General features: G+C 40.8%; 50 protein-coding genes, 1 tRNA gene and 1 pseudogene. 40 read left to right on the forward strand and 12 right to left on the reverse strand.

Annotated features, from left to right (window positions below; genetic code table 11):
• From DW103_RS18475 to gldN, 12 genes are all read left to right on the forward strand, one after another.
• On the forward strand, positions 1–273 hold a 273-nt coding region (locus tag DW103_RS18475; protein ID WP_233545690.1), incomplete at its 5' end, for a hypothetical protein.
• A gap of 434 nt (positions 274–707) precedes the next feature.
• Positions 708–1946: a 6-bladed beta-propeller gene (locus DW103_RS13525; protein WP_122277025.1), complete on the forward strand. Its 1239-nt coding sequence runs from the start codon at positions 708–710 to the stop codon at positions 1944–1946.
• A gap of 878 nt (positions 1947–2824) precedes the next feature.
• A complete protein-coding gene (locus tag DW103_RS13530) occupies positions 2825–3388 on the forward strand; it encodes a cob(I)yrinic acid a,c-diamide adenosyltransferase (RefSeq protein ID WP_122277027.1) in 564 nt (187 codons plus the stop codon).
• Positions 3389–3462: 74 nt separating this feature from the next.
• Positions 3463–3684: a DUF2795 domain-containing protein gene (locus tag DW103_RS13535; RefSeq protein WP_005633363.1), complete on the forward strand. Its 222-nt coding sequence runs from the start codon at positions 3463–3465 to the stop codon at positions 3682–3684.
• Between the two features lie 670 nt (positions 3685–4354).
• Positions 4355–5266 carry a DNA adenine methylase gene (locus tag DW103_RS13540; RefSeq protein ID WP_122277029.1) on the forward strand — a complete coding sequence of 304 codons (912 nt, stop codon included), beginning with the start codon at positions 4355–4357 and terminating at the stop codon, positions 5264–5266.
• Between the two features lies 1 nt (position 5267).
• Positions 5268–6125, forward strand: a complete 858-nt coding sequence (locus tag DW103_RS13545) for a type II restriction endonuclease (protein WP_122277031.1) — start codon at positions 5268–5270, stop codon at positions 6123–6125.
• Positions 6126–7007, forward strand: coding sequence for a site-specific DNA-methyltransferase (locus tag DW103_RS13550; protein ID WP_122277033.1), 882 nt, complete (start codon positions 6126–6128; stop codon positions 7005–7007).
• Positions 7008–7542: 535 nt separating this feature from the next.
• Positions 7543–8499 carry a type IX secretion system membrane protein PorP/SprF gene (locus DW103_RS13555; protein ID WP_122277035.1) on the forward strand — a complete coding sequence of 319 codons (957 nt, stop codon included), beginning with the start codon at positions 7543–7545 and terminating at the stop codon, positions 8497–8499.
• Positions 8500–8502: 3 nt separating this feature from the next.
• On the forward strand, positions 8503–9930 hold the full coding sequence (locus DW103_RS13560) for an SUMF1/EgtB/PvdO family nonheme iron enzyme (protein WP_122277037.1): 1428 nt from the start codon (positions 8503–8505) through the stop codon (positions 9928–9930).
• A gap of 52 nt (positions 9931–9982) precedes the next feature.
• Entirely contained in the window at positions 9983–11050 is a 1068-nt protein-coding gene (gldL, locus tag DW103_RS13565) for a gliding motility protein GldL (RefSeq protein WP_233545691.1), read from the forward strand.
• Positions 11051–11056: 6 nt separating this feature from the next.
• Entirely contained in the window at positions 11057–12625 is a 1569-nt protein-coding gene (gldM, locus tag DW103_RS13570) for a gliding motility protein GldM (protein WP_122277039.1), read from the forward strand.
• A 42-nt stretch (positions 12626–12667) separates the two neighbouring features.
• A complete protein-coding gene (gene gldN, locus DW103_RS13575) occupies positions 12668–13759 on the forward strand; it encodes a gliding motility protein GldN (protein ID WP_122277041.1) in 1092 nt (363 codons plus the stop codon).
• 251 nt (positions 13760–14010) lie between these two features.
• Here gldN and DW103_RS13580 read toward each other — a convergent pair whose 3' ends face one another.
• The gene (locus tag DW103_RS13580; RefSeq protein WP_233545692.1) at positions 14011–16671 is read right to left on the reverse strand and encodes a transglutaminase domain-containing protein; all 2661 of its coding nucleotides are present in this window, start codon (positions 16669–16671) and stop codon (positions 14011–14013) included.
• 145 nt (positions 16672–16816) lie between these two features.
• Here DW103_RS13580 and DW103_RS13585 point away from each other — a divergent pair, with 145 nt between their 5' ends.
• Positions 16817–18334, forward strand: coding sequence for a potassium/proton antiporter (locus DW103_RS13585; protein ID WP_122277043.1), 1518 nt, complete (start codon positions 16817–16819; stop codon positions 18332–18334).
• Between the two features lie 364 nt (positions 18335–18698).
• On the opposite strand, the gene DW103_RS13590 is transcribed toward DW103_RS13585, so the two are convergent.
• Entirely contained in the window at positions 18699–21194 is a 2496-nt protein-coding gene (locus DW103_RS13590; protein ID WP_122277045.1) for a sugar-binding domain-containing protein, read from the reverse strand.
• Between the two features lie 240 nt (positions 21195–21434).
• Here DW103_RS13590 and DW103_RS13595 point away from each other — a divergent pair, with 240 nt between their 5' ends.
• From DW103_RS13595 to DW103_RS13605, 3 genes are all read left to right on the forward strand, one after another.
• Complete coding sequence (locus tag DW103_RS13595) at positions 21435–22985, forward strand: PglZ domain-containing protein (protein ID WP_122277047.1); 1551 nt, start codon at positions 21435–21437, stop codon at positions 22983–22985.
• A 76-nt stretch (positions 22986–23061) separates the two neighbouring features.
• The gene (gene tsaE / locus DW103_RS13600) at positions 23062–23481 is read left to right on the forward strand and encodes a tRNA (adenosine(37)-N6)-threonylcarbamoyltransferase complex ATPase subunit type 1 TsaE (RefSeq protein WP_122277049.1); all 420 of its coding nucleotides are present in this window, start codon (positions 23062–23064) and stop codon (positions 23479–23481) included.
• Between the two features lie 4 nt (positions 23482–23485).
• On the forward strand, positions 23486–23698 hold the full coding sequence (locus tag DW103_RS13605) for an immunity 17 family protein (RefSeq protein WP_122277051.1): 213 nt from the start codon (positions 23486–23488) through the stop codon (positions 23696–23698).
• Positions 23699–23790: 92 nt separating this feature from the next.
• On the opposite strand, the gene rnr is transcribed toward DW103_RS13605, so the two are convergent.
• Entirely contained in the window at positions 23791–25983 is a 2193-nt protein-coding gene (gene rnr, locus DW103_RS13610; protein WP_122277053.1) for a ribonuclease R, read from the reverse strand.
• A 130-nt stretch (positions 25984–26113) separates the two neighbouring features.
• Positions 26114–27019: an SMP-30/gluconolactonase/LRE family protein gene (locus DW103_RS13615; RefSeq protein ID WP_122277116.1), complete on the reverse strand. Its 906-nt coding sequence runs from the start codon at positions 27017–27019 to the stop codon at positions 26114–26116.
• A gap of 465 nt (positions 27020–27484) precedes the next feature.
• Between DW103_RS13615 and DW103_RS13625 the strand changes: the two genes are divergently transcribed.
• The 12 genes from DW103_RS13625 (at position 27485) to DW103_RS13680 (ending at position 40623) form a co-directional block, all read left to right on the forward strand.
• Entirely contained in the window at positions 27485–28612 is a 1128-nt protein-coding gene (locus DW103_RS13625) for a hypothetical protein (RefSeq protein WP_122277057.1), read from the forward strand.
• A 3-nt stretch (positions 28613–28615) separates the two neighbouring features.
• Complete coding sequence (locus DW103_RS13630; RefSeq protein WP_122277059.1) at positions 28616–30484, forward strand: DNA topoisomerase IV subunit B; 1869 nt, start codon at positions 28616–28618, stop codon at positions 30482–30484.
• Complete coding sequence (gene coaD, locus DW103_RS13635; protein ID WP_122277061.1) at positions 30477–30950, forward strand: pantetheine-phosphate adenylyltransferase; 474 nt, start codon at positions 30477–30479, stop codon at positions 30948–30950. Before DW103_RS13630 ends, coaD begins: the two co-directional genes overlap by 8 nt.
• A gap of 43 nt (positions 30951–30993) precedes the next feature.
• Complete coding sequence (locus tag DW103_RS13640) at positions 30994–32592, forward strand: S41 family peptidase (RefSeq protein WP_122277063.1); 1599 nt, start codon at positions 30994–30996, stop codon at positions 32590–32592.
• A 74-nt stretch (positions 32593–32666) separates the two neighbouring features.
• Positions 32667–33197 carry a chromate transporter gene (locus DW103_RS13645; protein WP_122277065.1) on the forward strand — a complete coding sequence of 177 codons (531 nt, stop codon included), beginning with the start codon at positions 32667–32669 and terminating at the stop codon, positions 33195–33197.
• Position 33198: 1 nt separating this feature from the next.
• Entirely contained in the window at positions 33199–33750 is a 552-nt protein-coding gene (locus tag DW103_RS13650; RefSeq protein ID WP_122277067.1) for a chromate transporter, read from the forward strand.
• Between the two features lie 148 nt (positions 33751–33898).
• Complete coding sequence (locus tag DW103_RS13655) at positions 33899–35254, forward strand: TolC family protein (RefSeq protein WP_122277118.1); 1356 nt, start codon at positions 33899–33901, stop codon at positions 35252–35254.
• Positions 35255–35386: 132 nt separating this feature from the next.
• Positions 35387–36619, forward strand: coding sequence for an efflux RND transporter periplasmic adaptor subunit (locus DW103_RS13660; protein ID WP_122277069.1), 1233 nt, complete (start codon positions 35387–35389; stop codon positions 36617–36619).
• Positions 36620–36690: 71 nt separating this feature from the next.
• Positions 36691–37431, forward strand: a complete 741-nt coding sequence (locus DW103_RS13665) for an ABC transporter ATP-binding protein (protein ID WP_122277071.1) — start codon at positions 36691–36693, stop codon at positions 37429–37431.
• 36 nt (positions 37432–37467) lie between these two features.
• Positions 37468–38688, forward strand: coding sequence for an ABC transporter permease (locus tag DW103_RS13670; RefSeq protein WP_122277073.1), 1221 nt, complete (start codon positions 37468–37470; stop codon positions 38686–38688).
• A 49-nt stretch (positions 38689–38737) separates the two neighbouring features.
• The gene (locus tag DW103_RS13675) at positions 38738–39805 is read left to right on the forward strand and encodes a sensor histidine kinase (RefSeq protein WP_122277075.1); all 1068 of its coding nucleotides are present in this window, start codon (positions 38738–38740) and stop codon (positions 39803–39805) included.
• A gap of 47 nt (positions 39806–39852) precedes the next feature.
• Entirely contained in the window at positions 39853–40623 is a 771-nt protein-coding gene (locus DW103_RS13680; RefSeq protein ID WP_122277077.1) for a LytTR family DNA-binding domain-containing protein, read from the forward strand.
• A 9-nt stretch (positions 40624–40632) separates the two neighbouring features.
• Here the strand turns inward: DW103_RS13680 and dacB are convergent, their stop codons facing one another.
• A complete protein-coding gene (gene dacB / locus DW103_RS13685) occupies positions 40633–42087 on the reverse strand; it encodes a D-alanyl-D-alanine carboxypeptidase/D-alanyl-D-alanine-endopeptidase (RefSeq protein WP_122277079.1) in 1455 nt (484 codons plus the stop codon).
• A 52-nt stretch (positions 42088–42139) separates the two neighbouring features.
• Between dacB and DW103_RS13690 the strand changes: the two genes are divergently transcribed.
• From DW103_RS13690 to DW103_RS13700, 3 genes are all read left to right on the forward strand, one after another.
• Positions 42140–43291 carry an AI-2E family transporter gene (locus DW103_RS13690; RefSeq protein WP_122277081.1) on the forward strand — a complete coding sequence of 384 codons (1152 nt, stop codon included), beginning with the start codon at positions 42140–42142 and terminating at the stop codon, positions 43289–43291.
• A gap of 69 nt (positions 43292–43360) precedes the next feature.
• A tRNA-Lys gene (locus DW103_RS13695) sits at positions 43361–43433 on the forward strand.
• A 242-nt stretch (positions 43434–43675) separates the two neighbouring features.
• Positions 43676–44896, forward strand: a complete 1221-nt coding sequence (locus DW103_RS13700; protein WP_122277083.1) for a site-specific integrase — start codon at positions 43676–43678, stop codon at positions 44894–44896.
• Positions 44897–45180: 284 nt separating this feature from the next.
• On the opposite strand, the gene DW103_RS13705 is transcribed toward DW103_RS13700, so the two are convergent.
• Genes DW103_RS13705 through DW103_RS13715 form a run of 3 tightly spaced genes read right to left on the reverse strand, consistent with a single transcriptional unit; the run spans position 45181 to position 46122 of the window.
• Positions 45181–45474, reverse strand: coding sequence for a helix-turn-helix domain-containing protein (locus DW103_RS13705; protein WP_122277085.1), 294 nt, complete (start codon positions 45472–45474; stop codon positions 45181–45183).
• A gap of 53 nt (positions 45475–45527) precedes the next feature.
• Entirely contained in the window at positions 45528–45821 is a 294-nt protein-coding gene (locus tag DW103_RS13710) for a DUF3876 domain-containing protein (RefSeq protein WP_122277087.1), read from the reverse strand.
• Positions 45808–46122, reverse strand: coding sequence for a helix-turn-helix domain-containing protein (locus DW103_RS13715; protein WP_122277089.1), 315 nt, complete (start codon positions 46120–46122; stop codon positions 45808–45810). The genes DW103_RS13710 and DW103_RS13715 overlap by 14 nt, the downstream gene beginning before the upstream one ends.
• Before the next feature lie 219 nt (positions 46123–46341).
• Between DW103_RS13715 and DW103_RS13720 the strand changes: the two genes are divergently transcribed.
• The gene (locus DW103_RS13720; RefSeq protein WP_122277091.1) at positions 46342–46911 is read left to right on the forward strand and encodes a Crp/Fnr family transcriptional regulator; all 570 of its coding nucleotides are present in this window, start codon (positions 46342–46344) and stop codon (positions 46909–46911) included.
• Between the two features lie 100 nt (positions 46912–47011).
• A complete protein-coding gene (locus DW103_RS13725; RefSeq protein WP_122277120.1) occupies positions 47012–47365 on the forward strand; it encodes a cupin domain-containing protein in 354 nt (117 codons plus the stop codon).
• A gap of 26 nt (positions 47366–47391) precedes the next feature.
• Here the strand turns inward: DW103_RS13725 and DW103_RS13730 are convergent, their stop codons facing one another.
• The gene (locus DW103_RS13730) at positions 47392–47727 is read right to left on the reverse strand and encodes a helix-turn-helix domain-containing protein (protein ID WP_122277094.1); all 336 of its coding nucleotides are present in this window, start codon (positions 47725–47727) and stop codon (positions 47392–47394) included.
• A gap of 127 nt (positions 47728–47854) precedes the next feature.
• On the opposite strand from DW103_RS13730, the gene DW103_RS13735 reads away from it, so the two are divergent.
• From DW103_RS13735 to DW103_RS13770, 7 genes are all read left to right on the forward strand, one after another.
• Positions 47855–48436, forward strand: a complete 582-nt coding sequence (locus tag DW103_RS13735) for a cysteine hydrolase family protein (protein WP_122277096.1) — start codon at positions 47855–47857, stop codon at positions 48434–48436.
• 78 nt (positions 48437–48514) lie between these two features.
• Positions 48515–48754: a hypothetical protein gene (locus DW103_RS18480; RefSeq protein WP_122277098.1), complete on the forward strand. Its 240-nt coding sequence runs from the start codon at positions 48515–48517 to the stop codon at positions 48752–48754.
• A complete protein-coding gene (locus DW103_RS13745) occupies positions 48708–49127 on the forward strand; it encodes an RteC domain-containing protein (RefSeq protein ID WP_233545693.1) in 420 nt (139 codons plus the stop codon). Before DW103_RS18480 ends, DW103_RS13745 begins: the two co-directional genes overlap by 47 nt.
• Before the next feature lie 129 nt (positions 49128–49256).
• A complete protein-coding gene (locus DW103_RS13750) occupies positions 49257–49589 on the forward strand; it encodes a helix-turn-helix domain-containing protein (RefSeq protein WP_122277100.1) in 333 nt (110 codons plus the stop codon).
• 283 nt (positions 49590–49872) lie between these two features.
• On the forward strand, positions 49873–50457 hold the full coding sequence (locus DW103_RS13760; protein WP_122277102.1) for a BfmA/BtgA family mobilization protein: 585 nt from the start codon (positions 49873–49875) through the stop codon (positions 50455–50457).
• A gap of 4 nt (positions 50458–50461) precedes the next feature.
• Entirely contained in the window at positions 50462–51427 is a 966-nt protein-coding gene (locus DW103_RS13765) for a DUF5712 family protein (RefSeq protein ID WP_122277104.1), read from the forward strand.
• 55 nt (positions 51428–51482) lie between these two features.
• A complete protein-coding gene (locus DW103_RS13770; protein WP_122277106.1) occupies positions 51483–52382 on the forward strand; it encodes a DUF5677 domain-containing protein in 900 nt (299 codons plus the stop codon).
• A gap of 27 nt (positions 52383–52409) precedes the next feature.
• Here the strand turns inward: DW103_RS13770 and DW103_RS13775 are convergent, their stop codons facing one another.
• The 3 genes and pseudogenes from DW103_RS13775 to DW103_RS13785 all read right to left on the reverse strand — a co-directional run.
• Positions 52410–54875, reverse strand: a complete 2466-nt coding sequence (locus DW103_RS13775; protein ID WP_122277108.1) for an ATP-binding protein — start codon at positions 54873–54875, stop codon at positions 52410–52412.
• A complete protein-coding gene (locus DW103_RS13780) occupies positions 54865–56139 on the reverse strand; it encodes a class I SAM-dependent methyltransferase (RefSeq protein WP_122277110.1) in 1275 nt (424 codons plus the stop codon). Before DW103_RS13780 ends, DW103_RS13775 begins: the two co-directional genes overlap by 11 nt.
• A gap of 483 nt (positions 56140–56622) precedes the next feature.
• Positions 56623–56866, reverse strand: a pseudogene (locus DW103_RS13785) (transposase); the annotation flags it as partial.

Raw genomic sequence — 56866 nt, forward strand, 5'->3', positions numbered from 1 at the left:
AAAAAGAAAGTAATAGTTTATCAAAACAAACATAGTGATAATAGTTGGAGTGACTTTAATCCTCCTAAAGGCGGAGCAATCAGTAGACTGAGCAAAACTCATCACCGTATATTGGTCGCGACAGGTGAACTTGAGAGAGTGGAAATGTTATACCTGTTGACGTATTTCTTGAATTCATATTCTGGAAGAAGAGATATGAGCTGTGCGAATCTTTGTTCCTTTCTTCATGGCGTAATAAATAGAGTTGTATTACAAGTAAATGTAAAGTTATAGAATTAAAAAAAACGAATACAAAATAACTTGCTGAAATACAGTTTGTTAATTGATAATCTAGAATGTTTCTCCGAAGACTGGTAATCAAAATAATATTTTCTAATAATAGTATATATGTTATATAATCTGCATAAACTTATATTTTCTTGTATATTTTCTTGTATATTTTCTTGTATATTTTCTTGTATATTTTCTTGTATTTTGATATATTATTACATTTTTTCTATATCTTTGTCGAGAATTTAAAATTTGCGTTGAAGATTATGAAGAATTTATTAGTGTATAACAATTGGAGGGCAAATTGGATGTGTTTGCTTTGTTTGGAAGTTCATCTCTTCCATTTTGCGAACGCATGGGAAAAAAGTATATTTTATAAATCACATTGATTACGACAATTCTTTTTTGTATATCCTCTTTATAAAAATTATCACAATATGAGAAAACAGTATTTGATTAAAACAATTATTCCTTTCTGGTTTATTTTGGTATGTTGCAGTTGCCAAGAATTAATAATGAAGAATAAGCCTTTTCCATCTGTCAATTTAGACAGTGTAACTGTAGTTCCAACAAAGGATGAGAAATTTGAAACTATTAAAGTTTCCAATGAGATAAAGGAGCCCATGCCATCATCAGAACTAATTGAGGACTTTTATTATACTCCATTAGAAACAACAGACAAATCTCTATTTGCTTATTGTAATCATATCGAATTTTATGATAATAAGATTTATGCATTTGACAGGCTTGGGACGGAAAAACTTTACCTTTTTGACAATAAAGGAAAATTCCTGAAATCTTTAGGTGAGAAAGGGGGAGCACCCTTTGAATTCTATTTGCCAAAATCCTTTGCCATTGACACTAAGCAGGAGCAATTAGTCATTTATGATAATCAAAAAAGAAAATGGATGCAATTCTCATTAAACGGAGATTATATAACATCTCACGATGTTCCTTTCCGTATCGGTTGTAATTTTAAGATACTTTCTAACGGAGAATATGTTACAGCTACAGACAAAGGTGCCAGAAACAATCATTTAGGCCAATATGATGATTACAAAATTTTGTATACAGACAGTTTAGGGCATTTGCAAAAAGCGGCTTGTTTTTATCAGGAAACAGTTCATTCATCTCTGGCATACGATCCTTTGAGTAGAAGAAAGAATGAAATTATATATGCCCCCATGTACTTGAATGAAGTATATACGGTGACAGATACAGCTTTATGCCTGAGATATAAATTCGATTATAGCGATTTCATTCCTTTTGAAAAGGATAAGATGGGGACGTTTGAAAATTATGAAGATTTTCATGACTATGAATTAGCCCATACTTATTTATATAGTTATGTGGAAAACGACACCCACATTATGTTCGTTACAAGCGATAAAGATGATAGACGCTTTATTTCGTTTTATGATAAAAGAAGCAAAAAACTAGTGAACACTGCCGGGATGTTGAATGACATGGATTTTGTGATGGATTTTGCAAGTGGCTTGTATAGTTACAACGATTATTTTGTCGCATTAGTTCCACCGGCAACTTTGAAGTCTTTGAAACAAGTTATAGACGAAACGACTCACTATCCGGCAAAAGAGGAAAATATGAGATTGTTCGAGACTATAAAAGAAGATGATAACTTGGTTGTGGTATTCTTTAAAATTAAGGATTTGTGAAAATTACTTTAATTAATATCATCGTTTCTGTGATAACATTGGCCGTTGTCGCTGGTTTGTTTTATTATAACCGCCGACCTTTAGATACTATCGATGATATGACGACATATGCTTTGTTAAGAAATGCAGAAGCGAATGCGTATAATCAATGGAAAGTCTTTTGCTAACAAAAAATATTTATGACAAGATAAAAAAGTCTATTCGTTATTTTTGTATTATTATGGGGGGTGTCAAAACTAAAATGACCTCTCCGAAAAGCTGCAGATTGTAACTACAGGACCTAAAAGAGTCGTATCAAGCTCTGTTTTGAGTAATGATACGACTCTTCTTTTTGTCTTTAAGGATGTTCAAGTTTCAAATCAAAAGCGCATCTAGGCTAAATTTGAGTTTTGACACAACCTCATGGGTTCACTTTAAAATATGAAATAATTATCATTAATATGGAGTTGGACTTCATGTGGAAATCTATATATAAACAGGTGGGTGTTGTTTTGATATATAATATTGAGTATGACTTGATTGTATAATCTATGATAAATATAAAAACTGTAATTTTTAATCTGATGAAAAGATAATTAAATGCCTATTTGAACATGATTACCGAGTATCTTTAAATTGTAAATTGTAAAAAGAATATAATGAATTTCTCTGTCAGATATAATAGGTTTTTATGGAATGAATGATTAAAGCAGTTGTTTGTGATTTTATGCTTACATATTGCGGATATAACGAATTTGTTTGTCCTGTACGTTCTTTTTACAAATACAAAATAAGATAAATACTTGCAGGAGTCATAGAATCTGACGAATATTGTATTCTTTTTCGCAACAACTAGGCGGGATATCGGATTATAATAGAAACAATTAATAATTAGGGGTATGAAAAAGAGTATTATATATACCGGCACGGGTGATAAAGGCACTACTTCGCTGGTTGGGGGAGAACGGGTTTCCAAAGCGCATGCGCGGATTGAAAGTTATGGGACAATCGATGAACTGAACTCTTTTATCGGTTTGTTGATGACGGCATTGGAGGATGAGAAGGATTTGGATTTTCTCCGGTTTGTTCAACATAAATTGTTCACCATCGGTTCTTATCTGGCAACCAACCAGGAACATACGGAGCTGAAAATGGAAAGCAAAGTGACGCCGGAAACAATTACGCGCATTGAAACGGAAATAGACCGTATCGACAATGAATTACCGAAGATGCGTAATTTTGTTCTGCCGGGTGGAAACCGGTCGGCTTCACTGGCTCATGTCTGCCGTACCGTTTGCCGGCGTGCCGAGCGCCAGATTTATCGTTTGGCAGAGACGACTCCGGTAGAAGAGCCTGTACTTATTTTTGTAAACAGACTGTCTGATTATCTGTTTGTTCTGGCCCGTAAAGAGTGCATAAAGAATAATGGTAAAGAAATAATATGGGATTATACTTGTATCTAAAGAATATTGTTTTATTTTTGCGGAAAATTTGAGAACCTGACCACCGTAAGATGGTTAATTAATACTTGACAGCTATGTATTGGACATTAGAGTTAGCTTCAAAATTGGAAGACGCACCCTGGCCTGCAACCAAGGATGAATTGATTGATTATGCACAACGTTCTGGTGCGCCATTGGAAGTTATTGAGAATCTGCAGGAAATGGAGGATGAAGGTGAGATTTACGAATGTATGGAAGATATCTGGCCCGACTATCCAAGTAAAGAAGACTTTTTCTTTAACGAGGAGGAATACTAAGAGAAATTTAAGATTAAATCCCTGTTAGTCAATTAGATTAGTGGGGATTTAATTTGTTTGGACAAAAGTCATTACCTTTACGAAGGTTTGTGAGTATTGCCGCAACTTGTATTTTCAACTCAAACATCCTCTAGTATGGGAGGAGCTAAACGACTATATCCTCAAACTCGACAAACTTCGTCAAAATGACTATAGGCTAAATTGTTACCTCTCGTTTATTAAAGAAATAATTCATAAAATAATGCGATATAATATATTCCTTTTCATCACTAGCTAAGACACTCCGCGCGCATTGTGATAGCGCAAAATATCGTATTTGGATCTGTACCCCATTTATTGGCGGCAGAAAAGACATGTTACGTATTATCGGAGGATCATGGAAGAGAAGTGACATAGACTTCAGGGTGGTTACTGATATAGAAACCGGATTTATACGACAGGACACTTTTAACGAGTTCACCAACTGAGTTTGAAGACGGGGATGCTGGTTATGACAGACTGATGATTTTGCCAACATACTCTTCCGAGACGGAGAAGATGGATAAGTATCTTGCACGGTGTTCCAGATACATTGTTGTTTTCTTGTCTCATTTTATTGGGGAAGTGAATCGTTATCGCTATTTTTGCATAATACTGCGAAAATTGTCTTAGCAGTGATATTTGGAATTAAATGAAAAGAATCGATACATATCCGGCAAGGCCATTTGTTAAGTGGGTTGGGGGAAAAACCCAACTTCTTGATGATATAAAGAAGACTTTGCCTCATGATTTGTCACAGTGTGATGGAGTGACGTATGTTGAACCGTTTATTGGGGGCGGAGCTGTCTTGTTTTGGATTTTACAGGAATATCCAAATATCACAAAAGCAATAATCAATGATGTCAATGCAGAGCTAATATGCACATATCGAGTAATAAAATCAGATGTTGAGAATTTAATCATCGAGCTGAATCGACTTCAAGCAGAATATCTTCCGCTTGATGAAGTTGCAAGGAAAGAATATTATCTTTCTCAACGTACTCGTTTTAATGATGAGGAAAATTCTGATGTTGAAACGGCTGCATTATTCATATTTCTTAACCGTACCTGTTTCAATGGATTATATCGTGTAAACTCAAAGGGTAAATTTAATGTTCCTCATGGTAGATATGCGAATCCGAAAATTTGTGATGAAGAAACATTAAGGGCTGATTCTGCTGTTCTTCAGCGCGTCGAAATTCTCTGTGGTGATTTCGCACAGACAGGAAAGTACGCAGGAAACAATGTACTATACTATTTTGATCCTCCGTATCGCCCATTGACAGAAACATCGGCATTTACGTCTTATTCAAAAGATGGCTTTGATGATGCTGAACAAAAAAGATTACGTGATTTTTGCGATCGGATTGCAAAGAAACATTCTTTTTTTGTGGCAAGTAACTCAGACCCTCAAAATGTGAATAATGATGACGATTTTTTTGATCACCTTTATAAAATGTTTTCCATTAAACGTGTATTTGCGTCAAGAATGATAAATTCAAAAGGGAATGGTCGTGGGGCTATTTCCGAAATAATGATTTCAAATATTGCTAATGCTTACTGATATGAGAAACTTTGATAGTTGGCTTGCCGGGTTTAGACCTTCCATTGCCGATTATAAATATTACGTTGACTTCAATAAGGTATTCAATAATGTGGATGCTATCAAAATTCCACTCAATATATTGAACTCATTGATTGGCTCTAAAAACATTGAAGAGGAGTTCAGAAATATTCTGGCACAATATCCTGAGACATTAAAATGTATTCCTATTCTTTTAGCCAAACGTGAACTTGATATTATGGCTATGGATGAAGAAGGACAGATTGACTTCCATTTCGACAAACCAAACTGCACAAATGAGAATTATGTGAAATTCATGCGAAAGACAGGTCTGTTTGATTTGATGGAGAACCATATTGTCAACAATCTTGTGGATTATGTGACAGGTATAGAAACCGGACTTGATTCTAACGGACGGAAGAATCGCGGAGGTCATCTAATGGAAAATCTGTTGGAGAGTTTTCTTTGTAAAGCCGGCCTCGTGAAAGGGGAGAATTATTTCAAGGAAATGTATATCCATGAAATCGAAGCTAAATGGGGTATAGACCTCTCATCCATTTCTAATAATGGTGGCGCAGAGAAGAGGTTTGATTTTGTTGTAAAGGGTGCGAATACCGTTTACGGAATAGAGACAAACTTTTATACCAGTAGTGGCTCAAAACTGAACGAAACTGCCCGTAGTTATAAAACCATTACAATGGAAACCAAAGATTTGGGCTATTTTAAGTTTGTTTGGTTTACAGACGGTTGTGGTTGGCGCAGTGCAAAAAACAATCTGAAAGAGACCTTTGATGTATTGGAACACCTTTATAATATTGCGGATCTTGAAAACGGAATAATTTCAAAAGTTCTTATCTAAATGCCTGCAGCCTACTATAAGTCAGAGAACAAGGATTTTACTCTTTTAAAAGGAGATTGTATCGAACTGCTGAATTCTTTTGATTTTAAGTTCGATATGATTTTCACAGACCCGCCCTACCACTTGTCAAATGGAGGAATTAGTGTTCAAAGCGGTAAGATGGTATCTGTCAATAAAGGCGATTGGGACAAGTCCAACGGGTATGAGGAAGATTATTTGTTTGATAAATCATGGATTTCAGCTTGTCGGAATAAACTGAAAAGCAATGGAACAATTTGGATAAGCGGTACATATCATAATATCTTCTCTGTGGCAAGATGTCTGACAGAACTGGGATTTAGAATCTTGAATTGTATTACTTGGGAGAAAACAAACCCTCCTCCAAACCTGTCCTGCAAATATTTCACACATTCGGCAGAATACATTCTTTGGGCTCGTAAGGAACAAAAAGTACCTCATTATTTTAACTATGAACTGATGAAGAAGATTAATGGAGGTACTCAAATGCGTGATGTGTGGAGATTACCTGCGATTGCTCCATGGGAGAAGTCTTGCGGAAAGCATCCCACTCAAAAGCCATTATGCGTTTTATCGCGGATAATTCAGGCTTCTACTTTACCCGGTGCATGGATTTTAGACCCATTCACAGGCAGTAGTACAACTGGCATTGCTGCAAACCTATTGGGGCGTCGTTTCCTTGGCATAGATCAAAATGAGGAGTTCTTGGAACTGAGTAAAACTCGTCGTGAAGAGCTGAATAGCATTAATAGGATAAATGAAATTCTGATAAAATTGGAAAAACAGGCCAATCTATTCCGTGATAGCGATGTCAATGTCTTTTGTGAGTCTGATGTATATTATGGCCCGGAGCTTCCGTTCTAATACTCACGATGGCGGATTACTATATTCAAGAGGTTTTTTTTAATCTCTTGTACCTTCAATACATTCTTTTGTCCATAAGATCGTAAGGCAAAATTGATGAGCATCAGGGTTTTGTTTTTCACACAAGCAGAATAATTCTAATATCAAAGCAATCCCCCGATGGACATCGTTCCATCTACCCTCACATTGCCGTATAGTTCTTCAATTTGCCCTATAGTGGTAGGCACATATGCAGATCTTTCTTCAGCTGAGTTAAAGGGATGACAAACTTCGTAAAAGCGGAGATAATAATTAAGAAGACCAATAATTTCTTCTTTATAGTGTTGCTATTAAACTTATGTTTGTTTTTAACTACGTTTATATTATGTGTAATAAAACGCATGTATGTATAAGGTAAAAGACGAGGTGGTAGGGCTTTTCGGCTCTCTGCCTCGTTTTTTTACCGGAAAGATACAATTTATCTTTGTTTCTTGCGTTTATTTCCGAAAGGGTGGCACTAAGCCAGCCTGCTTGGGTCGGTATTATTGAGCGTTGAATGAAGAAAAGTCTCCTGTTTATTCTGTTTTTGTTTACCTGTATTACTGCAATACGGGCACAATACGATGCACAGTTAAGCCAGTATTTTATGGCAATGGGCTATTATAATCCTGCTTATGCCGGCACATCGGGGGATCTTCATGCACTGGCGCTCCACCGGCAGCAGTGGCTGGGGATAGAAGGTGCGCCTAAATCGTTCTTTATCACGGGAGATATGCCCTTAAAGCTGGGAAAGACAAACCACGGGGTCGGTATCGTCGTTTTTACGGAAAGCATCGGACTTTTTCAGAATACACATGTGGCAGGGCAGTATGCTTATAAGCAAAAGCTGTTGGGTGGGGTATTGAGCATCGGCCTGCAAATCGGGATTGTCAACCAGGCGTTCGACGGAGAAGGCGTCTCTTTTCCCACCGGTTCTTCGAACGGCGAGGATTACCAGCAGGAAGACCCGGCCATTCCACGTACACAGGTGAGCGGAATGGGGATGGATATGAACGCAGGTATTTACTATACCCGTAAGAACCTCTATGCCGGAATAGGAGTCACGCATCTTACTCAACCGGAGATACAGTTGGACGAATATGCCTATACTTATATTGCAAGTGCATATAATTTGACCGGAGGATACAATATTCAATTCAGGAATCCGTTGTATGAATTACAGCCGTCTGTATTCCTGAAAACGGATATGCAGAGCTTCCAGGCGGACATTACTGCCCGTTTGGTATATAATAAAATGTTTAACGGAGGTCTTTCCTGGCGAGTGAATGAGTCGGTTGTCGTGTTGTTGGGAGCTAAATTCGGTAGTTTGCAGGTTGGATACGCGTATGATTTTCCAACCACGCCTATACTGAGGGGCAGTTCTGGAAGCCACGAACTAATGGTAAGCTATCAGTTTAAGCTGAAGAAATCGAAGTCGGGAAAAAATAGACACAAAAGTGTACGTATATTATAGTATATGAAAAAAGTATTATCAGTACTTGCGGCGGTAACCTTGTTTACCTCTTGTGGCAAATCCTTTACTGGTGGTGGGGGAGAAGTGACGGGGGCGCGTACGGTCGCGTTTAATGAACCTTCCCCTTACGGTATGGTTCTGATTAAGAGAGGCTCATTCGAAATGGGTCCTGCGGATAAGGACTCCCTTTGGGGGCTTAACCCTGAAACAAAAGGTGTCTCCTTCGATGCTTTCTGGATGGATGAGACGGAGATTACAAATGCCAAATACCGCCAGTTCGTGTATTGGGTACGTGACTCTATCATCCGTGAACGCTTGGCCGACCCGGCTTACGGTGGCAACGACCTGTTTAAGATTACGGAAGATAAATATGGGGAACCTGTTACTCCACATCTGGACTGGAACCGTCCTATTCCTTGGAAACGTGCGAACGAAGACGAAATGCGTGCCATTGAAAGTGTCTATACCGTTAATCCTGTTACAGGCGAGAAAAAACTGGACCCCAAACAGATGAATTTCAAATATGAATGGTACGACTATACTGCCGCCGCTTTGCGTAAGCATAACCTCGACCCGGCTGCCCGTGTACGTAATACCGATATTCAGGCAGACCCGAACGAGATAATCATGATTTCTAAGGATACGGCTTACTTCACCGATGAAGGCGAAGTTGTAAATGAAACCATCACCCGCCAGTTAAGCGGCCCGTGGGATTTTCTGCATACCCGCATCGTCAATATTTATCCGGACGAAACTTGTTGGGTAAACGACTTTAATAATGCTTATAACGAACCTTATATGCGTATGTATTTCTCGCATCCGGGTTATGACGACTATCCGGTAGTCGGCGTATCTTGGGAAATGGCTACCGCTTTCTGTGTATGGCGTACCAATCTTTTCAAGGAATCGCTGAACTTCCCCAACGGACAGGCTATCGAACCGTTCCGCTTGCCTACTGAAGGAGAATGGGAGTATGCAGCCCGAACCGGTAAAAACGAAAACAAATATCCGTGGGCCGGCGACGATTTGCAGAGTAGTAAAGGTTGCTTCCTGGGGAACTTCAAACCCGGTAAAGGTAATTATACGGAAGACGGACATATTATCACTTCCCGCGTCGGTTCTTTCGCTCCGAACGATTTTGGCCTGTATGATATGGCCGGTAATGTGGCGGAATGGACTTCGACTTCTTACTCCGAGTCCGGTCCGAGCCAGATGAGTGATATGAACCCCGACTTGCGTTACAATGCGGCCAAGGAAGACCCGTACGCGATGAAAAAGAAAGTGGTACGCGGCGGTTCTTGGAAAGATGTCGCTCAGTTTATCCGTTCCGATATGCGTACTTTCGAGTATCAAAACGAGACCCGTTCATACATCGGTTTCCGTTGCGCACGTACACAAATCGGTTTCTCACGTTCAAAAGGAAAAAAGTAATAACATAGGGGCAGGTTCTGAACTTGCCGTTTATAAAACGAATATACACATTATGGGAAAATATAGAAGATACAAAAACAGGATAGAAATGTTCCTTGCCAGTGAAAGGGGTAAGCGCGTACTGAATTTCTGTTATAGTTGGGGTGCCTCTATCGTTATTATCGGTGCCTTGTTCAAGTTGTTACATTTACCTTATGGCAACCAAATCCTTTTTATTGCCATGACGGTGGAAGCGTTGGTATTCTTTATATCTGCTTTCGAGCGTCCGGGTAACGAATATCATTGGGAAGAAGTGTTTCCTGTGTTGAAGTCGAAGAATCCGCTCGACCGTCCTGATTTTGCCAATGCCCCCTTGTCAAACCTGATGAATTCGGCGGAAAATACGGCGGATGATGGAACGGGCATCGGCTTGAATGTCAATTTGGGCGGTAAGCCGGTTTCCGGTCTGGGAAGTTTAGGCTTGGATGTGAGTGAAGAAGATACGAAAAATCTTTCCGACAGCATTCAGAAGCTGAGCGGTGCTGCCGAACAGATATCAAAAATGGCCGAGTTGACGGAGGCTACTCAGAAATATTTGGAACAACTCTCCGGTATGTCCGAAAATATGGAACGTTTCAGTCAGGTAACCAATTCGTTGACCAATGTTTCCGATACATTGCTTAACTCTTATAAGAGTATAACGGACAATTCTGATGGAATCAATCAAAATTCGCGTGGTTATGTACAGCAGATGGAAATGCTGAACCGTAATATCTCAGGTCTGAACACCATTTATGAAATACAGTTGAAGAGCATCAGTTCTCAAATCGAATCTATCGAACATATCAATGGCGGTCTGAACCGTATCCGCGAGATGTACGACGGTTCGGTAGTGGATAGTTCTGTCTTCCGCAACGAAACGGAAAAGATGACTCGCCAGTTGGCTGAACTGAACCAGGTGTACACCCGCCTGCTGCAGGCCATGACTGTCAATATGGGCTACCAACAACCGGCCCAGGCGCAGCAACAACCTGCATACCAGCAACAGCAACAACAACAGCAGCAGAATTACCAGCAGCCGTATCAACAACCGTACGGATATCAGCAACAGCCTCCGTATACAAACAACCCAATGAAGTAATCGAATATGTCAGGAATAGCAAATAATCCCAATTCGCCCCGTCAGAAGATGATAAACCTGATGTATCTGGTTTTCATCGCGATGATGGCATTGAACGTGTCATCGGAGGTACTCGACGGCTTCGAACTGGTGGAAAGCAGCTTGCGGACTTCTATCGATAATACATCTACGCGTAACGAGATTGTTACCGGTGAACTGGAAGCATATTATCAAACTAACCCTGAAAAGGTACGCGAATGGTACGAAAAGGGGAAAAAGGTGAAGGATGCTTCCGACAGCCTGTATAATTATGTGCAGGAGCTGAAGGTGCGTATCGCACAGATTGCCGACGGTAAGAATGCCGACGTAAATAGTATCAATCATAAAGATGACCTCGAAGCGGCTTCTCGCGTGATGTTGTCTCCTGTTTCAGGTGAAGGCAAGACACTGCGTCAAAGTATTGAATCATATCGGGCTTTGATGGGCGAAATGATAGAAGATGAGGCTAAAACTCGTATTATCGAAGCGAGCCTTTCAACAACTCCTCCTCATAAGGCCGGTATTAATACACGTACCTGGGAAGAGGCTCTTTTCGAAAATATGCCGGTAGCGGCAGCCGTTACTTTATTGACGAAATTGCAAAGTGATATTCGTTATGCGGAAGGAGAAGTGCTGTCGAACCTCTTGAGTAGTGTCGACGTACGCGACTATCGTGTGAACCAGATAACGGCGCAGGTGATTCCGGAAAGCCAGATTGTGATGCGTGGTAGTCAGTATAAGGCTAATATCGTATTGTCGGCGGTAGACTCCACCAAACGTCCGACCGTCTATGTTAACGGGAAGGAGCTTCCTTACGATGCAAACGGGATGTTTACCGCTATAGCCGGTGCTCCGGGGACCTATCCGGTGAAAGGATATATTGAAATGCCGGGTAGCGACGGTAGCGTAATGCACCGCGAGTTCGAAAGCGAATATTTCGTTACGGAGCCGAGTGCTACAGTAGCTCCGATGTTGATGAATGTATTGTATGCCGGAATAGCCAATCCGATACGGATAGCCGTGCCTGGCGTTCCGAGTGGAAATGTGACGGCTACGATGAGTAACGGTACGTTGGTACGTAAAGGTGACCAGTGGGAAGCGCGTCCGACTACCGTGGGAACCGATGCTGTCGTATCTGTTCATGCGAAGATGGCCGACGGGCGTAGTGTGGAAATGGCCAAGACCTCTTTTCGCGTTCGTGCATTGCCGGACCCGATGCCTTATTTTGAGTATAAGGATGAGAACGGAAATGTTCGTAAGTTCCGTGGCGGTAAAATATCGAAACGCAGCTTGATGGAAACCGAAGGTATCCAGGCGGCTATCGACGATGATTTGCTGAATATTTCGTTCACTGTTCTGAGCTTCGAACTGACCTTCTACGACTCGATGGGTAACGTAATCCCGGAAGTGGCACAAGGTCCGCAATTTTCGCAGCGTCAGAAAGACTATATCCGCCGTCTTGCCCGTGGGAAACGTTTTTACATCACCCATGTGTTAGTGAAAGGCCCGGATGGAAAGGAACGAACAATTTCCCCCATCGAAGTAATAGTGAATTAATGTAGGGGCGTTCCTCGCGGTCGCCCGATAATATAAAAAGATATGAAACGTTTATATTACATAGCAACTCTGATTGCCGCCCTGTCTGCTGCTGTTCCTATGCAGGCCCAGGAAGACGACAGTAATACGCAGCAACAGCAAACCCGTCGCCGTGGTCCCGAATCCAGCCGTGGCGGTCGTGCCGATGAGAAAAAAGAAAGTGGTTTGCCCGAACTGACCGTCCGTGCCCAGGATATGAACGAGCGGATGACACAGAATATCGGTAATGCCCGTTGGATGCGTGTCATCTACCGGCAGATAGATTTGACAAAGGAGCAAAACGCCCCCTTGTATTATCCGATACAGCCTATGAATGGGCAGATGAACCTGTTCTCTACCATTTTCCAATTGATTAGCGAAGGGAAACTGACGGTATATGAATATCTCGACGGTTATGAGGATTTCAGTGATACTTATAAGGTAAACCTGAAAGATTTACTCGACCGTTGTCATATTTATTATGAGGAAGTACCGGGCAAAGGAAATGCAGCTTCTTCATTTGTCGTGAACGAGAGTGATATTCCTTCGGCTGACGTGAAATCCTATTATGTCAAGGAAGCTTGGTATTTCGACCAGAACAATTCCGTTTTTGATGTGAAGATATTGGCTATCTGTCCTATCTTGACTGTCGTTGGAGATATCGGGGAGAATACAATGGCCATGTTTTGGGTACCTTACGAAAATATTCGTCCGTACATCAATACTTCTTATATCATGACGTCGAATATCAATAATGCCATGACTTTCACGATGGATGATTATTTCCGTCGTCGTATGTTTGAAGGAGATATTTTCAAGACGCAGAATCTGATGAACCAGCCTTTGCAAGCTTATTGTCCGACTCCCGACTCTCTAAAAAAGGAGCAAGACCGTATCGAAGGCCAGTTAGTCGCATTCGAGAAATCTCTTTACTTGCAGCCGGATACGGCTCAGTTGGCTACTGATTCGAAAGGAAAGAAGACCAAGAGTGCCACTGTTTCCGCTCGTGGCCAGAAGACAGAAGCCGTGAAAGAAAATAAAGAAAAAGCCGTAAAGACAAAAGCCCCGAAAGCCCAAAAGAGTGCTCCGGTACGTAGCGTACGCCGCAGACAGTAAAGACGCAGATAGTAAATAAAATATAGTAGAAACCGACCGATAATAAGTTATTTCTCCTTTTTTGATGGTGAATAACTTATTGTCGGTCGGTTTTTTTTCTGAAGACTTTGCACTGACCAAGAGCTGTTTTGTCCTACTTAAAAAAACGCAGAGATGAAAAGACTGATTTTAATTTCAACAATCATCTTGCTGTCTGTAATGTGTAGGAAAGCAAATGAACAGCCGGTAGATGTTCTTACAATTTTTACTTATTATAGTTTATGTATCACTTTCATCAACTGGTCGCCCAGTCCGATTGTATATCCTTGGGAGACGAATACGACCCGGTTGAAGGTGTCGGCAATGATGAAGATTGGTAGCGAATTGGCATTTTGCAATTTCATGGCAGCAGCCACTTCTTTCTGGATTGCATTATCAGTATCGATACCATAGGTGATAGTATTCGGCAATTCCCCGAACTCTTTCGGATCAAAGTTCTTGAAACCCTTTTCATCCGGAAAAAGGAGAACCATGCTGCGGCCCCATTCCTCAAAATCCTTTTTAAATGCAGCAATGTCGCGCATGGCATGATTGGTCGGTTCCTGCCGGGCACCGAGGATGGCTACGATGTAATATCCCCGGCCGGTAGTGGACAACAAACTTGTCTCTTCGCCGGTATCGGCCCGTTTGAAAGTATTCTCGGAGTTAAAGTTGCCGATAACCTGTATGTCATCCATACTTTCGCGCATTTCCAGTTTAATATCGTTTGTCTTGCCGGCTTCCACGTTGAAGAAAGATATTTCAGCCAAGACACTGCCGTTTGCCATACGGGTCCCCGTTACCAACATGTAATTCCCTTCATCTAATGAAAGTGGCTTTTTCAACAAAGCACTCCAAGTATCACCACCGCCCATATCTACATCACCGGATTCAAAATTCAATGTCTGTAATTTACCGGTCGGTAATATTTTTGCAATAGTGAAATGACTATAATACTTCGGGTCCTGCAGAGCTTTGATAGGTTGGTAGGAGGCTATGACTTTACCTTGTTTGGCTGTAGTCTGTTCGATAGCTTCGAAATCAACATCTTTCCATTCCAGTCCTTTCGCATATTGCACTTTCCCGGCAACCGGCTCGATACGGGCCGGGATACCCAGACTACGGGCAACTGCAACGAAGAAAATATTACGAGAACCTGTATCTGCCACCCGCGATTTCCAAACGCCCATCGGCATGATAGGTATGCGTTGCGGATTCAGGTAACTGCTAATCTTTATATTCTTTTTTACCCAGTCGACCAAAACTTGCGGGTTTGCTTTTGCCTCTTTAGCCAATTCCGGCTCGATATTGGATGCAAAGAACTGTCTGTAGGGAGTCAGAAACTCGTTTGCTACACGCGGATTAAGGATGTATCCGGTAAATAACGAGCTGCTAACCTTTTGGACATTATTTAAATGGTCAGCCAGGACAGAAGCGGGAGTATCACGCAAATCCTTAGCCGATATGGCATTTAACAAATCGATGGCCATCGGACGTTTATCAGCTGACGTTTCGCGAAGAAACTTCTCGATTTCACGCCAGTTGCCACGACTTCCAATCATAAAGCCGGCAATCTTCTGCGAATCGATACCCAGCTCTTTGGCAAGCGCTTCGGCCTTTTCTTCTGTATAGAAGGTTGCAACGTATTTGTTGCGGATAAGGTCTTCTTCATGCAGGCGTTTGGCATTTGCCTCTTTTTGCTTTTCCGTCACTTCCACGGTGATGGAACCTTCCACCGGCGGAACGATGTCCAAGGCTACGGTTTCCACTTCACCGGGCACTTTATTGAGCGTAATCGTCACGTTGTCGTCCTTGCCGAAAGATACTTTACTATAACCGAATTTACCGTTCTTGGTCGCCCAGACCAACATGTCGCCTTTCCCGGCGGTAAGGAACGTCTTGCCTTCATCATCGGTTTTTTTGTTGGCAACGGTGTAGAACTCGGCATAGTTGTAGATTTTAAACTCTACGTTTGCGCCGGCAACCGGGGTCCCACTCTCGTCCACAACTGTGATAGAGGCTTTAGCAGTAGGAGCATAGTTGTCAATTACATTGATTTCGGTATATCCGTCGGTTACCGCCATCACCTCTTCCGGTCCGTTATATTTACCGAATACTTTGGTGTGCATCAACATGCCGCGGTAGGCAGGTCCGTTAAACCATCCCAGATTGAGAACCGGTTCCGGTTCGCAGGCTCCCATAAAATACCATTTACCGTTTACCCAAGCTTCCACCCAAGCATGGTTATCATCGGTATGTGCCCAGCGCGGTGTATAAACCTGGCGTGCCGGAATACCCACCGAACGAAGGGCGGCAACGGTAAAAGTCGATTCTTCGCCGCAACGTCCGTAAGCCGTTTTGACAGAAGCCAGCGGAGAGCTTGTACGGGCATCGGAAGGAGTATAAATCACTTTTTCGTGACACCAGTGGTTCACTTCCAATACGGCATCATATAAAGATAAGCCTTTTACCCGATCTTTCAGCTCTTCATAAAAGACCATACGGCTTTCATCCAGGTTTTCATTATTCACCCGGACAGGTAAGACGAAATGACGGAAAATATCTTCCGGAATACTGTCACCCCAAGGCATTTCCACCCGTGAGCGGAACGAACTACGGATATTATCCAAGTAAAACTGTCCGTCATAATCCGTAATATCGCCGATTGGCATGTAGGCATATAGGAAAGTGAGCGCCTCTTTTTCGTAGGGCGTCATGGACTGGTTGAAAACAGAGAAAAGGTTACCATTAGGCAATGCCGCCTGTTTGGCAAGGAAATCTTTCTCTACTTCGGCTCTGAATGTCTCGTCCGAAATAAAGTGCTGTTTTGGATTACTACAGGAAGCTCCTATAAGGAGAACGAACAAAATTGCGAATAAATGTGTTTTAAGCATAGCGTTAATATTATCGATACAAATATAGGTAATATATTTAATAGTCAATGGATAAGCTTGTACTTTAAGTGTTAATGCTATTGCGTATATCGTTATTTTTTCTTTACTTTGAAGGTGAATATTGTAGAGTAAACCGTTATCGCCTATGTTTCATGAGTTTGAACTTTTTCACAGTGCAGAAGGTATTTTGCTGATTGCATCTGTTATCTTATTCTTCAGCATTTTTGCCGGTAAAGCCGGTTATCGTTTCGGTCTTCCTGCCTTGTTGTTGTTTTTAGGTGTCGGCATGTTGTTCGGTAGTGACGGGTTGGGAATACAATTCAGCAATCCGAATATCGCTCAGTTCATAGGAATGCTGGCTTTGAGTATCATCCTTTTCTCCGGCGGTATGGATACGAATATCACGGAGGTAAAACCGATTGCCGCGCAGGGAGTTGTGTTGGCTACGTTTGGGGTTTTGGCTACGACTTTTATTACCGGTGGATTTATCTATTATATTTCTTTACTGGCTGTTGGGCATGAGACGCTTACGCTGGCAGAATCGATGTTGCTGGCTGCCGTCATGTCGTCTACCGACTCGGCTTCCGTTTTCTCGATACTTCGCAGTAAAGGTGTTTATTTGAAACAACGCTTGCGTCCTACATTGGAGTTGGAAAGTGGTAGTAACGACCCGATGGCCTATATGCTTACTCTCCTGATTATCGCTTATATCCAGGTGGGAGGAATGAATCTGCAGGAGGCTGTTCTTCAGTTGGTTATCCAGTTGGTAGTGGGGGCAATTGCCGGTTATTTGTTGGGGAAACTGGCTGTGCATCTCATTAACCATATCGATATAGACAATGAATCATTATATCCTATTCTGCTGTTGACAACGGCATTCTTTACTTTCTCCGTTACAACTTTGTGCAAGGGAAACGGTTATCTGGCCGTGTATCTTGCAGGCCTGGTGGTTGGAAATGCGAAGATTGTCCATAAGAGGAGTATGAGAACCTTTTTTGACGGATTTACCTGGCTATGGCAAATCGTGATGTTCCTTACCTTGGGTCTGCTGGTTAATCCTCACGAATTGATTCCGGTGGCCCCGATTGGTTTGACGGTTGGAATCTTCATGATATTGGTAGCCCGTCCGGCCAGTGTTTTCCTTTGTCTGTTGCCCTTCAAGAACTTTACTGTCAAAGGAAAACTGTATATCGCATGGGTGGGGCTTCGCGGAGCTGTTCCGATTATCTTTGCCACCTATCCGATGATTGCCGGGATTGACCATGCAGGTATGATATTCAATGTAGTATTCTTCATCACAATCCTTTCTTTGCTGATACAGGGCACTACCGTAACTCTGGCCGCCAAGTGGCTTGACCAGATAGACGAGCCGGAACGGAGGGATGAGTTTGGTATCGAACTTCCGGATGATATCAAAAGTGCCATGAGCGAAATAGATATTACACCTGCTGTCCTTGCCCACGGGAATAAACTGATGGAACTGACATTGCCCGACCATACCCTTGCCGTAATGGTGAAACGCGATGGCCATTATTTTATTCCGAAAGGAAATACGGAGTTGAAAGAAAACGATAAGTTATTAATGATTTCGGATAATGACGAGGCACTGTTGCAGGCTTACGATGTCTTAGGCGTAACGGATTATACACTCAAAAAGAATTAATCAGCCTTCTCTCAGTGTTTCTCTCAATTTCATCCCCCTATCTCGTCAAATTGACAAGATGTTCTCCATTTCGGTTTTTCACTATCGGATTGATATGTTAAAAAGGGTTACATGTGCGGGTAATTTATTTTACCCGCCATATTAATCCCATTTAGTTGCCTTACTAATGACATTTTGATAATCGTGCGAATTGATTTCCGGAACTTTCCGTCTACGTCTTTACAGAAATTTAAATATGTTTTTCGGTTCCTCTCTGATGATTTTAGCACTTTATAAGGTACAATCCGTCAATACTGGATTAGATGGCGGACAGGAAGTTTACCGGCGAACCTTGGCTAAGTTTTCTCTTCGCTTCTATAGCCGGCTATTCTACTTGTAGGGTTGTGGTTGCTTCGGGGAACCCTTCGGCTGTTACCTTTAGCCGGATGCGGCCTTTTTTACCTCTGTTTTGTACAACAACGATTGCTTTACCGTAGAAAGCATGCCGCTCAGGCTTTTTTAGGCTGACGGGGTCGTTCTGGTCGCCGTTGTCGCTGCCGGCGATAAAACCGTCACCTTCCACGGAAAAACGGAGCAGGGGGTGGGCATCGGGCACTAAGTTGCCGGCCTTATCTCTGACCTCGACGGTGACGAAAGAAAGGTCGATACCGTCGGCATGGATAACGGGCCGGTCCGGGATAAGTGCCAGTTGCGCTGCTTCGCCGGCCGTATGGATTTCGCGTGTCAATACTTCCTGCCCGTTCTTACGGGAAATTGCTTTTAGAGTTCCGGGGGTGAAGGGTACACGCCAGCAGACATGGAAGATGCCGTCTGTTTTTCTTTTTGTTCCCAGGCTTTTGCCGTTCAGGAACAATTCCACTTCGTCCGCCTGATTGTAATAAGCCCAAATGTCTACCTCTTCCTCTTCCTTCCAGTTCCAGTGAGGAAAAACGTGCAGGACGGGCTTATTTGTCCATTCGCTTTGATACATGTAATAGACGTCTTTCGGAAAACCAGCCAGGTCGACGATGCCGAAGAAACTGCTTCGGCTCGGCCACCAGTACGGAGTCGGTTCGCCTAAATAATCGAAACCTGTCCAGATAAACATCCCGGCGACATGTGGCAAGCGTTTGACTTCACGCCAGGTTACTTCGTGGGTCGAGCCCCAAGGTACATGGCAGTTGTCGTAAGCCGAGCAAAGATGTTCGGGACGGTCGAAGCGGCCGTTCCAGTTGTTGGGCCAGACAAACATGGAATCGGAGGGCATCTGGTAGTATCCGCGGGTCATCAAAGCGGAAGTGGACTCGCTGACTATCAGTTTTTGTCCGGGGAAGTTCTGTGGAAACGGTTCATAATTCATTTCATGGTAGTTGAAGCCGATTACGTCGAGTGCTCCGGAACGGAACACGAGATTTCCCGGCGACGTTTCGTTGCCAGCGGTGGTGACGGGACGGTCGTCCAGCCTTTTTACAATGGCGGTCAGCGAATGGGCTATCAATCCCTGCAAACTCATGGTGGTATCTTTCAGGACGGCAGGGTCGATAGGATGGCCGGCATTCAGTATCAGGTTGGCTTCTTCCAGGCTGAGGGTGTCGGCGGCAGCTTCCGGCCATTGTTCCAGTACTTCGTTGCCGATGCTCCACATAAAGACGGAAGGGTGGTTGCGGTCGCGCAATAATTGGTCGGTCAGATCGCGTTCGTGCCATTCATCGAAATATTGGGCATAGTCATACGGTGATTTGCGTCGTCTCCACATGTCGAAAGCCTCATCCTGTACGAGCAGTCCGATGCGGTCGCAGATGTCGAGCAATTCCGGTGCCGGCGGGTTATGGCTGGTCCGGATGGCATTGGCGCCCATGTCTTTCATCATCTGGAGTTGCCGTTCGAGGGCACGCGGATTGATGGCTGCGCCTAAGCAACCCAAGTCGTGGTGCAGGCAGACGCCGAGCACTTTTACCGCTTTCCCGTTCAGGTAAAAGCCGGAATCTTTTTTCCAGTCGAACGAACGGATACCGAAAGGTGTTTCGTAGCGGTCGGTCAGTTTGCCGCCTACTTTCACTTCGGTCACGGCAGTGTATAGATAAGGATTGTCGATGCTCCACAGTTCCGGATGCAGCACCTCAATTGTTTGAATGATATTTTTATTGTTTCCGGCTGCAATCTCAGTGATAGAGGAAGTCCGGACAACGGTTTGACCGTTTTTGTCCTGTATCCGTGTCGTTACTTCGGCTGAAACATCGGTGGCATCATTCTTCAGGGTGGTTGCTATCTCCACCATGGCTTTGTCTGCATTGATGACGGGAATAGTGATTTGCGTCCCCCAATTGTCCACATGCACCTGTCCGGTCTTTACCAGCCAGACATTGCGGAAGATGCCCGAACCGGAATACCAGCGGGAATTAGGCTGCTCCGAATTGTCGACCTGAACGGCCAAAACGTTCGGTTGATTTCCATAATTCAGGTAAGGCGTCAGGTCGTAACGGAAGGAGATATAACCGCTCGGACGGAAACCCAACAAATGCCCGTTCAGCCACACCTTGCTGCAACGGTAAACGCCATCGAAGTCAATATAAACCTTTTTCCCTTTGTCGCTTTTCGGCAATTTGAAATGCTTCCGATACCAACCCATACCGCCGGGTAGTGCCCCTCCTCCCGCAGTTGCCGGATTTTTCTCGGAGAAATCGGCTTCTATGCTCCAGTCGTGCGGGACGTTTAAGCTTCGCCAGCCGGAATCGTCCGCGTCCGGAGCGGAAGCGTCGGTTTGCTTGTCGGTCAACTCGAACAACCAATTGTTATTGAAAGATATACGTTCCCGTATCGGTTTTCCCGACGAATGGAATGCTAGTAACAGGCAAAGGAATGTGAGCGTTATTTGTTTCATGACCGGATTTGTTTATAAGGAAATCGATACAAACTTATTGTTTTTCATTCGGATAAGTTGAAAATAACCGTAACTTTTTTCATCTTGTATTGTTTTGTAGAGTGAAAAGAAGGAATATAGGAACGCGTTACAGGCTTGTTGTTCAGCGATTATAAGGTTTTTTACAATATAAATAACTCCTGTTTCGTTGTTATGTAAACGATTCCGATTAAATTTGTTGAGTACAAACAAGGTAACAATATGGCAGTAAAAAGAGACAGAGTGCTTTGGGCAGATGATGAGATTGATTTGTTAAAACCTCATATCCTGTTTCTTCAGGATAAAGGATACGAAGTAATTCCGGTAATCAGTGGGCAAGACGCGATTGATTGCTGCAAGGAAGAGACGTTCGATATTATTTTCCTGGATGAGAACATGCCGGGGTTGACCGGTCTTGAAACGTTGGCCCAGATAAAAGAGATAAATCCGAACGTGCCGGTTGTCATGGTTACCAAGAGCGAAGAGGAAAGTATTATGAACCAGGCTATCGGGAATAAGATAGCCGATTATCTGATTAAGCCGGTCAATCCGAACCAACTTCTGCTTTCCATTAAGAAAAATGTACATAAGAACGTCATCATAACCGAAACGACAACGGTCGGTTACCAGCAGGAATTCGGCCGTATCGGCATGCAGATAAACGACTCGTTGACGACCGACGATTGGATGGAGGTCTACAAGAAACTGGTTTATTGGGAGCTGGAGTTGGAAAGCAGCCAGGTTCCGATGACGGATATGTTGCGTATGCAAAAACATGAAGCCAACAACGCTTTCGGAAAGTTTGTGAGAAAGAACTACATGGACTGGATACAGAACCCCGAGAACCGTCCGCTGATGAGTCCTGATTTGTTTAAAAAGAAAGTATTTCCAATGCTGGACAACGGTGAAAAGGTCTTTTTTGTCCTCATCGATAATTTCCGGCTGGACCAGTGGCGTGAAGTAAAAGACCTCCTGACCGAGTATTTTACTTTCGACGAAAGTCTGTATTACAGTATCCTTCCAACGGCCACTCAATATGCCCGCAATTCTATTTTTTCCGGCTTGATGCCTTTACAGATAGAAAAGATGTTCCCCGAACTCTGGGTCGATGAGGACAGCGAAGAAGGCAAGAACCTGAACGAGGCCCCGTTAATCCAGACTCTATTGGAACGTTTCCGTAAGAAATATACCTTCTCCTACAATAAGGTACACGACTCGCAATATGGTGAGAAAGTGCTGAATACCATCTCTTCCCTGACTCAGAACCAGTTGAATGTGATTGTCCTGAATTTTGTGGATATGCTTTCGCATGCCCGTACGGAAAACAAGATGATTCGCGAACTGGCGCAGAGCGAAGCGGCTTATCGCAGTCTGACCCGTTCCTGGTTCCAGCATTCCGGTACACTGGAGCTTTTCAAAAGGATTGCCGGCAAAGGCTACAAAGTGATTGTGACGACCGACCACGGGACTATCCGCGTCGATAACCCGCAAAAAGTGATTGGCGATAAAAATACAAATACCAATCTGCGTTACAAGGTAGGTAAGAACCTCAATTATAACGCAAAGGAGGTCTTGGAGATACGCAATCCGGAAAAGGCCGGTCTGCCTTCGCCCAACCTGAGCAGCAAATACATCTTTGCGATGAATAATGATTTCTTTGCTTATCCGAACAATTACAATTATTATGTCTCTTATTACCGGAATACGTTCCAGCATGGCGGTATCTCCATGGAGGAGATGTTGATACCATTTATAACCATGGCGCCGAAATAATTGGAATTTGGTAAGTCTTAATTGACAATTTAATTAATTTTGCGGACGTATTGAATGCAATAATCTATATTATAGAATGAGAACAATCAAGATTGACAGTTTAGATACGATTCGTCAGGCAGCCCATGAATTTATTTCCGGGATGGACGACCGTACCGTTTTTGCTTTTCACGGTCATATGGGAGCCGGGAAGACGACGTTTATCAAAGCTATTTGCGAGGAATTGGGCGTGGAGGATGTCATCAACAGCCCGACGTTCGCAATCATCAACGAATACCGGAGTGATGAGACTGGTGAGTTGATTTATCATTTCGATTTCTATCGCATCAATAAACTGAGTGAGGCCGAAGATATTGGAACGGAAGATTATTTCTATAGCGGAGCACTTTGTTTTATCGAATGGCCGGAAAAGATAGAAGAGTTGCTTCCGGGAGATGTAGTAAACGTGACAATCTCGGAAGAACCGGACGGAAGTCGTTCTGTAGTAGTGGAATAAGCGTATGGAACCTTCGGAATATTTTATTCTTGCTCTTTTTGTAGGTTTGGGACTTTTCTCCATAGTCGCAGCTGTTTTTAACTTCGATTGGTACTTCCAGACCAGCGGAGCCATGACTTTTGTCAAATGGTTGGGGCGGCCGGGCGCACGTATTTTCTATGCCCTTTTGGGATGTGGATTGATTGCTTGCGGTGTGCTGGGATTGCTCTACTGGTAATAGAAGGGAATATATAAAATAAAGTGCCGATATGCTAAGGAGGAGAAAAGCCTTGCTTAGCATACCGGCACATTGTTGAATCACTCGTGTTTTTATTCGGCCGGTGTAAAGTCCAACTGTTTTCTTTCCAGATTGGCTTGCGCTACTTTGACGGCCATTTTATCTCCTAAGCGATAAACACGTCTGGTCTGGCGGCCGACCAAACAATAATTCTTATCATCATAATCGAAGTATTCGGAAGAAAGGTCGCGGATGGGAACAAGCCCTTCGCATTTATTGGCTATTAGTTCCACATAAAGTCCCCATTCCGTAACACCGGTAATAACACCGTCGAACACTTTGCCGATTTTGTCGCTCATGAATTCTACCTGCTTGTATTTGATAGAGGCGCGTTCGGCCGAGGCGGCAACCAATTCCATCGCGGAACAATGGTCGCAATATTCTTCATATTTTGTCTTGACAACACTTCTTCCTCCTCCCAGGTAGCGCTCCAGCAAACGGTGTACCATCATATCCGGATAACGGCGGATGGGGGATGTGAAATGGGTATAGTAGTCCATTGCCAAACCGTAGTGGCCTACATTCTCCGTGGTATAACGTGCTTTCTGCATGGAGCGGATAGCAAGTGTTTCAATTAGGTTTTCCTCCGGCAGGCCTTGTACTGAGTCAAGCAGTTTGTTGATGCCTTTGGACATTTCTGTTTTCGTCCCGGTTGTTTTCAGCTTGTGACCTAAACGGCTGACAAAAGCGGAAAAGTTTTCCAGCTTTTCAGGATCCGGTTGCTCGTGGATACGATAAACAAATGTTTTTTTGCTTTTCCCTTTAGGTACTTTCCCTGCAAATTCGGCAACTGTACGATTAGCCAGCAACATGAACTCTTCAATCAGCTTGTTGGCCTCTTTCGACTCTTTGATATAAGTCCCCAGCGGTTTGCCGTTTTCGTCGATATCGAACCGGACTTCAGTACGCTCGAAACTGATGGCCCCGTTCTTAAAACGTTTGTCACGAAGTTTCTTCGCCAACTCATTCAGCGAGAGTATTTCATCCTTGTAGTCGCCTTCGCCCGTCTCTATTACTTGTTGCGCTTCTTCGTAAGTAAAACGACGGTTACTTTTGATTATCGTACGGGTGATGTGCGATTTTACGATGTCTGCATTATTGTTCAATTCGAATATAACGGCAAAGCACAATTTCTCTTCATCCGGACGGAGCGAACATATCTGGTTGCATAACCGTTCGGGCAACATCGGGATTGTACGGTCTACCAAGTAAACGGAAGTTGCCCGTTTGAAAGCTTCCCGGTCTATCAGGCTTTCCGGCTTGACATAGTATGTTACGTCGGCGATGTGGACACCAACTTCCCAGTTTCCGTTTTCCAGGGAACGGGCGGAAAGAGCATCATCGAAATCTTTGGCATCTTTCGGGTCGATGGTGAAAGTCGTGACATTCCGGAAATCCTCCCGGTTTGCAAGCTCTTCGGCGGGGATGGTATCGGGTATTTTATCCGCGGCCTTTTCTACGGTCACGGGGTATTTGTAAGGCAAATCGAATTCGGCGAGAATAGCATGCATTTCTGCATTGTTATCACCGGCTACTCCGAGTATATCGACTACTTCTCCCAGTGGGTTTTTAGCTTCGTCCGGCCATTCTATGATGCGGACTACTACTTTGTCACCGTGTTTGCCGCCCTTCAGTTTGTCTTTAGGAATGAAAACGTCATTGGCAAGTGTCTTGCTTTCGGTAATCAGAAATGCGAAACCTTTGGTTATTTGTAGTTTTCCGACAATCAGACGCGCCTGACTATCAAGTACTTCAATTACCTCTGCTTCCGGCTCGGCATGTTTACGTTTGGCCAAAAGCTGTACTTTTACCTTATCGCCGTCCATGGCATGGCCGGAATTGCGTTCGGCTACAAAAATAGGGGCACCCCCGTCTTCCGGCAGGAATGAGTTCTTACCGTTGCTCCGACGGCTGAAAGTACCGATGGCGATTACTCCTAAGTCATTATAGCGGTATCGTCCGCGGTCTATTTCGGAAATGAAGTTGTCGGCGGCAAGGTTATGCAAAATTTCGGCAACCTGATTCCGTTGAACCTTATTCTCCGCACCGATAAAGTTGCTTATTTGTTTATAGTTGAAAAGTTCCCTTGGAGAAGAACGAAAAGCAGCTATGATGGAGTTTATCATAAACTCTTTTTTCAGACGTTTCCCCGTCCCTTTGTCAGGGGAGCCTTTGCGCTTTTTCTCTTCTTTATTGTTTTTCTTTCCAGTTTTGTTTTTCGTCATATATTCTTTTAATTAAATTCCCAGAGACACAGTTGTTTGTCTGCATATTTGTATCTCTTTTACAAAGTAAACAATAATAATTGAAAAGCTGTTTACATTTGTGCTAAATAAATAGGGCAAGAAGCTTTTTTCAATTCCCGAAATGGAAAGCTTTAACCCCCTTGGCTCCGGGCTTACAACTGAATACACTTCCGCTGAGCGGGTATTTCTCAAGTTGTTCGGCAGATAGGCCGGCGCGGGCTGTCGTGATGTAAAGAATATCATGCTTTTTGCCGCCGAATGCGCATGAAGCCACATTTGGAGCAGGGACATCAATCTTTGTCAACAATTCGCCGGTGTAAGGATTGTAACAATAAACACCCGCTCCTCCCCATTGGGCCACCCAGAGATTGTCATTTTCGTCGATAGTCATCCCGTCGGGTGCTCCGGTTCCTTGCGGTATTTCGACGGCAATCCCGTCGAACAGGATGTCACCCTTGTCGGCATCATAACGATAGCGGGCTATTTTCCCTGTCGGGGTGTCGTTGTAATACATGAATTTTTTGTTCTTCGACCAGACAATCCCGTTCGAGATTGTGACATCCTTTATTTGGGTCGTGACGGTTCCGTCCGGTGTCACGCAATAGAGCGTGCCTGCGCCTTTTTGTCCCCCGAATCCCATTGTCCCAATCCATAAGCGTCCTTTCGGGTCGCATTTGCCGTCATTACAACGCACTTTGCCGTCATTGTCGGGGATTGGCGCGATAGAGGTGGTCTGGCCGTTGTTCAGGTTTACACGTACGATTTCGTCTTGAAGCGAAACGACTACGGTAGTATCGCTTTCGGGTACAACAGTCGAAACCATGCGGTCGAATTTCCACGAGTTGTTCTCTTTTGTTTTGGGATTATATTCGTAAAGAGTTTTCCCTTCTATATCCACCCAAAACAACGTTTGTCTTTTCGTATCCCAGATAGAGCCTTCTCCGGTAGTTGCTTCCGCCTGTAATTCAAGCTCTGATGAAATTACCTGGGCTTTTGGTGAACAAGATGCTGCCATAAATAATACAGATACTAGTGTGAATAGATTTTTCATGATATAAAAGACATATTTGGTATAAGAGATTCGTTAATGTGCAAATATAGCATCTTTTGCCTGAAAAGCTTGTTTTTATTTTGATATTTTCTCCTGGCCTTATCCGTTTTTCATCAATTGCTTTCTTTCGTTCAATGAACGTGAAACGCAAAAAATACGTTCGTGAAACGCAAAAAGTACGTTCGATGATTTTGCGTTTCATGAACGTTGAACGCAAGGCTGCTCATTTCCCTTTTTCGGAACGGAAGCAAACTCCGGCTGTTTGTCTCCTGTTTTTCCGGAATAAAGCATGATGGATGAATATGCTGCCGACTCTTCGGATTAATCCCGGAGAGAAAATGTTTTTCAGCTAAAAATATGAATCTTGGTGGGAAAGGGAAGGTTGGAATGAATTAATTATGTAAATTTGCCGTTCAAACAAAACAACCAATGAGTGTAGAGATAAGAGAAGTTATCGGTAAGAAGGAACTTAAGAAATTTGTAAAGTTTAATATCGATTTATATAAAGGTAATCCGTATCATGTGCCGGGTTTGATAGAAGAGGAGATGGTCACGCTGGATAAAAAGAAAAATCCGGCTTTTGAAATATGCGACGCAATCTATTTTCTGGCTTATCGTGATGGGAAAGTTGTCGGACGTATTGCCGGAATGATTAATCGCCGGAGTAATGAAACTTGGAATCAGAAACGGGCACGCTTCGGATTTGTCGATTTTATCGACGATGCGGAAGTTGTCGATGCTCTGTTCGGTGCAGTTGAAAATTGGGCGAAGCAGCAAAATATGGATGAGATACACGGGCCGATGGGTTTTACCGATATGGACCATGAAGGTATGCTGATAGAAGGTTTCGACCAGCTTGGAACGATGGCTACTATCTATAATTATCCTTATTATCCGAAACAATTGGAACGGATTGGATATGAAAAAGATCAGGATTGGCACGAGTTTAAGATTTATATTCCGGAAGGCATTCCGGAAAAACATCTGCGTATCGGTGAAATCGTAAAGAAAAAGTACGGGCTGAAGGTTATGAAATTTAAGGATGCAAAGTCTATTATGCCGTACGCTCAGAAAGTGTTTGAAACACTGAATGAAGCGTATGCCCCTCTTTACGGTTTTGCCCGTTTGACACAGAAACAGATTGATTATTATCTGAAACAGTATATTCCGATGCTCCGTTTTGACTTGGTGACGTTGATTGTCCGAGAGGAAGACGAGAAGGTTGTCGGATTCGGTATATCTTTGCCGAATTTATCCAGGGCCATGCAGAAAGCAAAAGGACATCTTTTCCCTTTCGGCTGGATTTATCTGCTGAAAGCGTTGAAAAGTAAACCTAAGGTGATTGACCTGTATCTGACAGGCATATTACCGGAATATCAGAACAAGGGAGTGAATGCCCTTTTATTTAACGACCTGATACCTGTATATAAGAGTGTCGGTGCCGTATATGCGGAAAGTAACCCCGAATTGGAAACGAACAGTGCCGTGCAGGCGCAGTGGGATTATTTCAAGCGCGAACATCATAAATCGAGAAGAGCATATATAAAAAAATTATAAACTATGGATGAACTGAATTCAACAATGCAACAGCCGACTGCGTATAATGATGATGACATCAAAACGCTGGATTGGATGGAACATATCCGCCGTCGTCCCGGGATGTATATCGGGAAATTAGGAGACGGGACGTTTGCCGATGATGGTATTTATGTATTGCTGAAAGAGGTGCTGGACAATTCCATCGACGAGTATATGATGGGGTATGGTAAAACCATAGAAGTCACCGTGGAAGAAGGCACTGTTTCTGTTCGCGACTATGGCCGCGGCGTTCCCCTCGGCAAAGTGGTCGACGTATCCAGCAAGATGAACACGGGTGCCAAGTATGACAGTAAGGCATTCAAGAAATCGGTCGGACTGAACGGGGTCGGCATTAAGGCCGTAAACGCGCTCAGTAGCTATTTCCTGATAGCCAGCCACCGTGACGGCGAATGTAAACGGGCGGAATACAGTAAAGCTATCATAACCGATGAATCGGGTATCTTGCCGACAGACGAGCCAAACGGTACACTTATCTATTTTATTCCGGACAAGGAGATTTTTAAGGACTATCAATATAAGGACGAGTTTATTGAAGCTCTCCTGAAAAATTATGTATTCCTGAACTCCGGCCTGACCATTCTTTTCAACGGTAAGAAATTCCATTCCCGTAACGGATTGGTCGATTTGTTGAACGAGAATATGACGACGGAGCCCTTGTATCCGATTATTCATATCGAAGGTGAAGACATCGAGGTTGTTATCACACATAGCAATCAGTATGGCGAAGAATATTATTCGTTTGTGAACGGACAACATACGACACAGGGAGGTACGCACCTTTCTGCTTTCCGTGAGGCGTTGGGACGCGTGATTAAAGAGTATTATAATAAAAACTTCGAATATTCGGATATCCGTGCCGGCGTTGTGGCGGCTATCAGTATCAAAGTGGAAGAGCCGGTGTTTGAGAGTCAGACAAAGACAAAACTAGGTTCGAAAGATATGGGGCCGGAAGGACCTTCTGTCGGTAAGTTTATCGGTGACTTTATAAAAAAGGAGCTGGATAATTATCTGCATAAAAACCCGGATACATCGGATGCTTTATTGCATAAGATACAGGAGTCCGAGAAGGAGCGTAAAGCAATTGCCGGTGTTACCAAACTGGCTCGTGAACGTGCAAAGAAGGCGAATCTCCATAACAAAAAATTACGTGATTGCCGGATTCATCTGAATGATGCGAAAGGTGATAATCTGGAAGATAGTTGTATTTTTATTACGGAGGGTGATTCGGCCAGTGGTTCTATCACGAAAAGCCGTGATCCGAATTTGCAGGCGGTATTCAGTTTGCGTGGTAAACCGCTCAACAGCTATGGCTTGACCAAGAAGATTGTGTATGAAAACGAAGAGTTTAATCTGCTGCAAGCAGCTCTCAACATAGAAGACGGGCTGGAAGGATTACGCTATAATAAAGTCATTATTGCGACCGATGCCGATGTGGACGGGATGCATATCCGTTTGCTGCTGATTACATTCTTCCTGCAATTTTTCCCTGATTTGATAAAACGGAATCATGTTTATATTTTGCAAACCCCGCTTTTCCGTGTGCGGAATAAACAGAAAACATGGTATTGTTATAGCGAAGAAGAGCGTGTGAATGCTATTGCAGCTGCCGGGAAAAACGTAGAAATCACCCGGTTTAAAGGTTTGGGTGAAATCTCTCCGGATGAATTCAAACATTTTATCGGTAAAGACATGCGTTTGGACCAGGTGACGATGAAGAAAGAAGACTTGGTAAAAGATATGCTGGAGTTCTATATGGGTAAGAATACCATGGAACGACAGAACTTTATTATAGATAACTTAGTTGTAGAAGAAGATGTCGTTAATGAATAATTCGTCCGGTAAGCGGATTGCACTTTTTCCCGGGACTTTCGATCCTTTTACCATTGGTCATGAGTCACTGGTAAGTCGCGGATTGGCTTTGGTGGATGAAATAATCATTTCTATCGGTATCAACGATAAGAAACAGACCTATTTTTCATTGGATAAACGTTTGGAGGCTATCCGGCAACTTTATAAAGACGAACCGCGCGTGACAGTCATGTCGTACGATTCGCTTACCGTCGATTTTGCCAATCAAATGGGGGCGGAATTTATCTTGCGCGGTATTCGTACCGTCAACGATTTTGAATATGAGAAAAGTATTGCCGATGTAAACCGTAAGTTAAGCGGTATAGAAACTTTTATCCTGTTTACGGAACCCGAACATACGCATATCAGTTCCAGCATTGTACGCGAACTGTTGCGTTACGGAAAAGATATATCCCAGTTTGTTCCGAAAGGGACGAATCTGTATTAATGAGGGAGGAGAATTCTCTGTCCCATTTATAAAGAAGAAAACAATGAAACGAATCCTTTTATCACTCCTTTTAGTGAGTGTATTTACCGTCTCGGTATTTGCCCAGCGCGGTGGCGATATGGATGCCCGCAAGCTCCAGTTGGCTTTATATGCCATATCTAATTTATACGTCGATTCCACAGATGAAAAGAAATTGGTGGAAGATGCGATAGTCGGCATGTTGGAAAAATTGGACCCGCATTCTACCTATACTGATCCGGAAGAAACGAAGGAAATGACAGAACCGTTGCAGGGGAATTTTGATGGTATTGGCATTCAGTTTAATATGTTGACGGATACATTATATGTCATTCAGGTAATTCCCGGCGGACCGGCCGAAAAAGTCGGTTTGATGGCCGGCGACCGTATTATCCAGGTGGACGATACCCTGATTGCCGGTGTTAAAATGAAAAATACCGATATAATGAAACGTCTGCGTGGCCCGAAAGGGACTGAAGTTCGCGTCAAGGTATTGCGGAATAACGCTCCTGACCTGATAGATTTTAAGATTATTCGCGGGAAAATACCTGTATATAGCTTGGATGCCGCTTATATGGCTGATAAGAATACCGGATATATCAAATTGAATCGTTTTGCCGCTTCTTCTGCCAATGAATTCCGTGAAGCGCTTGAAAAGCTGAAAAAGGAAGGAATGAAAAATCTTATCTTCGACTTGCAGGGTAACGGAGGTGGTTACCTGAATGTCGCTATCGATATAGCAGATGAGTTTTTGGATAAAGACAAACTGATTGTTTATACGGAAGGCAGCAAGCAACCTCGTGAAGAAGCCAAATCGTCCAACCGGGGGGATTTTGAAGAAGGACGCTTGGTGGTTCTGGTTGACGAAACTTCTGCGTCGGCAAGTGAGATTCTTTCCGGTGCTGTGCAAGATTGGGACCGTGGTGTTATTGTGGGACGCCGCACGTTTGGTAAAGGACTGGTGCAGAAACCGATTCCAATGCCTGACGGTTCGATGATACGTTTGACTGTTTCCCGTTATTATACGCCTACCGGCCGTTCCATCCAGAAGCCGTATGTGAATGGTAACCAGGAACAATATAATCATGATTTGATAGACCGTTACAACCGGGGTGAATTGATGAGTGCCGACAGTATTCATTTCCCGGATTCGATGAAATATAATACACTTGTTACGAAACGTACGGTGTATGGCGGTGGCGGTATTATGCCGGATGTGTTTATTCCGGTTGATACTTCCCGTTACACGGATTATCATCGGAATGTAGTGGCTGCCGGTTTGGTGAACCGCGTCGCAATGAATTATCTGGACCGTAATCGTGCCGAGATGAATAAAAAATATCCGAAGTTTTCCCAATACAAACAGAACTTCAATGTAACGGAGGAGATTATGCAGGAATTGCTGTCATTGGCAGATAATGATAAAATCAAGTTTGACGAAGAGCAATATAATCGTTCGAAACCACTGATTATGCTTCAGATTAAAGCGCTTATTGCCCGTGATTTGTATGATATGGCCGAATATTTCCAGATAATCAATGATGATAATGCCAGCTATCAGGAAGCCCTCCGCATCATCAATGACGGGAAACGATATGAGAAAGAGTTAGGAAGAGGGAAATAAGCCTTTACATAGAAAAAGCTTGCTTTCCAAGCGTAGAATGATTACCTTTGAAAGACTAAAATTTAATTGTAAATATGTATTGGACGCTTTTTCTTACCTTTGTTAAGATAGGGACTTTCACTATCGGAGGCGGATATGCAATGCTCCCGCTGATACAGCGGGAGGTTGTGGACCGCGGTTGGTTGTCGAAAGAAGATTTTATCGATTTATTTTCAGTGGCTCAGTCGCTTCCGGGTATATTTGCGGTGAACATTTCTATTTTTGTAGGATATAAGCTGAAAAAAGTTCCGGGAGGAATTGCTTGTGCATTGGGGAGTATTCTTCCTTCTTTTCTGATTATGCTTGCAATCGCTCTCTTTTTCACTCATGTACAGGATAATGTTTGGGTGGAGAAAGCTTTTAAGGGACTTCGTCCGGCTGTAGTCGCTTTGATTGCTGTCCCTTGTCTGACAACGGCGCGTTCCATTAAAATGAGCTATAAAGAATTGATTATTCCGATTGCTGCCGCCTTACTGATTTGGTTGGGAAATGTTTCTCCCGTTTGGATTATTTTGGCTGCAATTATAGGCGGATTGTATTATGGTTTAAAGGTAAAGAAGAACTGATATGATTTGGTTGCAATTATTATATGTGTATCTGAAAATCGGGATTTTTGGTTTTGGTGGCGGCTATGCCATGCTTTCGTTAATACAGGCAGATGTGGTGGACCGCTATCATTGGATTTCCCTGCAGGAATTTACCGATATTGTAGCTGTTTCCCAAATGACTCCGGGGCCTATCGGAATTAATAGTGCGACCTATATTGGTTATACGGCTATCCACAATGCGGGCTATTCCCCTGCCATGAGTATTCTGGGGTCGTGTCTGACCACGTTTGCCGTTTGTCTCCCATCCTTTCTATTGGTATTGGCTATTTCGGTTGCTTTTGCCAAGTTCAGGAATAATAAATATGTGGCGGCAGCTTTTTTCGGGCTTCGTCCGGCTACAGTCGGTTTGATTGCAGCTGCGGCTCTGCTTTTGATGAACAGCGAGAATTTTATTGATTATAAAAGTTTTCTGATATTTGGTGCTGCTTTTTTCCTGACCTGGAAATTTAAAGTACATCCTATCCTGATGATATTCCTTGCCGGTATTGCCGGTATATTACTTTATTGGTGACCCCGCCGGATGTCCCGTCGATGTGAATCGGGGTTTCGTCTATAAAACTACCCTCTCTTTCTAATATAATTGTATACGTTTCGTGTGTGCAGTAGTTTTGCTTTCGTAAAAAGGTAAAAAGATTGTTAGGTTGCAAAACGAAAGCATTATGAAACGAATTTCTTACATATTTCTCTCTTGCCTGCTTCTCCTGTCTGCCGGGATGAAGGCTCAGGATGAGATGCCGGCGCAATGGACGCTCAGCGATTGCATTGATTATGCATTGGAGCACAATATCACCATTCGTCGTAATCGCATTAATGCCGAAAGCGCACAAGAAGACGTGAAATCAGCTAAAGCTGACCTCTTGCCTTCCCTGAACGGAAGTATCAGCCAGCGCGTAGTAAACCGTCCGAATAGTGTGAACGGAACGATTATTAGTGGTGATAACATTACGACTAGCGAAAGCAAAACTTCTTACAACGGAAGTTACGGCATTGATGCTAACTGGACCGTGTACAATGGCGGCAAACGGCTGAATACCATCAAGCAACAGCAGCTGAATAATCGCATTGCCGAACTGAACATTTCCGAAAGTGAAAATTCCATTGAGGAAAACATTACTCAACTGTATGTGCAGATACTTTATTCTGCCGAAGCTGTAAAAGTGAACGAATCAACCCTGGAAGTAAGCAAAAAAGAATTTGAACGGGGACAAGAATTGTTTGATGCCGGAAGTATTGCATCAAGTGACTTAGCCCAATTGGAAGCGCAGGTAAGCAGCGATAACTATCAATTGGTGACTTCACAAGCCACATTACAAGACTATAAGTTACAATTGAAGCAACTTCTCGAATTGGATGGTGATTTTGAAATGGCTCTTTTTCTGCCGAAATTGGATGATAGTAGCGTACTGACTCCGCTCCCTGCGAAAGATGATGTTTATCATACGGCTCTGGTTTTACGTCCGGAAATAGAATCCGGGAAGTTGAATGTGAATGCTTCCGAACTGAGTATCAAAATGGCACGTGCCGGCTATATTCCTACCTTGAGCTTGAGTGCCGGTGTCGGAACGACAAATGCCAATGGAAATGATTACAGTTTCAGTGAACAGGTCAAACAGAACTGGAATAATTCATTGGGGCTGACTCTTAGTATTCCGCTTTTTGACAAACGACAAACAAAAAGTTCTATCAATAAAGCAAAGTTACAAAGACAAACCAGCGAATTGGACTTATTGGACGAGCAGAAGACCCTTTATAAGACTATTGAAAGCCTTTGGCTAAATGCTAATAGCGCCCAACAACAATATGTTGCAGCCAATCAAAAATTGAAAAGTACTCAGACTAGTTACGACCTTGTCAGCGAACAATTTAGCTTGGGCATGAAGAATACAGTCGAACTGCTTACGGAGAAAAATAATTTGTTGAGTGCACAACAGGAAACGCTTCAGGCCAAATACACGGCAATATTGAATGCAGGCTTATTGCGTTTCTATCAAGGAGAAGAAATAAATCTGTTTTAAATTAATAAAGAATCATTGGAGTGAACCGCTAATGATATATTCACTCTCTTTTTGTTTGGGTCCCTGTTTCGGATTATTCCGGCAGGGACCTCCAAAAGGAGCAAGATTGAAAAAATAAAAACATAGATAGATATGAATAAGAAGAAACTAATCATCGGTATAGTAGTCGTGCTGGTTGTTGTAGGAGGCTTTTGGCTTTTCACCGGCAAATCGTCGAAAAGCGGTATCAGGCTTGAAATCACAAAAGTGGGCCGGAGTTCCATTTCGAATACGGTGACGGCAACCGGAACAGTAGAACCGGTAACTGAAGTTGAAGTCGGTACACAGGTTTCCGGTATTATTGATAAGCTGTATGCAGACTACAATGATGTGGTAAAAGCCGGACAGTTGATTGCAGAAATGGACAAGGTTAACCTGAAAGCTGAACTTGCATCCTCGGAAGCACAATTGGCAAGTAGTAAAACGGAGTATGAATATCAGCAAAAGAATTATGCACGTAGCAAAGTCCTGTATGAAAAGAAATTGATAAGCGACTCCGACTATGAAACAGCTACTTACAATTACGAAAAAGCAAAGGCCGCATACGACCAGAACAAAGCGGCAATGGTTAAAGTAAAGCGTAATTTGGAGTATGCGACTATCACCAGCCCGATTAACGGTGTCGTGATTAACCGTGCTGTTGAAGAAGGACAAACTGTTGCCGCCGGTTTCGAAACCCCGACCTTGTTCACGATTGCCGCCGACTTGACCAAAATGCAGGTGATTGCAGATGTGGATGAAGCTGACATAGGTAATGTGGAAGAAGGACAACGTGTAACCTTTACTGTCGATGCTTATCCTAACGATGTATTTGAAGGAAAAGTGATGCAGATTCGCTTAGGTGACAGCGGAAGTAGCAGCAGTAGCTCTACATCATCTTCTTCGACGGTTGTTACATATGAGGTTGTTATTTCCGCCGATAATCCCGACTTGAAGTTGAAACCACGTTTAACTGCAAATGTGACGATTTTTACATTGGAGCGTGAGAATGTACTGACGATTCCGACCAAAGCACTTCGTTTTGTTCCGGAGGCGGAGATACTGACTCAATTAGGCTATACTGTTTCCAATCCAAATACAGAGGTACAAGCCGGTAAACGTCAAGTATGGACGAAGAACGGTCAGGAATTGAAGCCGAAATTTGTTACAGTAGGCTCCACCAGTGGGAATATGATTGAAATAACAGAAGGTTTGAATGAAGGTGAAGAATTGGCTGTCGATTTGGAAGCGGCAACTGCTATTTCGACAGCAGAGGCTGAAACAGAAAGAAGCCCTTTCATGCCAGGCCCTCCGGGAAGCAATAAGAAGAATAATAAAGCGAAATGATGGTGAATTCACACACTTCCTGTTCTCCCTCAAAAGAGGACGGGGAATGTGTCATCTTAATCTGAATCAAAATGAAAGAGATAATTAAATTAGAAAACATCAAGCGAGACTTCAAGGTCGGGGATGAAATCGTCCATGCTTTGCGTGGTGTTTCCTTCACTATCTACGAAGGTGAGTTTGTCACCATCATGGGAACATCCGGCTCCGGAAAGAGTACTTTGCTGAACACGCTGGGTTGTCTGGATACACCTACCGGCGGAGAATACTATCTTGATGGTGTCTCTGTTCGTACAATGGGGAAAAATTCCCGTGCCACTTTGCGTAACCGCAAAATTGGATTCGTATTCCAAAGCTATAATCTGCTGGCGAAAACAACAGCTGTAGAGAATGTTGAGCTGCCCTTAATGTACAATCCTTCATATAGTACTTCGGCTCGTCATGAAAAGGCGGTTAATGCTCTTATTGCTGTCGGATTGGGAGATCGTTTGATGCATAAGAGCAACCAAATGTCCGGAGGGCAGATGCAGCGTGTTGCGATTGCCCGTGCTTTGGTAAATGACCCGGCTGTTATCCTGGCTGATGAGGCTACGGGTAATCTGGATACGCGTACTTCGTTTGAAATATTAGTTCTTTTCCAGAAATTACATGCAGAAGGGCGTACTATCATATTCGTTACTCATAATCCGGAAATTGCTCAGTACAGTAGCCGTAACATTACTTTGCGTGACGGACATGTAACGTCCGATATGGTAAATACGAATATTCTGGATGCAACGGAAGCTTTGGCACGATTACCTAAAAATGACGATTGATGATTTAATATCAATTTTATAGAATCAACACAGAATATGAACGGAACAAACTTAATAAAAATAGCCCTCCGGGCACTCGCTAATAATAAGCTACGTGGTTTCCTGACCATGCTGGGTATTATTATCGGTGTTGCATCCGTGATTACGATGCTTGCTATCGGACAAGGCTCCAAGCGAAGCATACAGGCACAAATCAGCGAAATGGGTTCCAATATGATTATGATACAGCCGGGAGCCGATGTTCGTGGAGGTGTCCGTCAGGATGCATCTGCCATGGAAACCCTGAAACTGGAAGATTATCAGAATATTGTCGATGAGACTCGCTATGTATCGGCTGTTTCTCCTTCGGTGAATAGTAGCGGACAAGTTATTTATGGAGCCAATAATGCCCCTAGTACTGTATATGGTATCAGTCCTGATTATTTGGAAATACGTCGTTATAAAGTAGAAGACGGCGATATGTTTACCGAACAGGATATTCAAACGGCTGCGAAAGTTTGCGTAGTCGGGAAAACTGTTGTCGATAATCTCTTTCCGGATGGAGGCAACCCCCTCGGTAAAGTTATACGTTTTCAAAAACTACCTTTCCGTATTGTAGGAGTACTGGAAAGCAAAGGATACAACAGCATGGGGATGGACCAGGACGACCTAATCTTAGCTCCATACACAACTATTCAGAAAAAAGTTCTGGCCATTACCCATTTGCAAGGCATTACCTGTTCGGCTCTTGAAGAGAAGTATACCGAGCAGGCTATCGATGAGATAACTGAAATACTCCGCCGCAACCATAAGTTGAAGAATGAAGATGATGATGATTTTACAATCCGTAGCCAGCAGGAGTTGAGCACGATGTTGACAAGTACTACGGATATGATGACCGTGTTGTTGGCGGCTGTGGCGGGTATTTCGTTACTTGTGGGAGGTATTGGTATTATGAACATTATGTATGTCAGCGTGACGGAACGAACGCGTGAAATTGGTCTTCGTATGAGTATCGGTGCTAAAGGAATTGATATTTTGGCACAATTTCTGATTGAGTCTATTTTGATAAGCGTTACAGGCGGTCTGATAGGGGTCATTTTGGGAGTCGGTTCGGCGCTTATAGTAAATGTGGTGGCTCACTTTCCGATATATATTCAGCCTTGGAGTGTTCTGCTGTCGTTTGCAGTATGTACCGTTACCGGTGTGTTCTTCGGTTGGTATCCGGCTAAGAAAGCTGCACAACTCGACCCGATAGAAGCTATCCGATATGAATAGGTGGAATCTGTAAACTCTTTTCCAGATATTATTTTTATATTTGTAAACGATGAAAACAGAAAAACATATACGCTCGTCAGTTACTCCTCCTTATAAGGGGACAGGTAGTTTTATTCATGTTGTGGCTTGGGGAATATTACTGGGATTGCCTTTCTTTTTTACGGGAGGCGAATCTCAAACTGTTACGGTTGGAAGTTATTTGCGTTCCGTCATTGTTCCCTTTTCGTTCATGATAGTTTTTTATGTGAACTATTTTGTGCTGATAGATCGTTTTCTGTTTTCAAAACATGGTTGGAAGTTTTTCCTAAGTAATGTGCTATTGATAGCAGCGGCTATGTTGTTTGTCCATGCTTTTATGGAACTTTTCCCAAAAATAGAGGGGAGACATCCTCATCCGGAGAGAGAATGGCAGGATATTGTCGGTTTCTTCATTATTAACTCGATGCTTTATCTGTTGGTAGCAGGGTTAAGTGTCGCTATTAAAATGACAAATAGCTGGTATGCGACAGAATCGGCTCGTCGTGAACAGGAAAAAAGCCGGGCGGAAGCTGAATTACAAAATTTGAAAAGCCAGTTGAACCCGCATTTCCTTTTTAATACGTTGAACAATATTTACAGCCTGATTGCTTTTAGTCCGGAAAAAGCTCAGGAAGCAGTCCACGATTTAAGCCGCTTGCTACGTTATGTCCTTTATGAGAGCAGTCAGGATTTTGTTCCGTTGGAAAAGGAAATGGACTTTATCCGTAATTATGTGGAGTTGATGCGTATCCGCCTGCCTCAACATGTGGAGTTACAGACTGATGTAGTTCTATCGTCATCTGATATTTATGTTGCGCCCCTTTTGTTTATTTCTTTAATAGAAAATGCGTTTAAACATGGGGTGAGCAACAGTAAACCCTCTTTTATTCATATCAGTGTCCGCCAAGAAGGGGGACGCATTATTTGCAGTATTCGCAATAGCTATTTTCCCAAGAATACGGAACAAGACAAAAGTGGTTCCGGTATCGGCCTCCAGAATTTGTGCCGGCGGCTTGAATTGCTTTATCCTTCACGGCATATTTTCACCTATGGCCAGCAAGGTGATGTGTATAACTGTATTCTGGAATTGCAATCGTAGTTTTTTGTGTTAACTTTGTATTGTTCTACCTTATAATAGAAACGTTTATGAAACTAACATGCGCAATTATCGACGATGAACCGTTGGCAACAGGTTTGCTGGGAAGCTATGTGGACAAAACTCCGTTTTTGGAGTTGAAAGGAGCTTACAATAGTGCAGTCACTGCCCTTGGAGAACTGACAAGCCAACCAGTCGATTTGCTTTTTTTGGATATTCAGATGCCGGAACTGAGTGGCATGGAATTTTCGCGTATGTTAGGAACAGATACTCGTATCATTTTTACAACAGCCTTTGGCCAGTACGCATTAGATAGTTATAAAGTAAATGCCTTGGACTATTTGTTAAAGCCTATCAGTTATCCTGATTTTTTGAAATCAGCGAATAAAGCGTTGCAATGGTACGAGTTATTGCGTGGTGACACGGTTGAAACCGCAGATAATTTCCAGATAGACAATGGTGTACATAGCCACCTGGCTTCTCATTCTTCAGTGGAATCTATTTTTATAAAAACCGAGTATAAACTGGTACAGATAGAACTTCGTAAAATCCTTTATATCGAAGGACTTAAAGACTATGTAAAGATATTTGTAGAAGATGAACCACGTCCTGTCCTTTCCTTAATGAGCATGAAAGTGATGGAAGAAATGCTGCCTCCCGACCGCTTCATCCGTGTGCATCGTTCTTTCATTGTCCAGCCTGAAAAGATTAAGGTGATAGAACGTAACCGTATTGTGTATGGCAAGGAATATATTCCGATTTCAGACAATTATAAACAGAAATTTATGGAATTCTTGTCCCAACGTTCTTTGTTGCCTTAATAACCGACATCAGAACAGTTCGAGCAGTAATTTCTCTAAATCTCCGGTCATTCGGCCCATGGAACATGAGTAATTGTTGGAGAAAACGGCTATCGCATATTTTCTACCCTCTATCGTAACATAACCGGCATAGCTTCTTACCCGTGTGATACCACCACTTTTCAGACGGGATTTACCTTGCAGCTTTGTTCCTTTCAGGAAATTGCGGACAGAGCCTTCCAAGCCGGGCTGTGGAAGAGAGGTAATGAAGGCGTCTGCTTCAAGTGATTTTGTTGCCATATAAACGAGTAAATCACCAATAAACCGGGCGGAAACTTTGTCGGCCGGTGCCAGACCGCTTCCGTCATACATCCAAAGTGGAAAGGTATCAATTCCTTTTTTCTTCCAATGTGCTTTAGTTATCCGGATACCCCGTTCGAAGGAAGAAATAACTTCATTTTTGCCAGGTTTATATTGCAGGCCAATTGTTTTTATCAGAGCATCAGCAAATAGATTATGGCTGACATGATTTGTTATGGACGCTAATTCGCGTAGCGTCGGGGAATAGGTCGTGATGATGGTTGTTCTATTACCCTCTTTCCACCTTCCGGCTTCTGCCTCTATTCGGTAGCAGGAAGAAGAAGATTCTATCTCTACACCTTTCTGTTTTAACTTCTTTTCCAGATAATGGGCTAAGAAAAGAGCCGGGTCGGGAATATCGCCTTTTAAAGAATAACGTTCCCGATTTGCCGGAACAACGCCATGTAAATAACGTTCGTTTGCTAATGGAGTGCCGATAATGTATGCGCTGTCGGATGGTATTACTGCGGTTTTCAAATAATTATGGAAATGTATGGATATTTCCGGTTCGCATCCTTGTATTACGGGGCGAGTACCACCGGTTCCTGTTTTAAGAATTAATTTGTACATATTATCGAAAACCGAAATGCCATAACTTCCGGGTGCATAGTAATTTCCCATATCCTCACGCAACCATTTGATGGAAGAACCTTCGGTATCGAAAATACTTTCGTCCGAAATGATGGCTCCCTCTATTTTCTGTATGCCGGCTTTTTGTATGGCTACTATCCATTTGTCCATGAAAGAGTTGCTTCCCTGGGTGAGATAGGAAGAGCCTAAAGACGGGTCACCACTACCTTTGATGTACAGATTTCCTTTTAATATCCCATTTTCTATCGTCCCTTCATATTCCAAAGAGGTAGGAAAACGATAGTCTCCTCCTAATATTTCAAGGGCCGTAGCCGTTGTAACGGTTTTCATCACAGAGGCTGGTGATACTTGTAAATCAGGATTATAAGCATATACTGTTTTGCCTTCTTGTATGTCTTTTACAATCAAGGAAAAAGAGGCACCTTTCATATAAGGCAACTGTGTGAGCCGCTTTACCGGTTGAGGAACTTGGGCCGTTACTGGTAAAAAGAGACAAATTGAGAGGCAGAGTGTTAATATTTTGTTTTGTATCATAACATTTTATACTACTTTATTCTATCTTTGCTGACAAAGATAAAAATTAAATATGAACCCATTGTTCGATAAACCGTTTACATTTGACAGAGTAGTGCGTATTGTGTTCGGTGTATTGGTGCTGGGAGGCATTATCTATTTAATAGCCTTGCTGCGCAATGCCCTGTTGCCGTTCTTGATAGCCTGGTTATTAGCTTACATGATGCAACCGTTTGTTCGCTTTTTCCAGTACAAAGTCGGGATAAAAAGTCGTATTTTATCTATTGTGGCGGTATTAATATCCACATTGTTACTTCTCTCACTTGCTTTTGCATTAGTCGTACCTTCCGTTACTCAGGAAGCAAACCGGACACTCGAACTGATGCGCATACATAATGAGTATGGTCATATTCCGATGATTCCCCGTGCTTGGACAGATTTTATCGAGAAAAATATTGATCCTGACCAGCTAGCCCAATTATTAAGTAAGGAAAACATAGAAAATGCAATCAAGCAGATAGCGCCCAAGATGTGGTTGTTGTTGACAAACACATTCTCCATACTTTTTAGTATTACTATAATTTTCGTTATTTTCCTATATTTTGTCTTTATTCTTTTAGATTACGAGCGGATTGCCAATGGATGGATAAAATTAATTCCTTCGCGTTATCGTCCTTTTGTCAAAGGATTAGCCGATGATGTAGAGTTTAGCATGAACCGTTATTTCCGCGGGCAATCCCTGATAGCTCTAAGTGTCGGTATTTTATTGGCAATTGGTTTTAAGATAATAGGTTTTCCCCTAGCTGTAGCCTTAGGGCTTTTTATCGGTGTTTTGAATTTGATTCCCTATATGCAGACAATAGGCATAATACCTATGATACTTTTAAGTCTGATAAAAGCTGCAGAAACCGGTGAAAACTTTTGGATGATATTCGGATTGGGAATATTAGTTTTAGGCATAGTACAATGTATTCAAGATTTATATCTGACTCCCCGCATTATGGGGAAAGCAATGGGATTGAATCCTGCTATCATTCTTCTGTCTCTATCTATTTGGGGGACATTGTTAGGCTTTATCGGTTTAATTATAGCGTTGCCGTTAACCACTTTGTGCCTTTCTTATTATAAACGTTTTATTCTGATGGAAGATGAGCCTTCAATGGAGAATTCAGGAGAAATGCTTTCTGATATCGATAAAAAACACATAGAGGAAGTAAAAAAATAGCATAAAGTATTGCGTATATAAAAAAAACGCCTACCTTTGCACCCGCATTACAGAAGTAACGCACCGGATGATTCGCTAGCTCAGCAGGTAGAGCACATCCCTTTTAAGGATGGGGTCCTGGGTTCGAACCCCAGGCGGATCACTAAAAACAAAAGAAAAACCAAGCAAATCCCTGATAATCAGACATTATCAGGGATTTCTTTTTTCTGGCAGGTAGCAGAAAATAGCCGTTTCAAGCATATTATCGGTGGATAAATCGTGGGACTAAAATTTAATTCAAAAAAGTCCCACGAATTTGCATCTTTCTCACTGATTCATAGCTTTTTGCATGGTCACACTTTGGAAGAGAATACATAGTTTTGTAACTCTAAAAACGATGTAAAAATGGCTCGTAAATCATTTTCTGTTTTGTTCTTCATCAAGAAAGGCAAATTATTAAAGAACGGTGAAGCACCCGTGTGCATGAGAATCACTGTAAACGGCTGTATGGTAGATATTTCTATCAAAAGAAGCTGTCCTGTAAACCTGTGGAATCAGGCAAAAGAGAATTCAAAAGGCAAAGACCGTATGTCGGTGGAACTGAACCACTACTTAGAAATCACACGCTCGCACGTACACCAAATTTATAGGGAACTGGAATCTTCCGACAAGGTTATTACTGTCGATCTTGTGAGAAAGTTGTTTTATGGTGTGGACGAGGATAGCAAAACGCTATTGCAGGTATTCAGGGAGCATAACGAACAAAGCCGTAAGTTGATAGGCAAAGACTTTGTAAGTAAGACTGTACAGCGATATGAAACAACCACCCGATATTTGGAGGAATTCATCAAGAAAGAATATCAGTTAGCGGATATTCCTTTGAATAACTTGGAAGCCAACTTCATTTCTAAGTTTGATGCTTTCCTGAAAATAGAGAAAGGTTGTGCGCAAAACTCCGCTATCACCCGGTTGAAGAACCTAAAGAAGATTATCCGTATTGCTTTGGAAAACGATTGGATTAAGAAAGATCCGTTTGCCTACTATCGTTTCAAACTGGAAGAAACTGATCCCGAATTTCTGACGATGGACGAGATTAAAATCATTCTCGCTAAAGAGTTCACAATTAAACGAGTAGAACAGGTACGGGATGTTTTTGTATTTTGCATTTTTACAGGTTTGGCGTTCAGCGATGTGAAAGAATTAGCACCTGAACACTTGGTAAAAGATAATAAAGGGGAACTTTGGATAAGGAAGAACCGCCAAAAGACAAAAATCATGTGTAATATTCCTGTATTGCCTGTGGCAGCTTCTATTATTGAAAAGTATAAAAATGTGGCAGAATGTACCGGAAAACTTTTGCCAGTATTGAGCAATCAACGCATGAACAGTTATTTGAAAGAGATTGCAGATGTATGCGGGTTGCAGAAAAATCTGTGCACGCATTCAGCAAGACACAGCTATGCCACCTCTATATGCCTAGCAAATGGTGTGAGTATGGAGAATGTTGCCAAGATGCTAGGTCATGCTGATACCAGCGTAACAAAACACTATGCACGGGTACTGGACCAGAATATTCTAAAGGATATGCAAAAAGTAAATAGCTGTCTGTCAGAATTGGCTATATAATAAAGGTAGTAGCCAATATAGAAAAAGGATTGGGAAGAATGAATTTCATTTTCTCAATCCTTTTCTTTTATTGTAAGTTTTCCAGAACTCAATCTGAAGCATTGACAAAGGTAAGTTCCGTATTTAGCCTGTTCAAGTCCAAGCCTTCGGTTTAGATGGAAATCTTCCTCTCATTTCATTTCGAGCGTATTTTCATCTAAAGACTTGCACAGACTAAATACTTCACTGGAAAAGTCAATGATTCAAATTAAATTCCGAAAAACAATGTTTTCAAGGGTAGCAGGTTATTCTTTCCAACTTTCAAAGTAGTGTTTTTGGAGCAGTTTGTCAATATCACTTTGGCGGTAGATGATTTTGCCTTTTATCTGGATAAAGGGGATTAATCCTGTATCTCGCCATTCTTGCAGGGTTCGCAAACTGACATTCAGTTTCTTAGAAACTTCATGGTTAGAAAAAAAGCGTTCCCCGTTCAGGTGGGGCTTGTAGTGCTTTACGATAGTTTCAATACCATTCAGCATTGAATCAAGCGAAGAAATAAATTCTTTGACTTGCGGTGTATCTTTATTTATTAGTTCCATGATTAAAAGATAGTTTTATTGAAATATTGATTTCAAGATTGCTAGATGGCTGGTTAGTTACGCAGATAGTCACCTAGCAATGAAATGCTAAGTACATCTTTTGCCGGATCATAATCTATATAGAGCCGTTTGGATGCAGTGGCAATAAAATACTGGCTACCATCTTTTTGTATCTCATACGTAGCAGGAGAAGCCTGTTTGGTAGTTTCCGATACATGTATAATAGAAAGAAGATAGTCTTTGTGATTCCGGTAGATGATAACCGTAGGATTCAAATTAACGCTTTCCCATGTGCCGACAATGGAAAACAGGTTGAAGGACGGATAATCTTCTTTAGTTCTTTTCATAAGGCGTGATATCTTTGGATGATTGATTCTGTGTTTCACTATCTGTAATAATACTTTCAATATCAGCAGATTTATAATAAATCTTACTGCCTATTTGAGAATAAGCCAATCTTCCGCTACTCCGATAATATTGCAACGTTCGTTTGCTAAAGCCTAACAACAGGCACACTTCCTGACTATCCAGCCAGTTTTCTACTTTTTGGGTATGAGTGCTGCACAAACTTTCTATCCGTTTGGCAAACTCCGTGAACCGTTCGCAGATATACGAAAAGGTTCTCTTTTCAATAGTTACTACTTCCATACACTTAATTTTTAATAGTTTATAAAACGTATTGATTCTATTTCACCAGCAAATGAAAGAAGAATCAAGAGCCGTTTTAAAAACTGTCTGAAAGTGTCTGGTAAAGGCATGATTAGGCACATCATATGCTCTAAAACATCTTGAATATGATTTAATTATAGCTTCACATTTTTCCAATACAATATTATGTCTACTTTTGTATCACTAATAAGAAACATCATGGACATAAAGAAATTGATAATAGAAGAAATTGGGTTATCAAATAGCTCTTATGAGAGATTGATAGAAATAACAGAAAGATTATCGTTAAAAAAGAGAGATTTTCTTTTGCAGCAGGGTAAAGTGTGCACTTTTATTGGCTTCGTTGAAAAGGGAACACTTCGCTCTTATATCGAAAAAGATGGTGAAGAATATACGAGTGATTTTTACACAGATGGTTCTTTTATAACATCTTACAGGAGTTTTTTGACAAAAGATCCAAGTGTAGGAAGCATACAAGCATTAGAAGATTCTCTCATACTAAACTTATCCAAATCTAATTATGAACTTTTATTACAAGAATCTAATGAATGGTATAAGTTAGGAAAATATATTGTAGATACACTCTTTATTAGAAAGTGTCGTAAAGAGTCATCACTACTAATGGATAGTGCATTGGATAGATATAAATTACTTCTACAAACATTTCCACATATTGAACAGCATGTATCACAATATCATATTGCATCTTATCTTGGCATTAAACCAGAATCTTTGAGTAGGCTTAAATCTCTTAACATAGGTCAATGAAATAACTCCCTCTTTCATCCTAATTTTGCAGCAAAACAAAGAAATCATGAAGAAAGCATTGATATTCGTCTTATTTTTATCACTAAATAGCTGCATTTGTATGAAAAAGAGTACAGTAACTAGAACTGATCTTATGACAATTCATTTACATGATAAACAATGTTTATCAAAAGTAGAAATTAAGAAAATTGTGATTCCTCAAAATGGGAAGGCTGATTATCATCTTCATCCCTGCCCAGTAATGGGTTATGTCGTTTCGGGAACTTTATTATTTCAGATAGAGGGGCAAAGTCCATGTCTGATAAAAGCAGGTGAAACGTTTTACGAACCTAAGAATCAGCCTATTTTACATTTCGATAATGCATCAGATTCAACTCCACTAATATTTATAGCTTATTACCTATTAGAAGGCGATGAGGATTTAATAACACTGCTACCACACAAAAATGAATAAGTGAACTATGCTATAGTAACGGATAGTTATACTTGTGAGTCTTCTGCCATCTGTTTATATCCCCAATCAACCAAATATTTAATAAAAGGAATAAGCTCCTTACCTGTTTCAGTTAATGAGTATTCTACTTTTGGTGGTACTTGGGGATACATTTTGCGATGAATCAAATTGTCTGTTTCCAGTTCTTTTAAAGTCTGTGTTAGCATTTTTGTGCTTATATCTGACATTTCACGGCTAAGTTCACCATAACGCAAAACCAAATGTTTAGATAGAGCCCAAAGAATTCGTCCCTTATACTTTCCACCTATTCTTTGGAAAGCATAATCAAGGACGCAAATCTCTTTTTTAGTATTCTTATTCATTTTATTTCAGACGTATTGAACTGATTATCTACATTAGATACATTTTAGTATGTACCATACAATTCTGTACATACTTGATACAAAGGTAGTAAACATTTAATTTTGCAGAAACATTAAGCAGAAATATATGAAAACAAAAATTGCATTACTCCTCATCGATATTCAAAATGACTATTTTGAAGGAGGATTGAATCCATTAGTTGGAAGTTCCGAAGCTGGATTAAAAGCACAAGTAGTCTTACAACACTTTAGATTACAGTCTTTACCCATAATACATATACAACATATTTCTACCAAACAGGGTGCAACATTCTTTCTTCCCAACACTAAAGGAGCGAAAATACATGAAAATGTTGCACCGCTGAAAGAAGAAAATGTTATTATTAAACATACCCCTAATAGTTTTCATCGGACTAGATTAGATAAGTTATTGCGGTCTCAGGATATTACAGATTTAGTTATCTGTGGAATGATGACACAAATGTGTGTGGATGCAACAGTAAGAGCCGCCAAAGATCTAGGTTATAACTGCATAATAATAGCCGATGCTTGTGCTACAAAAGACTTAAAGTTTCAAGATCAAATAATAAAAGCAAAAGACGTACACGCAGCTTTCCTGTCTTCGCTCAATCATTACTATTCGACTATTATTACAACAAAAGAATATATAAATCACCTAACCAACAAAGAGAAAGATGAAAACTATTAGTCTATTTATGCCCATCATTGTATTTTCACATCCCATTTTTAGCAAAGAACAAAGTAGTACACTTTTTATTAATCAAAGATGAATAACATTCTTAAATTGAGATTTTTTCGACTATTGTCGGAATACTCACAGCAGCAAGCACCTGTATTAGATTTTACAGAAGCTATTGAAGAATTGGCTAAACATTTAGCTGATATTAGTGTGAATGAACAAGATTATAGCATTTTGTTACGCTATTTTTCTTTTGGACTAAACAGGCTCAAATCGTACCGTGTACAATTTGGGCAAGGGGAAAATTGTACCATTACTACTTATTGATGAAGCAATAGAACTTATAAAAACTGAAATCCGTATCTTGAATCTACGAATTCAATACCCTGAACAATTTCAGAAGCACAAGAAGACACGACCTTTTTCTTCTTTCTATTTAACAGACAATACCACACTAATCAACATAATGGAATTAGTTAGTGGTCTATTCCTATCCAAACGAATCATATACAAAAACGGTGCACCTGTACCATTATCTGTTATCACAAAATCTTTTGAAGAACTATTCAATATTAAATTAGGCGATTGTTATAAGAAACATGAAAGTGTAATTTCCCGTAAGCCTACTAAACTAACTGAATTTTTAGATGAACTTCGGAAGTTTATTATCGAAGAACGAGAAAATAGAGGATACAGATAATCAACATCTTATCAACGTTTTATAGGGGAGTACCACTGGTACACCCCTAATTAGTTTGCATCCATTTACCGAACTTTGCTTCATCAATCGGTTGAAAACAATAATGTTGAACTTAAAAATTGAAGCAAAATGTATATAGACAACGAAAACTTCGAGAAGTGGATGGAAAAGCTATCCAAGAAACTCACCGAGATCGGACAAGACCTGAAATCTCTTATCAATACCGACACCGTATTCGATGAAAATGAGAAGCTGTTAGATAATCAAGACTTAGCCTTTCTACTAAAAGCATCTTTCAGAACCCTACAACGCTATCGGACGAAAGGTGTACTTCCCTACTTTACCATTGGACGGAAAACGTATTATAGAGCCAGCGACATCCGGGCTTTTGTCCGTGAATATGCCGATTCTCAAACCTACAAACAGTTTGAAAAAGCCAATCAGTTAGTGAATCAGCCCTGATAGCAAAAAGTAGCAAAGGAAAGCAGCCTGTGTTCGGGCTATTCCTTTGTGCTACCACCCCAATTTAGCACAAACTGCCTCACCTATCGGTCAGCCCGTTTTGCTAAATCGAGCAAGAGGGAACTGGACAAGTCCTGTTCTTCCCTCTTGCCCTGCGGGGCAAAGCCTTCGGCTTTAGCGTGTTACAAGAATACGCTGTAATGACACCTGTAATGAGCATTTTCTTTTCAATACTTATTATCAGGTATTTATCTATTCATATTTCTATAAAAAAGTAATTACCATGCCAAACAGCAGTCGAAAAACGATATTCACTACCATTTCCATAGACAAGGAAACGGCAACTTTGGTAGAGAAGATATGTAAACGCTATTCACTGAAAAAGAGCGAAGTTGTAAAGTTGGCGTTCGGGTATATTGATAAGGCACATATCAATCCATCCGAAGTACCTGAATCCGTAAAATCGGAATTGGCGAAAATAAATAAAAGGCAGGATGATATTATCCGTTTCATTCGTCACTATGAGGAAGAACAACTGAATCCCATGATACGAGCAACAAATTCTATCGCTTTGCGTTTTGATACTATTGGCAAAACTTTGGAAACTTTTATTCTCTCTCAACTGGAAGCTAGTCAGGAAAGACAAACAACCGTACTCAAAAAGTTAAGTGAGCAGTTCGGCAATCATGCTGATGTGATAAACAACCAATCCAAACAGATTAACGCACTCTACCAGATACACCAACGGGATTATAAAAAGTTGCTTCACCTGATACAACTCTATTCGGAACTATCTGCTTGTGGCGTGATGGATAGCAAAAGGAAAGAGAACCTGAAAGCAGAAATCAGCAATCTGATAAATACATAGGATTATGCACATAGACTTTGCCCCACCATCAAACGGAACATATAATAATTCGGGAAGTTGCCGACAGCTAGCAAATTATATGGAACATGAAGATTTAGAACGAATGGTAAAAGGCATCTATACCGAAGGCTTTTTCAATCTGACAGATGACAATATCTATAAATCAAAGGTTATTAAAGATATAGATACCAATATCGGGCAACTCCTAAAGACGGATGCTAAGTTTTATGCTATCCATGTCAACCCATCCGAAAGCGAACTTCGGGCGATGGGTAATACCGAACAAGAGCAAGCCGAAGCGATGAAGCGGTATATTCGTGAGGTATTTATTCCCAAATATGCCAAGAACTTCAACAAGGAGCTATCCGAAGCAGATATAAAGTTTTACGGTAAGATTCATTTTGATCGTAGCCGTTCAAATAATGCATTGAATATGCACTGCCATTTGATTGTGAGCCGGAAAGATCAAAATAATAAAAAGAAACTGTCACCACTTACCAATCATAAGGACACTAAGAAAGGCAAGGTTACAGGCGGTTTTGACCGTGTGAACCTATTCCAACAGACAGAACATGGATTTGATAAGCTGTTTTGTTACGAACGCCAGCAAACAGAATCATTTAATTACCGCAACAAGATAAAGAATGGGACTATATCTGAACAATTTAAACTACAAAAGCAAGAAATCCAATCCATTGAAAGGGAAGCAAAAATCAATCAAGATAGGAACAAAGAAAACTTGCATTCTATCAATCTTGAAAACAAAGGAGCATGCAATCAAATGTTTAACACAGATACTAATATAATTGTTAGAAAGCAAGATAGAAATATATTATCTAACAGTTATAAAAACAACCATTTGCCCTGTTCACAAATCTCTCTTGTTCCATTAGAAGTAAATGATAGCTATGTACCATTAGAAAAATCTACGCACACTAAAAAGAAAAAATGGAAAAGAAAAAATATATAAATTATATTTTCACGCCAAGGATATTACATGTAACTTTGTAAAAAGAAGAAGTAATATGAATACTGCTACAGAAATCATTGAAAACATTTTTGAAGAGAAACCTTTAGATTTATATGATTATATATTGAGAGGTCCACTCTGTGATATTTATACAGAGTTTAAGAAAAGACACAAAGATGAGTGCCAAAACTATTCATCTTTGTTGATTGATAAATTCGCAATCCATTCCGCTTCTTTTTTTCATTTATCTAGTGGTATAATAGAACATAGAAAATCGGGTGAACAGCTTAAAATGAGTGGATATGATATTTTCACTGTTAATGCCATCTTTAGAACAATAATGGAAACCTACGCTACGTTTCACAATATTTTTGTCGAGCCATCCAATATTGAGGAGAAAAAATTTCGTTTTTTATTGTGGAAAATAGATGGACTTACAGAGAAAAGCCGATTTAAAATTGATGAAAATGATTTCTCAACTGCAAAAGATATATTGGAAAATGACAAAGTCGTATTAAATAATACCATTGCAGAATTTGAATCTTGCGTTTTCTTTAGATTGCTCCCAAAGGGACAGATAAATAAAATATATAATCCCGCAAATAAGAAATATTGTTGGAGATTTATCTATTCAGGAGAAGAGATACAGCCCTTAAATATTACCAAATTAATCGCTCACGTATTTAAGACAAGAGCTTTTATTAATACATATAGGTATACCTCAATTCATACCCATTCAAACTATTATGCAATAGAAGAATTCTCCAAGATAAGAGGGAAGCTCTTATCAAATGAATATACAGACCCATTAACACGACTAGCAATAATAACTACTGCAATGCTTATTGACGATATTTGCTTAATTGACAATAATGAAAAACAAATAATATTACCTATCCCGGTCATTCGATTTATTAAGGGAATAAGTCAAAGCGTTAAAAAGTTAAATCTATAAAATTCACCAGTATAAAACGACAAGTTATTAATCTGCACATAATGCATCAATATACATTTGCTGAAAATCTGCTGGTACATTATTTGTCGCCTGCTGAATAGCCGTTTTAATAGCAGAAGGGGTTGTATTTATTGAGACCTTTTCTCCTTCAATATTGATAAATCCCGGCACTAGAACCAATAAACTATTCAGTAAGCCTTTCATATTTGACTCTGAAATTATCACTGGAGGATTCAAATGCTTAAGCTCAGACCTAATAGCTGATATTTTAGGAGGTTCTGTATCTTCTTTTTGTAAAACGTATATAACTTCCAACAATTCATCAATAGGACCTCTATCTATAGTTGTTTTTTCAATCTCATCTATCCAAAATTTCACTTCATTAGGAGTATGACAAGTTTCAAACATATCCCTCAGTTTTTTTAATCCAATTTGTTTAGGTACAGCTAATAAGAGTAATCTCATCAAATCTTTTGCACGTATTGCTGTGATTTTTTGCTGCTTTAACTCTACATTTAATGCTCCTTCTGGATTGTCAGCACCTTCATAATCTATTGCCACAACTACAGAATATTGAGCTTTATAAGCTTCCTTATGTCTATATAGGGCAGATAATCTAGCCGTTCCTGCTTGAATTTTATTTTTACCTGTACTTTTAGCATCATACGTAAGACTGTAATTTTCTGATTTATTTTCCTCGGAAAATCCAAGAATAGCACTTGCATACCCATCAGGATTATTACTTCCACCTATTTTAGTTGTCTCAAAGCCGAGTGTATGAAAAGCCTTATAAATAGCATCTTCTAAACCCACAGAATCACTAAGTGCATCCTTAACCATTCCTGCTACAAGAGGTGCACTCGCCCTATCTCCAAAGACTAACTCTCTTAGTATTTTATCTCTTCTTTTCATTATTGCATGTATAGACTCCTCTGGAATACATATCTCATACATGTGAGCTTCTGTCAAAACCTCTGTTATCGCTATAAATTCAATTGGGAGTTTAGATTTAAACTCATCACTATAATTTGCAATAAAAGGATGCATTAGATTGATTTTTAAAGTCCTTCTTTCTACACTAAATTTAGCAATAGGGTCTTCCGGAGGCATTATTTCCCATACAGAGCTACCTGTAAACAAGTTATTCTCCTCAACATCTTTCTCTAATTTTGCTATAAAATTTTCTTTTGACTCCTCTCCACGTTCTATTGGTAAAATAAGCCAAGGGCTAATAATTTCATCATTAAAAAATTTCTTAGCAAAGGTCACAATAGGTGTGCGAGACAAAGAAGTAGATGTTTGTGCTAACCTATACGAAATAGAACTTTCATCTTCCTTTTGTTTCTCTTTTTCAAAATAGATTTTTCTTATTTCATTATTAAATTTCTTCTTTATATATTCTTTTAATTCTGAAAAAGGTTTTGATTCTTTTATTATTTCTCTTGTAGAAGCTATATTTTCATCTAATTCGTCTGCATATATTGTAATTCTTGTGCGATTAAATGCTCCATGAGAAAACGCATCCATCCCAAGCAAAGGATCGTCCAAATTTATTAAACGATTACGCACCATTAGAAAAATTCCATGACTACGTCCCAATTCACTTGATTTTCCTTCAACTAAAGAATCTTCAAATAACTCACATATCCCATGTACATTTTTTAAATGTGGAAAATCTACATAATAATTTTCACCATCGTTATGTACTATACAATTATCCATCTTTTGTATAGTTTCATCATCGCGCCCCACTATCCATGTTTTAACTAATGGGATTTTAATTTTTGACGATTCCAGCAACACGCCATTATAAAATAATTTAAATTTAGGATTCAATGGAAGTGCTGTTTTTAGAATCCATTTTAATCTACCCTCTTTTATTTCAGTACTTTTTGCCTTCAATGCAGTCATTACAGAAAAAGTCCAAGAAGGTTCTGCTCCTTCACCAAATAAATCAAATGGAAGAATTGGATTAATTGTTTTTTTTATATATGGCTGTAACAAAGAACGAACTTCATACTCAGACAATTCGATTTCATCAAGAGTTAAATGCTCACCACTTTTTTTATGAATTCTCGTATAATCCATTTGTGTGGCTAAATATCGATCATTCTTTTTGCAAATATAAGTTAAGTTATTAGCTAATATATATGTAGCCAGCTTTCCTATACCAAAACGTCCAATCGGTAATCGTTCAGAGTCACTCTCTTCATGTAATCTTTTAGTAGATTCTCCTACTTTCCACAAATTTTTCAATTCATCATGATTCATACTATCCCCATTGTCACACACCCACATATATGCACCTTCTGCAGCCAAATCAGAAGATACATAAACACCTACTTTAGAAGCATGTGCATCATACGAGTTACAGACAAGCTCTTCAAAAGCTTTGTTAGGACTTGAGTATAAGCCTGCAGAAAAAAGTTCAATAATTCTATAACTTAAAGTTACATGTATATCATCTATTTTTTTACCTGTGTTAATCTTCATGTTTTTTTCCAATGATTATGAATTCCTCTGAATAAACTTGCCGACTATTCTTGTTGGAAGTAAATTTTCCTCTTGAATCCCGATACGGTGTCAATATCTTTTTCGATATTTTTCGTTGTATTATTTCCATGTCCCTAAACCCAGCACTATACATGCTTTCGATTAAATGTTTCGCATTGTCTATCTTCACCTTCTTATATTCAGTGTTACCTATCACAAAAAGAGAATAACCATTATTATTTAATAGTTGAAAAGCTTTGGATGTTACTTTCTGCATATCAACAAAATATTTTGATGCAGCCTTTGCTTTTGATTTATCAACTTTATACAAACGACTAACAATATCTAATCCTATAGGACTTAATCGATTCAAATTATCCTCATAATCAGATTCGTGATAAATACTTCCAATAGTGCCTTTTCGCAATATTTTATAATCATCAACAAAGCCTAACCACAATGTCGAAAGTTGATGTAAATCAGCATATTCATAAGATGTTACATATGGTGGACTAGTGACAATTAGGTCAGCGAAAGAATTTTCTATTTTTTTATCTAAGAAATTTATATTCTCTATCTCTATTTGATTTTCGTTAGATATCAAGTTCTCATTATTAGCTTTAATCATCATATCAACCTGCCTTACAAAAGCGTCTATTACTACTGCCGGAACTTTATTTGGATCAACCTGAGGCTTTATAGATTTCGTTAACCAAACAGATGTAGATTTCAATATATTTGAAAATGCACACAAGAAAAACTTTTTATAAGATATATTCTCAATTAATACAATTGAGATAGCTCTTTTTAAAGCTAATAAGTCTCTAATCTGTTGTTTTTTAAACCAATATTTAATTCTTTCATTAATATTCTCTATATCTTCATTTGCTATAATCAAGGAAGAGAATACATTAACTATTTCATTACTATATTTTTTTAAAAGATCGTCTTGGTATTTTTGACTTTTAACCTCTGCAATAAGTGTCGCTACTGGATTAATATCACATCCCCAAAAATCAATCCCATTTTTCTTTGTTTCGTAGGCTACAGTTCCGCAACCGCAGAAAATATCAGCAATGAGATTTACTTCCCCTCCCTTTCTTTTCACAAACTCAATAGCTTTAGTGGTAATAAATGCAGGAAACTTTGCCGGATAAGCATGTATTTTATGCATTCTGCATTCTTTCTCACTCCCTGTGTTCCAATATTCATCTACTGGAATTTGCTCAAAATCAATATTGTAGAAGTTATTTTCAACTTGCATATCATATAGTCTAAATTATTCACTTACAAAGATAATAGATAGAGGCTAATTTCTAAAGAAATAAGTGAATAATTAAAATCGAACAAGCCATTTCTTTTTTATAATCATCTCATAAAGACTAGAATAAAGCATACTGATCATCAAATATAGTTAATCAATGTTATATCACATCTCGTCTTAAACAATATAAAATTGAAACAACTATCTTTGCTTTCAGTATTCTCCATGAGCAAACTACCGCAAAAGCACGTAGCAAATTAGTGGGTTAAATCATGGGATATGCTTGAAGCAAGAAATATAAAGTTTTAAATATCAGCGTGGTAACTCTAAAAGGAGAATCCCAGGCGGATCACTGAAAGACAAGTCAAAACAAGACTTAAAGAAGACAACTCCTACAATATCAAGGTATTGCAGGAGTTTTTTCTTTGTATAATGTCCGTGACCAAAGACACCGGCTCATACTGAAAATCTGAGGGGTGACTATTAAGCATAAATGTTCGTGAGTCTAAAAAGGAAGAACGCAATATCTCCAACCCTCTGAACTGTCGCCTGAAAGCTTTGATCTTTGCATTAAAAGCTTCACTGGCCGCGTTCGTGGAACGTTGATGGAAAAAATTGACGATATTCAGATAATGGGACTGTATGGTTCTGGCTATCGAACCGAATGACAAGAAGCCCGAACGATTGACCTGGTCATACCAATGGGCCAAACGTGTAAGGGCAACAT

The sequence above is a fragment of the Parabacteroides sp. AM08-6 genome (assembly GCF_003473295.1).
In the GTDB taxonomy this organism is placed as follows: domain Bacteria; phylum Bacteroidota; class Bacteroidia; order Bacteroidales; family Tannerellaceae; genus Parabacteroides.

Coding starts and splice junctions, on each gene's coding strand:
- DW103_RS13675 (WP_122277075.1), top strand. CDS start 38,738: ATGAAAACAGAAAAACATATACGCTCGTCAGTTACTCCTCCTTATAAG.
- DW103_RS13780 (WP_122277110.1), bottom strand. CDS start 56,139: ATGCAAGTTGAAAATAACTTCTACAATATTGATTTTGAGCAAATTCCA.
- DW103_RS13630 (WP_122277059.1), top strand. CDS start 28,616: ATGGATGAACTGAATTCAACAATGCAACAGCCGACTGCGTATAATGAT.
- DW103_RS13705 (WP_122277085.1), bottom strand. CDS start 45,474: ATGGAACTAATAAATAAAGATACACCGCAAGTCAAAGAATTTATTTCT.
- DW103_RS13625 (WP_122277057.1), top strand. CDS start 27,485: ATGAGTGTAGAGATAAGAGAAGTTATCGGTAAGAAGGAACTTAAGAAA.
- DW103_RS13580 (WP_233545692.1), bottom strand. CDS start 16,671: ATGCTTAAAACACATTTATTCGCAATTTTGTTCGTTCTCCTTATAGGA.
- DW103_RS13525 (WP_122277025.1), top strand. CDS start 708: ATGAGAAAACAGTATTTGATTAAAACAATTATTCCTTTCTGGTTTATT.
- DW103_RS13605 (WP_122277051.1), top strand. CDS start 23,486: ATGGAACCTTCGGAATATTTTATTCTTGCTCTTTTTGTAGGTTTGGGA.
- DW103_RS13750 (WP_122277100.1), top strand. CDS start 49,257: ATGTATATAGACAACGAAAACTTCGAGAAGTGGATGGAAAAGCTATCC.
- DW103_RS13765 (WP_122277104.1), top strand. CDS start 50,462: ATGCACATAGACTTTGCCCCACCATCAAACGGAACATATAATAATTCG.
- DW103_RS13690 (WP_122277081.1), top strand. CDS start 42,140: ATGAACCCATTGTTCGATAAACCGTTTACATTTGACAGAGTAGTGCGT.
- DW103_RS13680 (WP_122277077.1), top strand. CDS start 39,853: ATGAAACTAACATGCGCAATTATCGACGATGAACCGTTGGCAACAGGT.
- rnr (WP_122277053.1), bottom strand. CDS start 25,983: ATGACGAAAAACAAAACTGGAAAGAAAAACAATAAAGAAGAGAAAAAG.
- DW103_RS13715 (WP_122277089.1), bottom strand. CDS start 46,122: ATGGAAGTAGTAACTATTGAAAAGAGAACCTTTTCGTATATCTGCGAA.
- gldN (WP_122277041.1), top strand. CDS start 12,668: ATGAAACGTTTATATTACATAGCAACTCTGATTGCCGCCCTGTCTGCT.
- DW103_RS13540 (WP_122277029.1), top strand. CDS start 4,355: ATGAAAAGAATCGATACATATCCGGCAAGGCCATTTGTTAAGTGGGTT.
- DW103_RS13655 (WP_122277118.1), top strand. CDS start 33,899: ATGAAACGAATTTCTTACATATTTCTCTCTTGCCTGCTTCTCCTGTCT.
- DW103_RS13650 (WP_122277067.1), top strand. CDS start 33,199: ATGATTTGGTTGCAATTATTATATGTGTATCTGAAAATCGGGATTTTT.
- tsaE (WP_122277049.1), top strand. CDS start 23,062: ATGAGAACAATCAAGATTGACAGTTTAGATACGATTCGTCAGGCAGCC.
- DW103_RS13595 (WP_122277047.1), top strand. CDS start 21,435: ATGGCAGTAAAAAGAGACAGAGTGCTTTGGGCAGATGATGAGATTGAT.
- gldM (WP_122277039.1), top strand. CDS start 11,057: ATGTCAGGAATAGCAAATAATCCCAATTCGCCCCGTCAGAAGATGATA.
- DW103_RS13615 (WP_122277116.1), bottom strand. CDS start 27,019: ATGGCAGCATCTTGTTCACCAAAAGCCCAGGTAATTTCATCAGAGCTT.
- DW103_RS13530 (WP_122277027.1), top strand. CDS start 2,825: ATGAAAAAGAGTATTATATATACCGGCACGGGTGATAAAGGCACTACT.
- DW103_RS13710 (WP_122277087.1), bottom strand. CDS start 45,821: ATGAAAAGAACTAAAGAAGATTATCCGTCCTTCAACCTGTTTTCCATT.
- DW103_RS13590 (WP_122277045.1), bottom strand. CDS start 21,194: ATGAAACAAATAACGCTCACATTCCTTTGCCTGTTACTAGCATTCCAT.
- gldL (WP_233545691.1), top strand. CDS start 9,983: ATGGGAAAATATAGAAGATACAAAAACAGGATAGAAATGTTCCTTGCC.
- DW103_RS13720 (WP_122277091.1), top strand. CDS start 46,342: ATGGACATAAAGAAATTGATAATAGAAGAAATTGGGTTATCAAATAGC.
- coaD (WP_122277061.1), top strand. CDS start 30,477: ATGAATAATTCGTCCGGTAAGCGGATTGCACTTTTTCCCGGGACTTTC.
- DW103_RS13660 (WP_122277069.1), top strand. CDS start 35,387: ATGAATAAGAAGAAACTAATCATCGGTATAGTAGTCGTGCTGGTTGTT.
- DW103_RS13550 (WP_122277033.1), top strand. CDS start 6,126: ATGCCTGCAGCCTACTATAAGTCAGAGAACAAGGATTTTACTCTTTTA.
- DW103_RS13560 (WP_122277037.1), top strand. CDS start 8,503: ATGAAAAAAGTATTATCAGTACTTGCGGCGGTAACCTTGTTTACCTCT.
- DW103_RS13545 (WP_122277031.1), top strand. CDS start 5,268: ATGAGAAACTTTGATAGTTGGCTTGCCGGGTTTAGACCTTCCATTGCC.
- DW103_RS13735 (WP_122277096.1), top strand. CDS start 47,855: ATGAAAACAAAAATTGCATTACTCCTCATCGATATTCAAAATGACTAT.
- DW103_RS13770 (WP_122277106.1), top strand. CDS start 51,483: ATGAATACTGCTACAGAAATCATTGAAAACATTTTTGAAGAGAAACCT.
- DW103_RS13640 (WP_122277063.1), top strand. CDS start 30,994: ATGAAACGAATCCTTTTATCACTCCTTTTAGTGAGTGTATTTACCGTC.
- DW103_RS13730 (WP_122277094.1), bottom strand. CDS start 47,727: ATGAATAAGAATACTAAAAAAGAGATTTGCGTCCTTGATTATGCTTTC.
- DW103_RS13645 (WP_122277065.1), top strand. CDS start 32,667: ATGTATTGGACGCTTTTTCTTACCTTTGTTAAGATAGGGACTTTCACT.
- DW103_RS13670 (WP_122277073.1), top strand. CDS start 37,468: ATGAACGGAACAAACTTAATAAAAATAGCCCTCCGGGCACTCGCTAAT.
- DW103_RS13555 (WP_122277035.1), top strand. CDS start 7,543: ATGAAGAAAAGTCTCCTGTTTATTCTGTTTTTGTTTACCTGTATTACT.
- dacB (WP_122277079.1), bottom strand. CDS start 42,087: ATGATACAAAACAAAATATTAACACTCTGCCTCTCAATTTGTCTCTTT.
- DW103_RS13585 (WP_122277043.1), top strand. CDS start 16,817: ATGTTTCATGAGTTTGAACTTTTTCACAGTGCAGAAGGTATTTTGCTG.
- DW103_RS13535 (WP_005633363.1), top strand. CDS start 3,463: ATGTATTGGACATTAGAGTTAGCTTCAAAATTGGAAGACGCACCCTGG.
- DW103_RS13665 (WP_122277071.1), top strand. CDS start 36,691: ATGAAAGAGATAATTAAATTAGAAAACATCAAGCGAGACTTCAAGGTC.
- DW103_RS13760 (WP_122277102.1), top strand. CDS start 49,873: ATGCCAAACAGCAGTCGAAAAACGATATTCACTACCATTTCCATAGAC.
- DW103_RS13775 (WP_122277108.1), bottom strand. CDS start 54,875: ATGAAGATTAACACAGGTAAAAAAATAGATGATATACATGTAACTTTA.
- DW103_RS18480 (WP_122277098.1), top strand. CDS start 48,515: ATGAATAACATTCTTAAATTGAGATTTTTTCGACTATTGTCGGAATAC.
- DW103_RS13725 (WP_122277120.1), top strand. CDS start 47,012: ATGAAAAAGAGTACAGTAACTAGAACTGATCTTATGACAATTCATTTA.
- DW103_RS13700 (WP_122277083.1), top strand. CDS start 43,676: ATGGCTCGTAAATCATTTTCTGTTTTGTTCTTCATCAAGAAAGGCAAA.